The sequence below is a fragment of the Siccibacter turicensis LMG 23730 genome, assembly GCF_000463155.2.
Lineage (GTDB): Bacteria > Pseudomonadota > Gammaproteobacteria > Enterobacterales > Enterobacteriaceae > Siccibacter > Siccibacter turicensis.
Genome location: NZ_AWFZ01000061.1, coordinates 57,672 through 108,524, shown reverse-complemented (window position 1 = coordinate 108,524; position 50,853 = coordinate 57,672). Strand labels below are relative to the sequence as shown.

The following is a 50,853-nucleotide window of genomic DNA, read 5'->3' as shown; positions in this document are numbered from 1 at the left end:
ATTACGATCAAATCTTCCGGAACGGTGCCCAGTAGGCGAATACGCTCCTGCATCTGCGCCCCGTTTTGCCCATCTTTAAAACCGCCGTTGGTCGCGTCCTCGTAGCGATCGGTATCCCCGCTGTAGCGAATGGTTAACCCGTTGAGGGTCGCGGTGGCGCCACCGTTGAATACCCAGATGGGGCCACCCTGGGTCAGTCCGCTGTCGTCATAGCTGGCGCCGGGCAGAAACCCGTTCGCTTCATTGACGAATTTCGCGTCCGCCGTCGCGTTATCGGTAATGCCTTTGCTGACCCAGGTGAAATCCGGGTTGGCGTCGTTGATCGGCGTCCCGACGATATGCTTTCCGTCCCGGGTAAACAGCTGAAGATCGTCGTCCAGCCCCAGGGAGTTGATGGTGATCACCACGTTGGTGGCACCCGCGGGCACGTAGGCCAGCGGCACTATCCCCGAGGTGAAGTTGTAATCCGTGGCCTGGGTCGGGAATTTGACGCTCAGCGGCGGCACGTCGCCGTGCATCAGCGGCGGCAACTCCGGGTTGTCGGTGGCCAGCGGGTACTTCCCGAAAATCTCCGTATTGTTCGAGATGTGATTGATGGTGGCGCTGATCGCTTCAAACTCTTTCTGAATGCTGGCGCGGTCCTCCAGGGAGAGCGTCCCGGTAGCCGCCTGCACCGCCAGGGTTTTGGCGCGGATCAGCAGATCGCTTATCGACGCCAGTCCGCCCTCTGCGGTCTGTGAGAGGCTGATCCCGTCATCAATTCCGCGCGACACCGCGCTGTCGGCGCGCAGGTTGGCCGTCATGCGGTTCGCAATCGCCTGTCCCGCCGCGTCGTCGCGCGCGCCGTTGATGCGCATCCCCGACGACAAGCGCTCCATCGCCTGGCTAAGCGCAGATTCGGCTTTAGTCTGGTTAATTCTCGTTTTTTCGGCGTAGAGATTGGTGTTTATATTGATCATAGCGGTAATCACATACTGACGGTTTCCCGAGTACTGCTATATCGGCGGGGCAAAATTTCACTTTAAGTGTTTTTTTAATGACCAGCGGGCCTGGAAGCCGCGTGGCGTTTGGTTTCAGCAAGTTAGCGCGCAAAAAAAAAGCGCCCTCAGGCGCTCTTTCGACAATTCAGCAGACTTATTTGGTCAGTTCAGCGGTCATGTGCACCTGGTTGCGGTTAAACGCGGAGGTGATTTTGTAAGACGCGCCCATTTCCTGCGCCTGTGCGGCAATTTTCGCTTCGGTTGCATCAAGCGTTGCGCCGCTTGCGGTAATGGTCTGGGAAGCAAACGCGCCGAAAGAGGAGGTCAGAACGAGTGCGGCAACAAAAGTTTTGATGGTTTTCATGGTGTGTTCCCTTAATGATTTAGTTTGGTGTGAGGCGCTCTGCCTCGATGTGATAAATCATAGGGCAACAATCTGTTCACAAAAAGCGCAATGATTTGCTGATATAACTCAAAATTTTTGAACGTTAACGCAGGCGCTGCGGATGGGTGTAAACCGTGGCACGGCCAGGCTTGCTGAAGCCCACCAGCGTCAGGTTACAGCGCTCGGCCACCTCTACCGCCAGCGAGGTTGCCGCCGACACCGCAAACAGGATCTCAACGCCGCACATCGCGGATTTTTGCACCATCTCGTAGCTGGCGCGGCTGCTGACCAGTACCGCGCCGCTGTTCCACCCTTCCCGGGCACGGCGGCCCAGCAGCTTATCGAGCGCCACGTGACGGCCAACGTCTTCGTGCCCACCCAGCGCCTCACCCGAAAGGGTTAGCCAGGCGGCGGCGTGGGTACAGCCGGTCAGCTGGCCCACCGGCTGAAAGGTTTTCAGCGAGGCCAGCGCCTCGTCCAGATTCGCCAGGTCAAACGTCTGGGTAAAAGGCAGCGGCGTCAAAGGCTTACCGATGTCGTCCAGCTGTTCAACCCCGCAGACGCCGCAGCCGGTCCGCCCGGCAAGCTGGCGGCGACGCGCTTTCAGTCCCATAAAGCGACGACTGGATAACTCGATCTGGACCTCGATGCCATTACACCCCTGTACAATATCCATCCCGTAAATTTCGTGTGAAGATTCGACAATGCCTTCCGATAACGAAAAACCAAGGGCAAAAAGTTCCAGATCCTTGGGGGAAGCCATCATCACCACGTGCGAAATGCCGTTATAGACCAGTGCCACCGGCACCTCTTCGGCCAACATGTCTTCCCGGGCATGGGTCAGCGCATCGCGCTGCCACAGCGAAACGGATTTGGCACCTGTGACAGATGTCACACTTTTGACTTGTGATGACGAATTATTCTTCACTTTTTTTTAACCGTATTGGAACCGCCACACGGGCATTATGGTATTCTCGTCGCCCGTCACCTCAGGGACCGAGGTAGGAAACAGCAATTCTGAACCTTTGCGGCCTTGACCGCAAAACAAAAACTAAATCCCCAACGTCTGCGCGGCTTCAGGACCCTTTATGCCGCGTCATGACCAACGGGGTAAATGAGTAATGTCAAAGTAAGGAGTGACCATGCAGGTCAGCAGAAGGCAGTTCTTTAAGATCTGCGCTGGCGGTATGGCAGGCACCACGGTCGCGGCACTGGGCTTTGCGCCCAGCGTAGCGCTGGCAGAAACACGTCAATACAAACTGCTGCGCACCCGTGAAACCCGTAATACCTGTACGTACTGCTCCGTTGGCTGTGGGCTGTTGATGTATAGCCTCGGCGACGGTGCGAAAAACGCCAAAGCATCTATTTTTCACATCGAAGGGGATCCGGACCATCCGGTAAACCGCGGGGCACTCTGCCCGAAAGGCGCGGGCCTGGTGGATTTCATCCACTCTGAAAGCCGCCTGAAATACCCGGAATACCGTGCGCCTGGTTCCGATAAGTGGCAGCGCATCAGCTGGGACGAGGCGTTTGACCGCATCGCGAAGCTGGTGAAAGAAGACCGTGATGCCAACTTCATCGAGAAGAACGACGCAGGCACCACCGTTAACCGCTGGCTCTCCACCGGTATGCTGTGCGCCTCCGCCTCCAGTAACGAAACCGGCTATTTAACTCAAAAATTTACGCGTTCGCTCGGCATGTTAGCCGTCGACAACCAGGCGCGTGTCTGACACGGACCAACGGTAGCAAGTCTTGCTCCAACATTTGGTCGCGGTGCGATGACCAACCACTGGGTCGACATGAAGAACGCCAACCTCATCATTGTGATGGGTGGGAATGCGGCAGAAGCGCATCCGGTGGGATTCCGCTGGGCGATGGAAGCCAAAATCCATAATGGCGCGAAGCTGATTGTTATCGATCCTCGCTTTACGCGTACGGCATCGGTTGCCGATTTCTATACGCCGATCCGCTCCGGTACTGACATTGCGTTCCTGTCGGGCGTACTGCTGTACCTGCTGACTAACAATAAGTTTAACCGTGAATACGTTGAAGCCTACACCAACGCCAGCCTGATCGTGCGTGAAGATTTCGGCTTTGAAGATGGCCTGTTCTCCGGCTACGACGCGGATAAACGTAAATACGATAAAACCTCCTGGAACTATGAGCTGGATGAGAAGGGCTTCGCTAAACGCGATACCACCCTCACCCATCCGCGCTGCGTCTGGAACCTGCTGAAACACCACGTCTCTCGCTATACGCCGGACGTCGTGGCGGACATCTGCGGGACGCCAAAAGCAGACTTCCTGAAGGTGTGTGAATACATTGCCGAAACCAGTGTTCACGACAAAACCGCCTCATTCCTGTACGCGCTTGGCTGGACCCAGCACTCCGTTGGTGCCCAGAACATCCGTACGATGGCAATGATCCAGCTGCTGCTCGGCAACATGGGCATGGCAGGGGGCGGCGTCAACGCACTGCGCGGCCACTCCAACATCCAGGGACTTACCGACCTTGGTCTGCTGTCACAGAGCCTGACTGGCTACATGACGCTGCCAAGCGAAAAACAGACCGACCTTCAGTCTTATCTGACCGCCAACACGCCAACGCCGCTGCGCGAAGGCCAGGTCAACTACTGGAGCAACTACCCGAAATTCTTCGTCTCCTTGATGAAAGCCTTCTACGGCGACAAGGCGACCGCGGAAAACAGCTGGGGCTTTGACTGGCTGCCGAAGTGGGATAAGGGTTACGACGTACTGCAGTATTTCGAGATGATGAACCAGGGCAAAGTGAACGGCTACTTCTGCCAGGGCTTTAACCCGGTTGCCTCATTCCCGAACAAAAACAAAGTCGTCGCGTCGCTCTCGAAACTGAAGTTCCTGGTGACCATCGACCCGCTCAACACCGAGACTGCCACCTTCTGGCAGAACCACGGCGAGCAGAACGACGTCGATACCGCCAGCATTCAGACTGAAGTGTTCCGTCTGCCGTCCACCTGCTTTGCCGAAGAGAACGGTTCTATCGTGAACTCCGGCCGCTGGCTGCAATGGCACTGGAAAGGCCAGGACGCACCGGGCGAAGCCCTGAACGACGGTGAAATTCTCGCCGGTATCTTCCTGCGCCTGCGCAAGATGTATGCCGAAGAGGGTGGTGCCTGTCCGGAGCAGGTGCTGAACATGAGCTGGAACTACTCCACGCCGCATAACCCGTCGCCGGAAGAAGTGGCGATGGAAAGCAACGGTAAAGCGCTGGCCGATATTATCGACCCGGTTACCGGCGATGTGCTGGCGAAGAAAGGCAATCAGCTCGGCACCTTTGCGCACCTGCGCGACGACGGCACCACCTCAAGCGGATGCTGGATCTTCGCCGGTAGCTGGACGCCGGATGGCAACCAGATGGCGCGCCGTGATAACGCCGACCCGTCAGGCCTGGGTAACACCCTTGGCTGGGCATGGGCGTGGCCGCTCAACCGCCGCATCCTCTATAACCGTGCTTCTGCGGACCCGCAGGGCAAGCCGTGGGATCCGAAGCGTCAGCTTCTGTCTTACGCCAACGGTAAATGGGTTGGCGCTGATATTCCGGACTACAGCACCGCGCCTCCGGGCAGCGACGTTGGGCCGTTTATCATGCAGCCTGAAGGGATGGGTCGTCTGTTTGCGATGGATAAGCTGGCCGAAGGCCCGTTCCCTGAGCACTACGAACCGTTTGAAACGCCGCTGGGTACCAACCCGCTGCACCCGAACGTTGTCTCTAACCCCGCCGCCCGCGTCTTTAAAGGCGACATGGAAGCGATGGGTAAAAAAGACAAGTTCCCGTATGTGGGTACCACCTACCGTCTGACCGAGCACTTCCACTACTGGACCAAGCACGCGCTGCTGAACGCTATCGCGCAGCCGGAACAGTTTGTCGAAATCGGTGAGAAGCTGGCAGGTAAACTCGGCATCGCGCAGGGCGATACGGTGAAAGTCTCCTCCAACCGCGGCTACATCAAAGCCAAGGCGGTGGTGACCAAGCGTATCCGCACGCTTAACGTCCACGGACAGGAAGTCGATACCATCGGTATTCCTATCCACTGGGGTTACGAAGGCGTGGCGAAGAAAGGCTTTATTGCTAACACCCTGACGCCGTTCGTCGGCGACGCGAACACCCAGACGCCGGAATTTAAGGCGTTCCTGGTGAATGTGGAAAAGGTGTAACGGAGACGAATCATGGCTTATCAATCTCAAGACATTATCCGTCGTTCCGCGACTAACGGTTTCACTCCCGCGCCCCAGGCGCGGGATCACCAGGAAGAGGTGGCGAAACTTATCGACGTCACGACCTGTATCGGGTGTAAAGCCTGTCAGGTCGCGTGTTCGGAGTGGAACGACCTGCGTGACGAAGTGGGAAATAACGTTGGGGTGTATGACAACCCGGCCGACCTGACCGCTAAGTCATGGACCGTGATGCGCTTCTCGGAAGTGGAGCAGAACGACAAACTCGAATGGCTTATCCGCAAGGATGGCTGTATGCACTGCGCCGATCCGGGCTGCCTGAAGGCGTGCCCGGCGGAAGGCGCAATCATTCAGTACGCCAACGGGATTGTCGATTTCCAGTCCGAGCAGTGCATTGGCTGCGGCTACTGCATCGCCGGCTGCCCGTTCGACGTACCGCGTCTGAACCCGGACGACAACCGCGTCTACAAATGCACCCTGTGCGTAGACCGTGTCACCGTGGGTCAGGAACCCGCGTGCGTGAAAACCTGCCCAACTGGCGCTATCCACTTTGGTACCAAAGAGGATATGAAGCAGCTGGCTGGCGAACGCGTGGCAGAGCTGAAAACCCGTGGTTATGAAAACGCAGGCCTGTACGATCCGGCGGGCGTTGGCGGTACACACGTTATGTACGTGCTGCACCACAACGACAAGCCGAATCTCTATCACGGTCTGCCGGAAAACCCGGAAATCAGCGAAACCGTGAAGTTCTGGAAAGGCATCTGGAAACCGCTCGCCGCTATCGGCTTTGCGGCAACCTTCGCCGCCAGCGTCTTCCACTACGTCGGCGTAGGCCCGAACCGTGCGGAAGAAGAGGAAGACAACCTTGATGAAGAGAAAGACGAGGTGCGCAAATGAAACGTCGTGACACCATCGTGCGCTACACGGCGCCAGAACGCATCAACCACTGGGTCACCGCCTTCTGCTTCGTGCTGGCGTCGGTGAGCGGGCTGGGCTTTTTCTTCCCGTCCTTTAACTGGTTGATGGGCATTCTCGGCACGCCGCAGCTGGCGCGCATCCTGCACCCCTTCGTGGGTGTGGTGATGTTTGCCTCGTTCATCATCATGTTCTTCCGTTACTGGCACCATAACCTGATTAACCGCGACGATATCTTCTGGGCGAAAAACATCCGCAAGATCGTGGTGAATGAGGAAGTGGGCGACACCGGGCGCTATAACTTCGGCCAGAAATGTGTGTTCTGGGCGGCGATTATCTTCCTGGTGCTGCTGCTGGTGAGCGGCGTGGCGATCTGGCGTCCTTACTTCGCGCATGCATTCCCGATTCCGATCATCCGCCTGGCGCTGCTGGTACATTCATTTGCCGCAGTGGCGCTAATTGTGGTTATCATGGTGCATATTTACGCCGCCCTTTGGGTGAAAGGCACCATCACCGCAATGGTGGAAGGCTGGGTTACCTCGACGTGGGCGAAGAAACATCACCCGCGCTGGTACCGGGAAGTCCGCCAGAAACAGGATAAACCAACTGAATGAGCATTCGCATTATCCCGCAAGATCAGCTGGAGAAGAGCGAGAAACGCACGGCGGAGACTATTCCGCCGTTATTATTCCCCAGGCTGAAAAATCTCTATAACCGACGCGCCGCTCGCCTGCGCGAACTGGCTGAGAATAACCCGCTAGGCGATTATCTGCGTTTCGCGGCGCAGATTGCCCATGCCCAGGAAGTGGTGCTCTACGACCACCCGCTGGAGCTGGACCTGACCGCGCGTCTGCATGAAGCCGCCGCACAGGGCAAACCGCCGCTGGATATTCACGTTCTGCCGCGCGATGCGCACTGGCAGCGTCTGCTGCACTCGCTTATCGCCGAGCTGAAGCCAGAGATGACCGGCCCGGCGCTGGCGGTTATCGAGAATCTTGAAAAAGCCTCGTCTCAGGAGCTGGAAGCGATGGCAAGCTCGCTGTTTGCCGCCGACTTCGCCGACGTCAGCAGCGATAAAGCCCCGTTTATCTGGGCTGCGCTGTCGCTCTACTGGGCGCAGATGGCGAGCCTGATCCCAGGCAAAGCCCGCGCTGAGTACGGTGAAGCACGCCAGTTCTGCCCGGTATGCGGCAGTATGCCGGTCTCCAGCATCGTGCAGATTGGCACGACGCAGGGGCTGCGCTACCTGCACTGCAACCTGTGCGAGAGCGAGTGGCACGTGGTGCGCATCAAATGCAGCAACTGCGAGCAGACCCGCGACTTGCACTACTGGTCCATCGACTCCGAACAGTCGGCTATCAAAGCCGAAAGCTGCGGCGACTGCGGCACTTACCTGAAGATCCTCTATCAGGAAAAAGACCCTAACGTTGAAGCCGTTGCGGACGACCTGGCCTCGCTGGTGCTTGACGCACGCATGGAGCAGGAAGGCTTTGCCCGCAGCTCCATCAACCCGTTCCTGTTCCCGGGAGAAGGGGAGTAGTATTAAACACGCATCGGCAGATTGTTACCGATTAAGGGTGTATTACTCCTGACGATAAAGGGCCTGTGAGCATATGCGAGCGGGCCTTTTTATTTACCGGCCCCCATCGTCGAGCCAGATATACTGCGGCTACTGACTTAACGCCAAGATGACATGCTTCGGATCTTTTTCAATCGCCCGTAAAAGCGCTTTTGCCGGCCCCGTAGGCGAACGCCTGCCCTGTTCCCAGTTTCGTAATGTATCAACGCTTACCGCAATCAGGCTCGCAAATTTTGTTTGAGACAGACCGGATGCTTGGCGTATTTCCTTGATTTTCAAAGCATCTATTTTAAAAATACGCGCAGGTGACTGCGTTCCCTCAAGGATGGCGTTCATCTGCATCATACTTTCGGCCAATTGTTCAAACAGTGTCTTGTCCATTACCACCCCGCATTGAGCTTTCGTAACATCGCTTTTTCCTGAGCCGAGAGATCGTCTTTCACTCCCTTGCGATAGATGAGCAGCAACCGGATTTCATCCTCAGCGTAGCGATAAAAATAAATGATACGCACGCCGCCTCGTTTACCCCGGCCTTGCGCTAACCAGCGGACTTTTCTCAACCCACCCGTATCGGGAATGATATCGCCGCAATCGGGTTTAACCGCCAGAAAAAGCTGTAAGCGCTGGTACTCCTCATCACTCAGCAACGACCTGACGCCCGCAGTAAAGATGTCCGTTTCTATAAAAAGCATATCCTATACGCCATTGACTTATGCTTGCAAGCGGTAAACGTACGTCATTGACGTACCCATGATACGCCATAGTAACCTGATGATCATGAAAGGAAGCAATCACTTACAGGGCCGGCATTCCCCTTCTGCGAGGCGCTTTCCAGAAACCGTTATTGCCTGGTTTTACAGTGTTTTTTCGCACAGCTAACGGCGTAAAACACCCGGGCGTCATCCCGCGGCGTCAGGGCCACACGCGCCGTGCCTGCGCGCAGGGCGGCTAAGCCAGGGCAGCCACTCCTGGCCGGGACGGGTTTCAGATTGAATCCGCCGCAACAGCGCCGACTGCGCTATGGCATAAAAAAGCCGCCCGCAGGCGGCCTGGAAAGTTTGATAGCTCACAGCGTCACGGTAAACACGCTCACGCCATGTTGCGGCGTTACCACAACGCCCCACTCGCTGCCCGCCTGCGTAGCCCCCTCGGTACCATCAATCCGCTGCACGTTGCGCAGGCACAGTGACCAGCCCGACGCATCGCCCTCGCCGCGAACCGTCAGCTGGTTACCGATGCGGCTCACGCGCAGCGTAAACCGCACCGCGCCATCCGCGCCCGGCACCTCGCATAATGCCTCGCGCCCGTCTTCAAGGTGAAACAGCTGGAACGCCGTGCCCTGATGCCAGGCGTAGTCAGGCTTCTGGTCGTTATTCCCAAGCGCCAGCAGGGTGTTATCGCGCACATAAGCCGGCAGGCTGAGGAAATCATGCCGCTGCCTGTACCAGCGGCTGCCAGGCAGCTCATCGTTGTGCCACAGGTGCGTCCAGCGCCCTTCCGGTAGCCAGAAGCTCACCTCGCCCTGCTCGCTGAACACCGGGGCCACCAGCAGAGCATCGCCCAGCATGTACTGCCGGTCGAGATAGTCGCAGGCAGGGTCGTCCGGGAACTCCAACATCATGGCGCGCATGACCGGCGTGCCGCACTCGCGTGCCAGCACCGACTGGCGATAGAGATACGGCATCAGGCGGCATTTCAGCTGGGTGAAATGCCGCACCACATCGCAGGCCTCGTCGTCATACGCCCAGGGCACGCGGTAAGATTTGCTGCCGTGCAGGCGGCTATGGCTGGAGAGCAGCCCGAACGCGCACCAGCGCTTGTAGACGTGCGCCGGGGCGGTATTTTCGAACCCACCGATATCGTGGCTCCAGAACCCAAACCCGGAGAGGCCAATCGACAGCCCACCGCGCAGGCTCTCTGCCATCGACTCATAATTGGCATAGCAGTCGCCGCCCCAGTGCACCGGGAACTGCTGCGCGCCAACCGACGCTGAGCGCGCGAACAGCACCGCTTCCTCTTCGCCAACGGTATCTTTCAGCACCTTCCACACCAGCTCGTTGTAGATAAACGCGTAGTGGTTATGCATTTTTTGCGGGTCGGCGCCGTCGTGCCACACCACATCGGTGGGGATGCGCTCGCCGAAGTCGGTTTTGAAGCAGTCCACGCCCATTGCCACCAGCCGTTTAAGGTGCCCGGCATACCAGGCGCTCGCCGCCGGATTGGTGAAATCAACGATGGCCAGACCGGGCTGCCACTTGTCCCACTGCCATACCGCGCCGTTCGGGCGTTTCAGCAAATAGCCTTTCTCCATACCTTCCCGGAATAGCGGTGATTTCTGGCCAATGTAGGGGTTTATCCAGACGCAGATTTTCAGCCCGCGTGCTTTCAGACGCCGGAGCATGCCTTCCGGATCCGGGAAGGTTGCCGGGTCCCACTCAAAATCGCACCACTGAAACGCCTTCATCCAGAAACAGTCGAAGTGAAATACGTGCAGCGGCAGGTTGCGCTCTGCCATCCCATCAATGAAGCGGTTAACCGTTTCTTCATCGTAGTTGGTGGTAAAGGAGGTGGTGAGCCACAGCCCGAATGACCAGGCAGGCGGTAGCGCCGGGCGACCGGTAAAGCGCGTGTAACGGTCCAGCACCGCTTTGGGCGTGGGGCCATCAATAACAAAGTACTCCAGGTGCTCGCCCTCCACGCTGAACTGCACCTTTGAGACTTTCTCGGAGCCAACTTCAAACGACACGCACTCAGGGTGATTGACCAGTACCCCGTAGCCGCGGTTGGTGAGATAGAACGGGATATTTTTATACGCCTGCTCGGTGCTGGTGCCGCCGTCGCGGTTCCAGGTCTCCACCGTTTGTCCGTTACGCACCAGAGCGGTAAAGCGCTCGCCCAGGCCATACACCGTCTCGCCCACGCCCAGGTCAAGACGCTCAAAAACATAGTTACGTCCGGTGTTACCGTCCTGCACGTAGCCGTTATTTTTCACCTGGCTGCCGGTGATGCGTTCGCCGTGACGCAGGAAATCCAGCGCCCAGTGCTCGCCTTTCGACACCCTCACGCTCAGGCTGCCGCTGGTGAGTTCCGCATACGTGTCGCCGTTATGCAGCGTGACCGGGTGCCCCGCCATCACGTTCAGCGGAAAATGCGGGCCACGGGCCGCCACTCCCTGAAAATGCTCAATGCGCACGCCGATAATGCCCTCCTGCGGCGAGAAGAAGCGCAGGGTGAACAGCGGTGTATCCAGCTGCCAGGTGCGCTCGCGGACATCACGCGGCGCGGCGTAGACCACCAGTTCATTGCCCTGCTCCTCCACATCGAAGACCTGTAGCGGGTGCGTCAGGGTCAGTCCGGGCTGGATCAGCCAGTTTCCATCACTGATTTTCATAACATTATCCTTTTACTGCTGAAGTTCTTTGCGTACCGGAACCTGCTCAAACTCCCGCTGATTGCGGCGCGCGCTGTCAGCAAGCTGGGACAGGATGGACATCAGGTAAGGGGTTTTCAGGGTGTAGTAGCGTTTTGCCACCAGCGCGCTAATCAGGTAGCAGATGGCCGGCACGATGGTGAACAACGCGATGATGATGCTAATCGTGGCGCTGTTCTGCGTGGTCGCCGCTGCGTTGTAGCCGCCGCCCGCCAGCATCCAGCCAATCAGCGCCCCGCCGATGGCCAGGCCCAGTTTCAGGACGAACAGCGTCCCGGCAAAACTGATGCCGGTCAGGCGCTTACCGTTGCGCCACTCGCCGTAATCCACGGTGTCGGACATCATGACCCACTGGATGGGCGTGACCAGCTGGTGCAGCACGCCGATAACAAAAATGAAGCTAAACATCAGCACGCTGGCATGCAGCGGAACGAAGAACATGGCGAAGCTCAGCACCGCCAGCGCGGCGTTGGTCCACCAGAACACGCTGACCTTGCACTTCCAGTCGGTAAGCGGCTTAGCGAGGGCGCTGCCGAACAGGTTGCCGACGCAGTAGGTGGTCAGAAACGCGGTAAACAGTGCCGGCGAACCCATGATCCAGGTGACGTAATACATCATCGCCCCGCCGCGTACCGACACCGCGAGGATGTTAAGGATGGTGAGCAGCCCCACCACGCGCCACTGATCGTTTTGCAGGATATCCCGCAGGTCTTCACGCATCGGCGTGGTACTCGGCGGTGCAGAAACGCGCTCTTTGGTGGTAAAGAAGCAGAACGCCAGCATCAGAAACGCCACCACCGACAGCACCGCAATCCCGCCCTGGAAACCCACCGCTTTATCTTCACCGCCAAGCAAGCTTACCAGCGGCATCATCAGCACCGTTGAGAGCATCCCGCCCGCGGTTGCCAGCACAAAGCGCCAGGACTGCAGAGAGATGCGCTGCTGCGGGTCGCTGGTGATCACCCCGCCCAGGGCGCAGTAAGGAATATTGACCACGGTGTACATCAGGGTGAGCAGCGTGTAGGTGACGGCGGCGTAGACCATCTTGCCGGTCAGGCTCAGCTCCGGCGTGCTGTAGGCGAACACGCAGACAATGCCGAACGGCAGCGCACCGAAAATGATCCACGGCCTGAACTTGCCCCAGCGGCTGCGGGTGCGGTCGGCGACCAGCCCCATAACCGGGTCGGAGATGGCGTCCAGCGCGCGGGCGAGTAAGAACATGGTGCCGACAAACCCGGCGGGAATACCGAAGATATCGGTATAAAAGAACATCATGTACAGCATCACATTATCAAAGATGATATGGCTGGCGGCATCGCCCATGCCGTAACCAATCTTCTCTTTTACAGACAATATCTGATCGCTCATCACGTTGATCCTCGGGGCTTTTTAATCGCTAAAAAACGTATCCGAGTTGTAAACCTTCCCGCGGGGGCCGGGTATTCTGTTTTCTGGTTATCAGATTATGTTTCCTGATTTTTGTGATCGGGGTAGCTCAATCGAAGTAATTGAAAACAGCTAAGCGCTGGAAAATGCGTGTCTTTATCCAAAACTTCCCGCAAAACGGGCATCAGAAAAAATAAAAAACCGGTGAGGGGATGGTGTAACCCTGAGAAGTAGCTATAATTCGCCCCGCCTCCATGTAGCAATGCAGGCGCGGAAGATCGTCGTCTCCGGTGAGGCGGCTGGACTTCAACTCCAGTTGGGACCGCCAGCGGCCCCGGGCAGGTTCGACTCCTGTGATCTTCCGCCAATCTCACTCTTTTCGCGTCAACCATCGTTAATCAAATTCATAAAAATCTTTAAGTTAGGTTGAAACCTCGTGCTCCAGATATCACTCTAATTTTACTCAAATTTAATCCATAATGGGGTATTTGAGGGGGTTTAAAACTTCCTATCAGAAGTGAGACTCTTAAGTGTAGGCGGAATGCCCTCAACCGACGTAAAGCGCACACAGTAAAGCCCTTGGTCAAACCTTATAAGCTTGCTAACGGCGGCGACCTGTTCTTACTGGCCAATCCCGACTGGCGAATGAAATATCGCGTTTTAGGACGTGAGAAATTATCACCTATTCGTGTTTATACTGATATACCTTTTGCTAGGGCGCGTCAGAAAAGAGATGAAGCCAGACGCAGCATTGCAGCCCGAGATGAGCCAGCGTGATCAAAAAGGCACATAGCTAAAGCTGATCGCTGGGCACTACGCAACTCCATGATGCATTTGAAAAGGATAATTTTCCTATAAATGTTTCAGGTCTATTGCCGAGATAAAGCCATTAAAACTGCTTGAATGACTCCGACGAACGGCCATTTTACTTCACGCCACTAAGAGAAATTAATTTAAAATTCTCATTAGTTATATAGGCCCTACTACTTGAGTGGGGAATACTTGGGGCGAACGCCGCCGCTGGTTCCCGCTCACCGGAGCCAGGATAAATGGCTGCCTCTTCTCCACCAACGCCACAACGGCGATCACAACGCTGGCGTATTACGGTTCCACCTTCCGACATTGATCACAAATCATCTGAAATCTCTGCTAATCGGCGGAGATTTTTTATTACCATACTAAAGATTTTGTATACGGAGGCGAGTATAAATAGGGATACAGCCAGTGCCCCTTATAGCAGACCAACAGGCGCCGCTTATGTACCATCATGCATGTACATTAAAAGCGATGCATAAGCGGGCAGGCGTGGCAGGCTAACATTGCGCATATGTAACAGATTCAGTTTTTCACCAGCCAGATGGAACGACCATGAAGAGACAACCTTTTACAAAATATATCCTTGAAAAAAACTTACTTCCAAGAGAAAAATTTCATTTGGGTAGCAGGCTTTTAATTGAAAAAATTTGTAATGACGCACATCTGATAGCTGAGGAAAATTTTCGTTCCGGCGTTCAGGTAAATACTTTTATGCTTCATGGAAAATCCGTTTACTCGACCAAGTGCCTTAAAGAGAAAATAATATTAAGACACTGCTCTCAAAATTTAAACCAAGCGTTAGGCTTAAGTCTAAAACAAAGAAATACAATTATTGATGAGATCAAAACTTACCTTGCGGAAGGTACACAGTATAAAATATATAGACTTGACATTAAAAGTTTTTTTGAGTCAATTGATGTAAGTGTTTTGATTGGAAGTATTGAAGAGAACATTAACATATCAAGACACACTCGCAATCTTGTTGAATGGTATTTAAAGGGCTGCCAATTAAAACACAACAATATTGGACTACCTAGAGGCCTAGAGATAAGCCCAATACTATCAGATATTTATCTAATAAATTTTGATGAAAAATTGAACTCAGCTAAAAACGTAATCTACTACAGTAGGTTTGTAGATGACATAATATTGATTACTAATGGAGATGAAAATGAGGGATTATTTCTACAATCCATTAATGAAATTTTGCCAACCGGGTTAAAATTAAATAACTCAGTGCATAAAAAATCAATATCACCATTAATTGAAAAAAGAAAGCAAGGAGATGCCCCTAACGGAACCTTACTTTATTCTTTTGATTTCCTAGGATACAAAATTGGAATTACTAACACCCATGTTCCGGCAAAAGGTAATGCCCATAAATCAGTTTACAGGAAGGTAGCAATTGATTTCTCTGACAAGCGATTAAAAAAGTTTAAAACACGTATTAGTCGTGCATTTTATGCTTATAATAACGACACTGACTTTTCTCTGCTTCATGACAGAATAAAATTCCTCACAAGTAACAGAGGGATAAAAAGGCAATTAAAGGGAAACGGAATTATTATAAAAAAAAGCATATCAACCGGTATTTTTTATAGTAATTCGAAATTAGATTCCCACTCAGTCCATCTTACTCAGCTTGATAGCTTCTTATACTTTTGTATAAACAACGTCAATTGTAGAATGAATTCTAAAGTAAGAAAAAAGCTTACAAAAGAGCAAAAAAAACAATTACTAAAAAACAGCTTTCGATCAGGGTTTAATAAAAAAATACACATAAACTTTAATTTCAACAGATGCTCAGAGATTATTAAAATATGGCAATAAATAAAATAAAAGTTAAGTTAGACAAAAAAGACCACTTTAGAGCACTTCTGAGTGACACCATTCCATTTGATAACCCTATAATTTTTTCTAATGATGGTTTTTACGTAAATGTCAGAAAAATAGAAAACAGTATTAGCAAAGTCAAATTCTCGCCGATTGAATCATTATATCAGAAAATAATCAACCCACTCCTTGATGAGTCAGGAAGTAACATTGAGTCGAAAAGAAAAAAACAAAGCTCACCGTATAAATATAAAATAATTAAAGATAGTTATAGTTCAAGAGAACTGTCATTAATCCACCCAAGATCTCAGCTAAATTATTGCGAATTTTATAAAAAATTCTCTCCAGTAATTTTCTACAACATATCCCGGAGTAAATTTTCGATAAGAAAGCCAGTAAAAGTTTCAAGTTCTTTTTATATAAAATCGGATGAGATAAGTGGGAAATATAAAAAATCTGAAATTAACTCGAGCCAGAATGAACTTTTCCAAAAATACTCATCTTCTTTCTTTTCATATGAAGGATACACAAGGTTGTATAAATTCTTTAACAGCCTAAATTTCTATGAGCAAGAAAAAAACTTTGCCTTTATGTGGACTTTGGATGTTTCCCACTGTTTTGATAGTATTTACACGCACTCTATTTCATGGGCAATTAAAGACAAAGACTACATTAGAGCTCATTTAGAATATCCAAGCCAATTCGCTCAAGAGCTTGATACCTTAATGCAACGCAGCAATAATAATGAGACAAATGGAATTCCTATAGGTTCCGAGTTCAGCAGGGTTTTTTCAGAATTGATTTTTCAGCGTATAGATCAAGATATTGAAGAACATTTAAATGATAAATATCATTGGAAGCAGCCTCACGATTATAAAATATTGCGCTACGTTGACGACTTTATCGTTTTTTCTCACAGCGCAGAACAAGCTTTAAAAATAACACAAATAATAAGCATGAAATTAAAGAATTACAACTTAAACCTTAACAATCAAAAAGTTACGAAACTTGAACGCCCTTTCTGCACCAAAAAAACTAGCATGATAACGAAAATAAATGAATCGTTAGATTTGTTAAAAAAAACCATAACCAGCGAAAAGCATGGTATAATCACCATTCTAAAAATAAACAAAAGAAATGAACTCTATAAGGCATTCATTAATAAGTGCAAATCTATTTGTTTAGATCATGACTCATCCTACGGTGATGTTGCATCATATTTAATTTCTTCGCTGTGCAGTTTAACATCTAAAATCATAGATCAATTTGATTTTAAGGAAAGTGATGAATCTCTATTAGATATTCAATTAGTTTACAACCTAAAAGACTCGTTGTTTTTATTAAGCGACTTGATTGTATTCTTTTACAGTGTACACCCTAATATTGCATCATCCTATAAGACTGCAAAATCCATTATTATTATTGACGAGTATTTAGGTCGACTGAACTATGACTATCAAAATATATTTAGAACAAAGATTTCTCATTCAGCCGAAAATATATACATACCGCAAGGGTCATTTAAATTAAACAGTAATGACAGAACACCCATTGAAAAAATGAACTTTATTTTATCCACTACTTTTTTTGGTGATAACTATTTAATAGGAAAAGATGCATTTAATGAAATAGTCGATGGTAAAGACCTTGATTACTTCACCATTATATCATGTTTATTTTACTTTAGGCACAGAAACTCCTTTAAAAACTTAAAGATGAAACTAGAAAAAATAATAAAGTCTAAGCTCACAAAAAATCAGAACTTTTTGCAAGACTCTCAACAAGCCCATCTACTGCTGGATATTTTATCCTGTCCTTTTGTCACTGAAAAAACACGTCGCGAGATCTATGTTTCCTTTTTGAAATCAAACTATGAAAACCTAATTCGACCACATAGTGAGATTACGTCAGATCTTCACGAATTATTAAAAACTAATTGGTTCGTAAATTGGAGAAGTCATGATTTGTTGACCATGATTGAAAGAAAAGAGTTGAAAGTAACCTATTAAAATAGTTTAATAAAATTCGGCCAGTCTCGTTATATTTACGTTGCTTTTTTAGGACGTCTTCACCCGCGTGAAACTCGGATCATGATGTATGTGGTCTTAAACCCTTCAGATAGACTTGTTGGAGCGTGACACAAGGCGTTGAGAGCTCATCTAGAGCTTACACACCTGATGTTGAGAGACTGGCCACCTTTCAGTTAAGCTATTGCTTCGGAGGGGTATCTTTAACTCACTCCTGTGATCTTCCGCCAAAATCGTATTAACCTTTCTCGTTTTGCTTCACTGTTTCCTCTTCTGAATATCTCATTTGTGTTCTGGCTGCCGCTCGGGTAAAGCTCCACCCTTACTTTTCTGACGCTATCAGCCTCGCGGCCCGGTATGCGGCGGTAAAGCAGATACGAAAAATGCAATAATCACCGTTACTCGGCAGTACAAAACAGGAGATCGCATGATTTGGTTGATGCTGGCAACGCTGGCGGTGGTGTTTGTCGTGGGTTTTCGGGTGCTAACGTCGGACGACAGACGGGCCATCCGCGGGTTAACCGAGCGGCTGGGAATCGACGCCGTCCCGGTGGAATCGATGATCGACCAGATGGGCAAAGAGGCCGGGCGCGAATACCTTCGCTATCTGCAGCAGGCGGATGAAAAGCGGTTGCTCAATGCCGCACAGGTGCTGCTGATCTGGCAGGTGATGATTGTCGATGGCAGCGAGCAGCATCTTCACACCTGGTATCGTCGGCTGCGTAAAGCCCGTCTTGCCACGCCCCTGACCGAGGCGCACATCCGGCTGGCCTTCGGCCTGCTGCGCGAACTGGAACCGGATATGCAGGAGCTGAATCAGTTTCAGACCCGCTATAACGCGCTGTTTATGCCCGAGGACAATGTCTATACGCTGCACTGAACCCGCCGATAGTTGCCAAAATGTTAAGCACGTCACATTGACGATGTTACACTGCGCCTCTATTCCGTCCGAAAATCACGTCAGGTAACTACATGCCCTCACACTCCTCCCCCACGCGTCCGGTTCCCGCGGCGCGACCGAACTGGTCTGCGGTATTCGCCGTAGCGTTCTGCGTCGCCTGCCTTATTACCGTTGAGTTTCTGCCGGTAAGTCTGCTGACGCCGATGGCGCAGGAGCTGGGCATTTCCGAGGGGCTGGCCGGTCAGTCGGTGACCGTTACCGCGTTTGTCGCCATGTTTGCCAGCCTGTTTATCACCCGCATTATCGGCACCACCGATCGCCGCTATGTGGTGATACTGTTTTCGGTGCTGCTGACGCTCTCCTGTCTGCTGGTCTCCTTCGCCCACAGCTTTACCGTGCTGCTTTTAGGCCGCGCCTGTCTGGGCCTTGCGCTTGGCGGGTTCTGGGCGATGTCGGCGTCGCTGACCATGCGTCTGGTGCCGGCAAGAACGGTACCGAAAGCGCTGTCGGTGATATTCGGGGCGGTGTCGATTGCACTGGTGATCGCCGCGCCGCTGGGCAGCTTCTTCGGCGGCATCATCGGCTGGCGCCATGTGTTTAACGCCGCCGCGGTGATGGGTCTGATCAGCATCTTCTGGGTGTGGAAAGCGCTGCCGTCCCTGCCGGGTGAAGCATCGCACCAGCAGCAAAATATCATCAGTCTGCTGAAACGCCCTGGCGTGCTGGCCGGTATGGCGGCCATCTTTATGGCCTTTGCCGGGCAGTTCTCTTTCTTTACCTATATTCGTCCGGTGTATACCAGCCTGGCGGGGTTTGACGTCGATGGCCTGACGCTGGTGCTGTTGAGCTTCGGGATCGCCAGCTTCGTTGGCACATCGCTCTCTTCCGCCATCCTGAAACGCTCGGTGAAGCTGGCGCTGGCGACCGCACCGCTGGTTATCGCCCTCAGCGCATTGACGCTGATCCTGTGGGGCGACAACAAGGTGGTTGCCGCGGCGGTGGCGATTATCTGGGGGCTGGCGTTTGCGCTGATCCCAGTGGGCTGGTCAACCTGGATCACCCGTTCGTTGAGCGACCAGGCGGAGAAAGCCGGTTCGGTACAGGTGGCGGTGATCCAGCTGGCGAACACCTGCGGCGCCGCGGTGGGCGGCTACGCCCTGGATACGCTGGGCCTGCTTTCGCCGTTGGTGTTGTCCGGGGCGCTGATGCTGTTAACGGCGCTGCTGGTAATGCTGAAAGTCCGGGTCAGCTAGCCCGGACTCAGGCCGCGGCGCGGGGTTTGCGCCGTGAATCCACGGCAATCAGCACCACCGAGGAGAGGATCAGCAGCGTGCCGAGCCAGTCCGGCAGCGTAAAGCTGACGCCGAGCAGCAGCACCGACAAAAAGGCGCTGCTCAGCGGTTCCGTACAGCTCAGAATGCTCGCCTTCGGGCCGCCAATCAGCTGCGCGCCCTTTAAGTAGAGGCTGAACGTGATGGCGGTTCCCACCACCACCAGATAGAAGAACGCCAGCAGCACGTCCCCGCCCATCATCATCTCGCCTGCCTGACCGGCATAGAACGGCAGCAGCATTGCCCCGCCAATCAGCATACTCCAGCCGACGACCGGCAGGGTGCCATAGCGGGCGATCAGCGCCGAGGGGTAGGTGGTATAGAAGGCCGCGGCAAATGCAGAGACAATGCCCCACAGCAGCGCGGCCAGGGATATGGTTAACGCGGTGGGATTACCGTGGGTGACCAGCAGAAACGTCCCCGCCAGCGAGGTGAAAATCGCGGCGAACACCAACGCGCCGGGCCGGGCTTTACGCGCCAGCGCAAACCACGCCACGATAATGGTCGGCGACAAAAATTGCAGCACCGTTGCCGTGGCGGCGTTGGATTTTTCAATGGTGACCAGAAACGTCAGCTGGACCGTCAACGCCCCAAACAGCGAGAACAGCAGCAGGCTGATGGCATCCTTACGGTTCTGGAGAATGCCAAAAATTTTATCGCCGTTGATGAACGACAGAGTCAGCAGGATAAAGCCGGAAAACAGCAGGCGAATCATGGTCAGAAAGGGCGACGTGAGGGCGCTGTTTTCCATGATGTACTGCGCGCATACGCCTGAACTTCCCCACAGCACGGCCGCCACCAGCACGTACAGCATCCCTTTCTTTGCAACACTCATATTGTCCCCTGCGATCTGAAGTCATTTCATAACGCCGGGTAGCATAGCACAGGCTGTTCCTCTCCCTGTGCCGATGGGTGTCCTCACTCACGCGCGCGCTCAAGTATCGCCGTCACCACGCTCAGATCGGCGACGGTATCCACATCCTGCACCACGCCGATATCCTCCGTGGCGAGATCCACTACCGCACCGCGTCCGCGAGCCTCCTGCACAATCGCTCTGGCCCCCACGTCCCCGGTCAGCGATGCCAGCGCGGAGAACCAGGCCCGGCCAAACCCCGGCGGATGCCCCGGACGCTGCTGGTAGTGCGGCACCACGATACGGTCATCGCGCAGCGAAGCCGCCACACGACGCAGGGTATCCGGCTGGATAAGCGGTAAATCGCCCGGCAGGATCAGCCATCCGCTGGCGTCAGGCGTGGCCTGCACCCCGAGCGCGATGGACTCTCCCATGCCGCCGGTCCCTCCGTCCGGCTGCACCAGATGCCAGGCGAGGCCGGCGGCAGCGACCGCGTCAAGCACATGACTGAGCACCGGCTTGCCGGTGACGAGCGCGTTAAGCTTATGGGTCGCGCCGCCGGAGGCGAGAAAGCGTGCCCCGCGGCCCGCGGCCAGCACGATAACCGTCGGGGCACTCACTCGCCGTGGGTCTCACGCAGGCGCGCGGCCGCTACCTCGGCCAGCACCGAGAGCGCCAGCGAGTGCGCATCCCGCGCTTTGGGGAATATGCCAATCGGGGCGTTGATGCGCGCGATATCCTCCTCACGCCAGCCCAGCTCGTTCAGGGTCGTCACGCGCGCGGCGTGGGTCCGCATACTGCCGAGCGCGCCGATATAAAACGGATTGGCGGCGAGCGCAGCCTGCAGCACCGGCAGCTCGCGGTTCAGATCGTGATAGAGCAGGATCACCGCAGTGTGGGCATCCATTAGCGCAAACGAGGTGCGCGGGTTGAAGCTATCGCTGGTGTGAACGTCGTACCCTGCCGCCCTGGCGACGCGCGCCGTGGCGTCGGCTTCCAGCGAGCGGCCATAGACGATCACCCGCGTACAGGGGCGATAGCAGACGTCAAACGCGGCGTCGTACCAGCCGGTGGCGTGCGTCGGGGGAACGCACGTCAGCGTCTGCGACGCCGGGCAGTAGCGCAGGGATACCGCCTGACGCAGAGACGACGCCTCAAGCACCGCCTGCAGGGGTTGGGCGCTGCGCAGCTTATGAATGCTGAGGGTAATGCCGCCGCCGCAGGGCAGCACAATATCGAACCAGGGCGAGCCTTCGCCGTAGCGCACCGTACGGTCGGTGCCGGAGGCAATCACCTCCAGCGCCTCGTGCGCGGCGGCGGACTCCACGCAGCCACCGGAGACGAAACCGCAGTACATGCCGTCATCGCGTACCGCCATCTGCGCCCCCAGCGGACGCGCCGCGCCGCCGCGGATCTCGACCAGCGTCACCAGCGCCACCGCCCTGCCTGCGTTGAACGCCTCTGCCGCAAAGCGCAGGATAGCTGCGCTGTCGTCAGTCAGAAACGCCGCTTCAGGCGTAAGCGGGGGGCAGACCGCCGGGTCTGTTAAGGGAAGCTGTTGCAGCACCTTACCTCCATCCTGAACGTGAAAGGGTCAGCCCCGCGGTTCTGGCGCACCGGGCGAGCAGAACCGCAGGCGCGTTACGCAAGGGCCGGCAGCCCGCTCAACAGCTTGTCGAGGGTCACCGGGTACTCGCGCACCCGCACGCCGGTGGCGTTATAAACGGCGTTGGCGATGGCGGCGCTGACGCCACACAGGCCCAGCTCGCCCACCCCTTTGGCTTTCATCGGCGACGAAATCGGGTCTGCCTCCTCGAGGAAAATCACCTCCTGCTCCGGGATGTCGGCATGCACCGGCACTTCATAGGTCGCCATATCGTGATTCACGAAATAGCCCTGCCGGGTATCCACTGCCAGCTCCTCCATCAGTGCGCCACCCAGCCCCATGGTCATGGCCCCGATCACCTGGCTGCGCGCAGTTTTGGGGTTAAGGATGCGGCCCGCAGCGCACACGGCCAGCATCCGGCGCACCCGCACTTCACCGGTGGCGACGTCTACCGCCACCTCGACAAAGTGTCCGGCAAAGGTGGACTGCTGGAACTGTTTGTCGAGATCGCCATACTCCATCGCGTCCTCAACGGTGAGGGTTCCCGCTGATGCCGCCTCGCCGATCGGCGCGCTGCGCCCCTGGGTACGGATCGTGCCATCAACAAACTCGGCGCTGTTCGCATCAAAACCGAGCTTTTCAGCGATGGTTTCCCGCAGTTTTACGCAGGCGGCGTACACACCCGCCGTGGAACTGTTAGCGCCCCACTGCCCGCCCGATCCGGAGGAGGCAGGAAAATCAGAATCCCCCAGCCGCACCTCTACGTTCTCCAGCGGTACGCCCAGCATTTCTGCCGCGGTCTGGGCGATGATGGTGTAGCTCCCGGTACCGATATCGGTCATGTCGGTTTCAACGGTGACGTTGCTCTGGGCGTCCAGATGAACGCGCGCGCCGGAGGGGGTCACCAGGTTGTTACGAAAGCCTGCCGCCATCCCCATGCCCACCAGCCAGCGGCCCTCGCGCACCTGACCCGGCTGCGGGTTGCGCTGCTGCCAGCCGAAGCGCTCGGCACCGGTGCGCAGGCAGGTGACCAGCTGCCGCTGCGAGAAGAAGCGCTCCGGGTGGGCCGGGTCAACCTGCGTGTCGTTCAGGATGCGGAATTCCACCGGATCGATGCCCAGCTTCTCGGCCATCTCATCCATGGCAATCTCAAGCACCATCAGCCCTGGCGCTTCGCCAGGGGCGCGCATGGAGTTCCCCTCCGGCAGATCCAGCTCCGCCAGCCGCAGGCCGGTATCGCGGTTTGCGCCCGCGTAGAGCAGCTCGGTCTGGTTGGTGGCGGTCTCCGTCGGGCCGCCGGGCAGGTTACCCGACCAGCTATGGTGGGCGATGGCCGTGATGCGGCCCGTGGTCTCCGCCCCAATGCGTACCCGCTGGATGGTTGCCGGGCGATGGGTGGTGTTATTCGGGATGAGCGGGCGAGGCAGCATCACCTTCACCGGACGCTGGACGGCACGCGCCCCGAGCGCGGCCAGCAGCGCATCGCTACGCAGAAACAGCTTGCTGCCAAACCCGCCGCCGATAAAGGGCGAGCGCACGCGGATATTCTCCGCCGGAATGTTAAGCGTTTTCGCCAGATCGCCGCGCCACCACTCAATCATCTGGCTGGAAGTCCAGAGCGTAAGCTTGTCGCCCTCCCACTCTGCCATGGAGGCGTGCGGCTCCATCGCCATGTGGCTCTGATCGGGCGTAGTGTAGGTTTCGTCGAGCGTGACCGCCGCCTCGGCTAACGCGTGCTCCACGTCGCCGACGATTTTATCCGGGGTATCCTCTGGCGGGGTGGTAACGCCGGGTTTCTCTGCGGCCAGATCGTATGCGCCGGGTTCACGCTGATAATCGACCCGCACCAGCGCGGCCGCCGCAGTGGCCTGCTCGAAGGTTTCGGCCACCACCAGGGCAATCGCCTGGTGGTAGTGCGCAATCTCCGGGCCGCCCAACAGGCTGGCAAAGTTCATCTCGCCTTTATCAAGCGGACCCGCGTTGTCGGCAGTCAACACCGCCAGCACGCCGGGTGCGCGCTGCGCGGCCTCAGTATCCATCGCGGTTATGCGCCCTTTGGCGATCCCGGCCCCCACCATGCAGCCATAGGCGACGTTGGGCGCCAGGTCGTGCCATTCATAGGCGTAAGGGGCGGTGCCGGTAGTTTTCAGCGGCCCGTCGATGCGATCGTGCGGGCGGCCAACGACCTTAAGCTGGTCGATGGGGTTCTCTGTTGCCGGTTTGTCGAATTTCATACCTGTCCCCCCGCTTCTGCGAGCACCGAGGCGAGCGTGCGCTTCGCCAGAGTGAGCTTGAATGCGTTTTCATCGGTTGGCTGTGCGTCGGCAAACAGCCGGTCATAGACGGCCTGCGCGCCCTGGGCGAGCTGCGCATCCGCCTCATCGCGCCGCCAGGGTTGATGCGCCACGCCGCCCATGGCGACGCGACCTGAGCCATCGGGTTGTACGACGGCCGCAACCGACACCAGCGCAAAGGCGTAAGAGGCGCGATCCCGCACTTTCCGGTAGATGTGCGTCCCGCCGAGCGGGGCCGGAAGCGTTACGGCCACAATCAGCTCCCCCGGTGCCAGTACGGTTTCCAGATGCGGCGTATCGCCCGGCGCCCGATAAAAATCGGCCAGCGGAATGCGGCGCTCGTGCCCGTCAGGGTTGACCGTTTCCACCACCGCATCCAGCACCCGCATGGCGACCGCCATATCGCTCGGGTGCGTGGCAATGCAGGCCTCGCTGGCCCCGACTACAGCCAGCTGACGGCTGTAGCCTTTCAATGCGGCGCAGCCGCTACCGGGTTGGCGTTTATTACAGGGCTGATTGGTGTCATAGAAATAGGGGCAGCGCGTGCGCTGCAGCAGGTTGCCGGCGGTGGTGGCCCGGTTACGCAGCTGGCCTGACGCCCCCGCCAGCAGCGCGCGCGCCAGCACGGCATAGTCACGGCGTACCCGCGCATCGGCGGCCAGATCGGTGTTACGCACCAGCGCCCCAATACGCAGGCCGCCCTCGGCGGTCGGCTCGATGCTGTCCAGCGCCAGGCCGTTGACGTCTATCAGGTGCACCGGGGTTTCGATCTCAAGCTTCATCAGGTCGAGCAGGTTGGTGCCGCCCGCGATAAATTTTGCGCCGGGCGTGCGCTGGGCGCTGGCTGCCGCCTCGGCCGGCGTCTCTACGCGTTGGTAGGTAAATGCCTTCATGATTTCTGGCCTCCGGCGACATCCTCGATCGCAGCAAGAATGTTGGAATAGGCGCCGCACCGGCAGATATTGCCGCTCATGCGCTCGCGAATTTCATCGGCGGTCATCTCCGGGGGCGATACCAGATCGTGGGTGACATGGCTTGGAATGCCCGCTTCAAGCTCTTTCAGCGCCGCCACGGAGGAGCAGATCTGGCCAGGGGTGCAGTAGCCGCACTGGTAGCCGTCGTGTTTAACAAACGCGGCCTGCATCGGGTGCAGGTTATCCGGCGTTCCCAGCCCTTCAATGGTGGTGATCTCCGCATCCTGATGCATGACGGCCAGGGTCAGGCATGAGTTGATGCGCCGACCATCGACAATGACGGTACAAGCGCCGCACTGCCCGTGATCGCACCCTTTTTTGGTGCCGGTAAGGTGCAGGTTCTCGCGCAGCGCATCCAGCAGCGTGGTGCGGGTATCGACGTTCAGCTCGCGGATCTCGCCGTTTACCGTTAGCCGCACGGGCAGCGTTTCGGGCGATGGGTGGGTGAAACGCGCGCTGGCGTCAGGGTCCGGCAGGTGCCCATATTCAGTCTCTTCGCCGTGGTTGCTCATACCAGGCCTCCAGTATTTTGTAATAAGTGGGATGCTTGCCGCTTATGTACTGCACGGCTTTTATAATCACGAATAGTTAATAGTAGTCGGCGCTCGCTATCGCGCTTCGCAGAGTGAGGTGAACCAGAATCATGAACGCCCCTCAGCTACGTCAGGCGCGGAGGTACCAGTGGCCTGGAAATGTCTGCTTTTAATCGCTTTACATTACAGGCGCGCAAATCCCTTTAATCAGGACGGGTATTATTCAGGCCGTCGTCAGGAAAAGGGATATCGCAATGGAAGTGAAAAAAATGAAGGAAGGCGGGTTAAGGCTACTCACCTCAGGCGAGATCGCGAAAGTGCTTCACTTGTTTTAGGGATGATGCGTGTGAAATACCTTATAAAATTCGTGATGACAGTAGCATGCGTGCATGTTTTGACTGGTTGTCCTGTTATGGATAGCGACCTCGACAAGCGTTATCCGTCAGCAGACATTACCAGGGCAACATTAAAAGGAAACGATCTCTGCATCGCGGTACCCTATACGGCAGATTATCGCCTGCGAATGATTTCAATCTACCCCAGAGGTGCGGACTCTAAAACCCGGTGGTATAAAGACGAACCCGATCTTAATCTGACCATTAATCAGGGCCAGCTTTGTATTGATCCCGCCTTTTACACCTTCGAGGAGCATCGCCAATATGTGATACGCGCGGTGATGTGGTCGGATAAAAAATATAAAGAGACACGTTTCGGCAGCAGACTCGTGATGGCCGCCTTCGAAATCGAAAATGATCACGCCTATCGTGTGGTGCTTGAAGAGCGCGAATTATAATCGGGATTATGGATGAACACTCTCAAGGAAGGCGGATTGCGGATGCTTACGCCGGGTGAAACCCGGCTCGCCAGACGTGTTTTCAAAAACACAATTTCGTGGCACAAGGTCTGGATCCACCATGACAGCTATCTGCCGTTTGGACTGCAAAGCGGAAGCGTAGCGATGGCGCCTGATGGCGAAATTTATCTGCGGGATCTTTACCGGGATGATTTTTCAAAGGCGTCGATAACGCTACAGCATATTTTTATTCATGAACTGGCGCATGTCTGGCAGCGAGAAAGGGGGATGAGTGTGCGGCTGCGCGGCGCATTCAGTTGGGCGGCCAGTTATGACTATATTCTGGACGAGCGATTTTTGAATGAATATCCAATGGAGCAGCAGGCACAGATAATTGCAGATTATTTTGTGCTTATCCAGGAAGGCTATTCAACCTGGCGTAAAAGCCGAAATCTATTAGGCATCACCTGCCTGAACGATGTTCCCGAGCACGCGCTTCATGCGCTCTTCGCCAGAACACTATTATTTTTCCCATAGGACTGACTGGATGATTTTTTTCCTGAGATTCAGCATGCTGTTTGCTTCACTTCTCCTGTTAACAGGCTGTCCGGTAATCGAGCGGGATGTAGACCTGCGATATCCTGCACCCGATATTACTGCCGCGACGAAGGTAAACGACACGCTCTGTGTAGCCGTTCCAGATGCTTCAGATTTCCAAATCAGAATGATAATGATCTACCCTCGCCATGTGCCGCCGAAAGAGCGCTGGTATCAGGAAAACCCAGGTTTAACAATCACTGACGGGCAAGTCTGCATTCCCTATTCTTTTTATAAATTTGACCAACGTCTGGAGTACGTCGTGCAAGTCATTCTGTGGTCGAATAAAAAGGCGCAGTGGACAAAATATGCGGGACGCCAGGTTATCAGCGCCTTCGAAATCGAAAATGGTCACGCATACCGCGTGGTGCTTGAAGAGCGCGAATTATAACGCGCGCCGGTTTCACCCGACACGCATTAAAAAGCAGGCCTGACGCCTGCTTTTTTTAGACTCGCAAGTTACCAGCCAGGCACCGCGCCGCCGTTAAAGATTTTCTCGGCAGCCGCGGCGACTTCAGGCGACTGCCAGGCCCTGATAAGCGCTTTTACGTTCTCCGCGTCCTTATTCTCCTCGCGGGTCACAATGATGTTCACATAAGGCGAGTTTTTGTCCTCAATAAAGACGCTGTCATGCACCGGCGACAAGCCAATATTTTGGATATAGGTGGTGCTGATAATCGCCACGTCCACCTTCGGATCGTCAAGCACGCCGGGTAACTGAGCGCCTTCCATTTCGATGATATTAAGCCGATGCGGGTTGTTACGAATATCGAGCGTGGTGGGCAGCAGCCCTTTCCCCGGCGCAAGTTCGATCAGCTTCTCTTTTTGTAACAGCAGCAGCGCCCGGCCCAGGTTGGTGGGGTCGTTGGGGATCGCGACGGTCGCGCCGTCCTGCAGGTCGGAGACGCGCTTTATTTTTCGGGAGTACCCAGCGATGGGAAACACGAAAGTGTTGCCGACCGCCACCAGATGATAGCCGTGAGCCTGATTGTCCTGCTCAAGGAAGGGGCGATGCTGGAACACGTTGGCATCCAGTTCACCAGCGTTGGTGGCGTCGTTTGGCAACAGCGAACCGCTGAAGCCCACCAGCTCGACGTCCAGACCGTACTTCTCCTGCGCCACCTTTTTAGCGACTTCCGCCACATCCTGCTCGGCACCGTTTATCACGCCAACCCTGATGTGCTTTGCATCGCTGCCGCGTTGATCGCAGCCAATAAGTAGACTCCCGGCCAGCAGAATGACCCCGAAACGCATTACAGACTTTTTCACGGCAGATATCCTTTTAAAACAGTACGATCCTGAATGAAAATGACTATAGCGGCTTCACGGTGGCAGGGATAAAAACGAATAGGCATGAGTAAGATGAAATCGCGATATGCCGCGCATGCGGGGCGATAAAGCGACATCTGATATAAACATCAGACGTCGCCATGCAGGGACGCAGAGGATTAGCGTGCCGGAAGTGCTTTTTCGATGGCCTGTGCCGCGCATTTCCCGTCAAACTCCGCGCCGCCCATACCGGCCACGCCCACGGCGCCAATCACCTCATGATTGAACACGACCGGTACGCCACCGCCCAGTAATAGCAGTTCGGGCAGCGTGGTAAGGTTGGCCGAATCGGCATCCGCCCGCGCCTTTTCCGCCAACGCCTGGGTGGGGGTTTTGGTGGAGAGCGCGGTATAGGCTTTCCGCTGCGCCGCCAGGGTATTGTGCGGACCTACGTTGTCATCGCGCATCACAACCACCGGATTGCCGCCGCGATCCACCACCGCCACCACGCCTTTTTTGTCGTATTCGCGGCACTGAGCCAGGGTGCCGGACGCCAGCGTTGTCGCCAGCTCCAGCGTCATGTCGTGTACCGTCGCAGGGGCTGCCGCCGCGCTTATTCCCGGCAGCGCCACCATCATCGCCATCAGCGTTCGCTTCATGTTTTCACCTCTTTACTGGCGGATATCAGCTGCCGCGATAGGTGGAGTAGCCGTACTGGCTCAGCAGCAGCGGAACATGGTAGTGCTCGTCGGTGTTACTGATGTGGAACTCTACCGGGATCTCCGGGAAGAAGGTGCCTGCGTTCTGGGAAGCGAACCAGTCGCCGGTTTTGAACACCACGCGGAAATCGCCGGTGGTTTCAGGCTGCTCGGGCCACAGCCCTTTGATACGGCCATCGTTATCAGTTTTGGCGCTATTGAGTTTTTTCCATCCCTCGCCCTGCTTCTGTTCCAGGGTAACCACCACGCCCGGTGCCGGTTTCCCGGTCTGCTGGTCAAGGATATGGACGCTTAGCAGGTTTTTGCCCGCGGCCATCACCATCGACGGGACGCAAAAAGAGGCGGCGAGTGCAGCAGCGATCAGATATTTTTTCATGTCGTTTCTCCTGAGTGGGTGTGGCGCATTTATACCCCCACTCAGTCCGCAATCGCCTGACGCCAGCATGACAATGTTGTCATCTGTGCAGAGGGCGGTTCCGATCAGCGTTTTCCCTGCGGCCTCTCTTTCAGCGCCTCCACCACCAGCGTAAACGCCGGCGACGGCTGTTTGCAGCTGGGGTAATAGAGGTAGTAGCCGGGGAAAGGCGGCGGGGCGAACCGGGAGGCTTCTGCTACAGTTTTTACATTGTCCTTTGGGCTTATCAGGAAAACCGCATGAAAATTGCCTGTCTTGGCTGGGGATCGCTTATCTGGAAACCGGGCCGCCTGCCGGTAGTATGGGGCTGGAAAGAGGACGGTCCGCAGGTGCCGATTGAGTTTTCCCGCGTCAGCGACGGTGGCGAACTGGCCACCGTGATCTCTCTTAACGCCACGCCGGTGCCGGTGCTCTGGGCCTGGCTTGACGTCGATCGTCTGGACGTGGCCTGCGACGCGCTGCGCGAACGGGAAGGCATCCCCGCAGAACGCTGCGACGGCATCGGCTCGCTGCTGATTCACAACGCGCCGGGCGGCATGCTTAACGACTGGGCGCGTGAACGCGATATCGATGCGCTGATCTGGACCGGCCTGCCGCCGCGCAGCGACAGTATCGAAGGGCGCGTCCCCTCCGTGACCGAAGCGATTCTCTATCTCGACAGCCTGGCCGGGGAGACGCGCGAGCACGCCAGGGACTACTTCCAGCGCGTTCCGGCGCAGATCGACACCCCTTATCGCCGCGCGATAAAGCACGGGCTGGGCTGGGACTAAAGCGGGATCGCCAGCCGCTCCAGATCGGCTGGCGGAAGCAGCGCCAGAGCCTGCTTCATCATGCGCGCCTCCTCGCCGGGGCTGCGGCCAAAGAAGCGCTTAAACTCGCGGTTAAACTGCGAGGCGCTTTCATACCCAACCTCCAGCGCGGTTTTTGACGCGGGCAGATTACTGCGGATCATCATCAGCCGCGCCTGATGCAGTCTGACAGACTTGATGTATTGCAGCGGCGAGGTGTGGGTAATGGTTTTGAAGTGGATATGAAAGCGTGGCACGCTCATTCCCGCCCGGCTGGCGAGATCCGCCACGCTGAGCGGGCTTTGCCATTCGGCGTGAATATGGTTCAGCGCCCGTGAAATCCGGCCAAAGTGGCCCTGATAGGCCAGCGCCGCCCTCACTGCGCCGCCCTGCTCGCTCATCAGCACCCGAAAATAGAGCTCTTTGACAAGCGACGGGCCGAGGGCTTTGGCCTCCAGGGGTGACATCAGCGCCTGCAACAGGCGGTTGAGGACGTCCAGCATCGACCCGTCAAGCGGCGTGGAGATCATCCCCTCCGGCTGGTCTGAGATTGGCTGCCGCGCCTCGCCCATCAGCATGATCAGCTCCGCCACCGTGGTCATATCCAGCCTGACCGCCACCGCCAGCATCGGTTCTTCCGGCGTGGCTTCAGTCTCTGATGAGAACGGCAGCGGCACCGACAGCACGAGGAACTGCTGGGCGTCGTAGCGGTACATCCGGTCCGCAAGATAACCACGCTTGCGGCCCTGACAGACGATGATAATGCCCGGATCGTACAGCACCGGGGTGCGCGGCAGCGGATAGTCGGCACGCATAAAACGCACCTCATCAAGCAGCGATTTGGTATAGCCCTCGTGAGGTGCAAGCTGCATGATTCGCTGACAGATCTGCTGTTGAACAGGAAGTGACGCCATAGTTTCAGTCCGGTATCATTGCGGGATTCAGGCTAGTGTAATCCATAATCCCGCACAGTATTTCATCAATACGAGATAATCAGGCAATACTCAGAGAGGATTGGCGCTATTTCAGGCAATCCCTTTTCACTACTCTGGACGCTCACTTACCGTACAGAGGGCGTACACATGAACCTGACTCAACACGACAACCGTAAAGTCATCATTCTGACCGGCGCGAGCAGCGGGATTGGCGAAGCCACCGCACGCCAACTGGCATCTGAAGGGCACCTGCTGGTGATCGGTTCCCGCCGAACCGACCGTCTGGAAGCATTGTGCGAGGAGCTGCGCTTTAACGGCGCGACCATCGACGCGCTGAAAACCGACGTGCAGGACCGGGCCTCCGTGCAGCGTCTGGCCGATTTTGCGCTGGAGAAGTATGGCCGTATCGATGTGCTGATCAACAACGCTGGCGTCATGCCGCTCTCACCGCTGTCATCGTTGAAAGTCGACGAGTGGGATCTGATGCTGGATGTGAACGTGCGCGGCGTACTCTACGGCATCGCCGCCGTGCTGCCGGTCATGGAGAAGCAGAAAGCGGGGCATATCATTAACGTCGCGTCCATTGGCGCGCACGCCGTATCGCCGACCGCAGCCGTGTACTGCGCGAGCAAATATGCGGTGTGGGCTATCTCGGAAGGGCTGCGTCAGGAGACCGACGTCATCCGCGTCAGCGTCATCTCGCCGGGGGTGGTGGAATCGGAACTGGCAGACATCATCAGCGACGACACCGCCCGGGAAGCGATGCGCGATTTCCGCCGCATCGCCCTGAAACCGGAAAGCATTGCCCGCGCCATGTCATACGCCATCTCGCAACCCGATGACGTAGACGTCAGTGAAATCATCGTGCGTCCGGTGGCAAGCCCGCACTGATAGTCACAGAGCCAGGGATGGCGCTTATTAGTGTGGTCAGGAGACCCCGGTAGAAGTGTGATGTGAGGATTGTTGGCGCGATGCGCGCTTGGGCGTTCATGCTAAGTGAGTACGAACTATTTAGCCGGCTGACCTACTGCATCGCATCTTCAGCGCCGGATATGTTTCAGGCTTTCCATCACGTCTGTGCCGCGCCGTTATGGGCATGTCACGCAAATTTATCGTTTTCTCAATGTCAGGGTGCACCCTGTCTGCCATGAGCGCCTGTAGCCTTTACTATGAAGGCTATAAGTAGCGCTGCTAAACCAAAGGATTTAAGCGGAGGAAGTGTGTAGACCTCGGCCTCACTCAAAAGCCTTTAACGTTAAAAAGCCTCATCAGCACAACGCCCAAACCAACGATGCCCCCACCGAAAACACCTATTTTTATAGAGGTAATTATTTCCGGCAAATTTACATCTAACTGTCCGCCTACCATCCATAATAAAAACGCGAATAAAAAATAACCGAATAATGACAACAATGTCATACCTATTATCGAAAGACATATAAATATAACAGCCCAAATTAATTTATTATTTTTTCTCATTTTTTTCTTTAACCTTATTCACTACGGCTTCTGCACCTTTACCTGTAGTTTCAGAAAAGACTGAACCACCTACGTCCCCGAAGAAACCAGGTATATTACTTGGGGTCATCTCTTTTGAGATACCAAAATCACCCTTCACTTCCGTGTACGCCCTTAAAACAGGGTTATATTTAGGATCCCAACCACCTTTCCACCAGTTAGCACCAGCATTAGTAGCCCAGGAAACTCCCTTGCCCAAACCATACCCAAATGCTGCACCTGTGCCATTTGAAATAGCGCCAGACAGTGGATCCTTATCGTCTAACCAGTTACCTAAAGCACCACCTGCTGCATTCCAGCCAACCGTACCGACAAGGCCATTGCCCATACTGAATACATTGACCCATCCCGCAATCGCTGCATTTGCCGGGTCGATCGTTCCGTCTGCCATATAGCCAATCCCAGCATTTGCGGTGGCACCTAAACCCCACATTACTTGAGCGCTTCCTGGAAGGAATGCAACACTTCCCGTAGCAAGAGCAAGACCAACTGCATCACGCTCATTTTTGGCTTTCTGGCAACTTGCTGAACCTGGGGCATCAGTACAGCTCGCCATATCAATGCCATGCTGCCGGATGAACTCTTCCTGCCCGAACTCAGTGCCACCCATAAGGTTATTCTCAACCGTCGTCTTCCCTGTCTGCGCAGCGTAGGCGGCACTCTGGGTGCTGTCGCCCACCAGTCCACCGGCAAGGCCCGAGGCCAGGGTGGCCAGCGCCGAGACGGTTTCTTTTTCGCTTTCGGTGAGGGCGCCTGCTTTTTTGCCGTACATCTCGGCGGCAATCATCCCCATCAGCTCGCCGGTTACCGCGCCCGCGGCACCTGCGGCGGCGTTCTGGCCCTGGGCGGCGGCGAGGGCGGCGTTGACCACCGCGTGCGCCGCGATTTTTTCTCCGTCGTTAAGCTTAGCCCCGTGACCAATGTACTCCGCTATCCACGGCGCTGCACCGCCGGCCAGCGCGGCGCCCAGGTCGCTGCCCGCCAGTCCCTTAATCACCGCGCCCGCGGTATCCATCACCCGGGAATATTTACCCCCTACTCCGAAGCCGCTCGCTTTCACTTCCGCGTCGTAATAGTTCTGGTAGGCCTGCGAGGCAATAGCTTCCGCATCCGGGTTCGCTTTCGGGTTTTTATCCAGGATGTCCTGACGTGCCTTATCCAGGTCATCCTTCGACGCCGTCGCCAGCTTCGCTTTCGCCGCTTCGGTGGCGTGGATAGCCATCTCGCTGCGCACGATATCCGTCGCCTGGCTCACCATCTCACCCACCAGCTGCGCCTGCTGGATGCGCTGCTGCTCTTTCTCTTTATCAAATATCTGCGAAATCGAGCCGTTGGCGTGCTCCACGTCGCGGCTCAGCTGTGCCACGTCCTGAGCCTGCTTGTCCTGGTCACGAATCACGAGGGTGCCGTTGCTTACCGCCGCCCGGGTGGTGCCGCTGTCGTGGCCCTCATCGTTCACCCCCGCCAGCATGGTGTTCGCCAGGTTACCGGCAAACTGGCTGCCGATGCTGCCTCCGGTGCTCAGGCCGATGCTCTGGTGCTCAACCTTGTAATCCGCCTGGTTGTGGATGTCGCTGAAGCCCAGGGTACCGGTGTCGAGGCGGTTTTTGTCCGCGCTGGCGGTGGAGCCGATAACCGCGCCGTTAAGCTGGGTGTGCTCGCCCACGGTGACGTCGAAGCCGCCTTTCCCGGCGTAGATCCCGGTCTGCTCAACCACGCTGTCGTAGTTGCTGTGCATCTTGTCGCGGCTGAGGCTGACGTTGGCCGAGCCGCTCATGGAGCCGAAGGTGAAGCTCCCACCGGCGCTGGCGTTCTGCTGCTTCGAGTCGTAGCGGTCGCTGTCCTGCTCGCTGGTCAGCGTCAGGTTGCGGCCGACGTCGGCTTTCACCGTCTCTCCGCTCACCTGGGCACCCGTCAGGGTGGTGTCGCGTCCGCTGGTCAGGTTGACGGTGTCGCCGGCGTTAACCAGCGTCTCGGTGTGGGTGGTGCCGTTGCCTTTCTCGCTGCCCTTGCCCTTGTTGACGCTGGCGGACACGTTAATGCCCCAGCCACCGGAGCCCGCGCCGATGCCGACGCCTACGCTGCCGCCGCTGCTCTTGTTGCTGCCGGTCTGCTGCTGGGTGTTCTGCGCCGAAAGCAGGTTGATATCGCGGTTGGCGGTCAGGTTCACATCTTTACCGGCCTGCACCGTTGCGCCCTGCATCAGGATATCGCCGTCCACGCCTTTCGCGCCGGAGCCTGTCGCCGTGATGTTGACGTTATCCCCGGCGGTCAGGCTGCCGCCGCGCGCGGTGGTCTGTTCGCTGTGCTGAGTGGAGGACGAGGACTGCGAGCCGTAAGAGAGGCTGACGCCGACGGTATTATCGGACGCGGCTGGCGTGCCTGCCTGCGCCATTGCCAACCGTGCCGCCTGTGCTGCCTGAATACCGGTCAGCGCCGCTTTGGTGTTCTGCAGCGCCGCAATGCGGCCGTTACCGCTGGACTGCGCCTGGTGGGCGGTCTCAACGGCGGTGTTCACCGCGCTGCCGACGGTGCCGGAGAGCGCGAGCGTGAAGCCGCTCTGCTTCTGTTCAACCTTATGGGTCTGCTCGTTGTAGTCGGCGGCGGCGGTAATGGCGATGTTCTTCGCTTCCAGCGTCATATCCTGACCGGCGATCAGTTCCGCGCTGCGCGCGTTAAGGTCGTTGCCAGCCTGCAGCGTCAGGTTGCCCTGGCTGCTGCCCACGGTGCTGATGGCGTGACTGATGCTCTTACCATCATCGGTGGTGTTCAGGCTCTGGCTGCCGACGGTAAAGCCGATGCCGCCGGTGCCCATCAGGCCGGATTTACTCTCCTTGCGCTGATGGTTCTCCTGCCGGTTTTCCTCAACGGTGTCGATGGTCAGGTTATTGCCCGCGCCAAGGCGCACGTCGCCGTCGCCCGCGACGTTGCTGCCGCGCACGGCCAGGTCGTTCCCGGCCAGCAGCGTCACCTTGTCGCCGGTGAAGTTGCTGGCAACGGCTTCGGTCGCCCGGACTTCATCGTGCGTCTCCAGCGACTGCCCCGAGAGGAAGCCTTTGCTGGTCTGCTTGCTGTGTTCGGTCAGGTGATAGGCCGACTCACCCGCGGTGATGTTGAGATCCCGGCCAGCGACGGCGGTCAGCGCGTCCCCGGCATCAACGGTCGCCGCGCGGGCGTTCAGATCGTTGCCCGCGGAGAGCGTCACGCTGCCCTTGCCGGCAATCTGGCTGCCAATGTCGTTACGCGCTGTCAGATCGCGATAGTTGTCCTTGCCCCAGTCGCCGCGCTCGCTGTGCGTGGTGGTGATGGTGCCGAGATTGATGTTGTTGCCCGCGGCAATGGTGGTGGTGCTCCCGTTGCCGTTGTTGCCCACCAGCGTGGCGGCGAGGTTAACGTCGTTGACGCCCTGTAAGACCAGCTTACCGCCGTCGTTCTGCACATAGATACCCGCTGTGCGATCGAGGTGACGGTTCGCCGCGTCGCCGCGCAGGGTACTGGTGCTGGTGAGATCGCGTCCGGCCTTCACCTGCAAGCTGTCGTCGGCCAGCATCGTGCCGCCGATGTTGCTGAAATCGGTCAGGGCGGCGATGTCGATATTGCTGCCGCGAATGGTGCCGCTGTTGGTAATGTTGTTCCCGCTGAGCGCGGTGATATCGCGCCCCAGCAGCGTGCCGCTGTTGTTCAGCTCGCCGGTCTGCAACGCGACGCGGTTACCTGCTATCAGGGAACCGCTGCCGTCCACGTCGCCCTCTTTCACCCGCACGTAAACCTGCGGAACCAGCACCTGCTGGCTGCTGCCGTCCGCCAGCTGTACGGTTTCGGCCACCATCCACACCATGTCGGAGGTCAGCAGCGCCATCTGTTCCGGGCTGAGCGCGACGCCCGCGGTCAGGTTGTGCGCTTTCGCAAAGGCGATACCGGCATCCATCAGCGCCTTGTACTGGGCATTGTCGTCGTCAAAGCCGCTGAGATACCGCTGCCCGGTCAGGTTTGCCACCTGATCGCGGATCAGCTGCTGCTCGTAGAAGCCGTCGCCAAGCCGCTTGAGGATCACATCCCCATTGGGCGACAGCGCCTTCTGCATGTAGTCGGAGCTAAGCCAGGTGCGTTCATTGGTAAAGCGCGCGTCGGTCTCAATCAGGTAGCTGCTGGTCGGCGAGGCGTGCACGGTATAGAGGCTGGCGGACGGCAGACGGGTGTTCACGCCGCTGGTGCGCACCAGACGGTCCGGCGTAGCGCCGTTGGCGTTCTGCACGTTCTGCCCCACTTCCCAGCTCTGGCCGGGGGCCAGATGTACCGGCTGCGAGCCGTTGAAGGTCAGGGAGACCGGCCGGGCAAACTGCCCGGTGTCGCGCCCGGAAGGGGCTGCGCCGCTCCCCTGCACGGCACCGTTACTCTGCCACGCTACGGTGCTGAGCGAGATAGTCTGGGTAACCGGGCTGGGCTTATAGTCGCTGCCGCTTTTACCCTGAGAGGTTTTGGTGCCGCCCAGTTTCTTTTTCTTTTTCTTCGCGTACCAGCGCGTCTGCCGCCCGACGTCGGTGATGGTTTTAATCCCGGTAGCGGGATCGTTGTTCAGCACGCTGATCACCCCAGACAGCAGTCTGGCGGCGATGATCTGGCTGTCCTGGTTATGCACCAGGCCACTGTTGATGGTGAGATTGCCGCCGGAGATGATTTTGCCCGGATCGGTCTCTTTCACCCGCGTCTCCTGCACGGTGCGGGTGTAGTTGTACTCATAGAACTCGCTGCCGCTGGTGCCGTCCGGCATTTTCGCGGTGTGAACCCCGTACTTGTTCTTTTTACGGGTATCGACCTGGCTCCAGTCAAAGCGCTCGGTTTTACCCTTCAGCACCGCTTCGTGGTGGCTGGACACCTCACTGACCACCACTTCGGTGACCAGATTGTTGTTCAGGTTCTGGACCTCGTTCATGTCGATGCGCATATCGCCGCCCGACTCGATGGTCGCGCCGCGGTTGGTCAGCACGCCGCCGCGTCCGGTGGCGTTAAACGCCGCATCCAGACCGCCGCCGATGGCCATTGCGCCTGCGCTGTAGATCAGCCCGTGGCCGCTGTTATTGAGAGTACCTGCGCCGATATCCAGACGATCGCGCGCGGCGATGGTGCCCGCCACGCCGTTTTCGGCAGCGTTATTCAGCGTGCCGGTCTGGAGGGCGATCCGATCGCCATACAGCCGTCCGGTGCCGAGGTTATCCAGCGTTGCCGCCTGAATATGGGTCAGCGAGCCGTCAATCAGCCCCCGGTTGGTGAGCGTGCCGTTCAGGGTGAGATGGGTTTCACCGCCACCCAGCTCTGCGCCTGCGGCGTTGCTGGCGCTGGCGGCGTTGAGCGTCAGACGCTTGCCCGCCAGCAGCTTGCCCTGGTTGTCAACGTGTCCGCCGCTTACCAACGACAGCGCGCCGTTGGCCACCGTCTGGCTCTGGTTGGTGAAGCCCTGGGCGAGGTTAAGGTTCATGTCGCCGTCGGACAGTATTTTTCCGTCACCGCTCAGGGCCGAGGCCGTCACGTCGAGCTGCTTCCCGGCTACCAGGCTGCCGGCGCGGTTGTTGACGGTCAGCGCCGCATCGCTGCCATTGAGCGTCAGCGCCTGACCGGCCTGTACCGACCCCGCTGCGTTATCCAGCTCGCGGGTGCGCAGCACGGCGTTCTGGTTACTGCCGAATACCCCGCCGCTATTGCTCAGCGTGCCGGCCTGCACATCGAGATCCTTGCCCGCCACCAGCGTGCCCTGGGTGTTATCCACCGCGCCGGCGATGCGGGCAGTAAGATTGCCGTCTCCGGCGGCAATGGTTTTCCCGCTGCGGTTGTTGAGCGTCCCGGCAGTGAGATTCATATCGCCATCGGCGGCGAATGTGCCGCCTTCATTATTCAGCATGCCGCCAACGTTGGCGATAAGCCCACCTTCACCTGCGGCGACGGTTTGCCCGCTGCGGTTATCCAGCGACCCGGCCTGCAGTGCTACCGCGTTGTTACCGGTCAGCAGACCGGCGGTGTTGTCCACCACGCCGGTCACCTCAGCGCGCAAACTGCCGTCGCCAAGCGCCGCGGCTTTCCCGCCGTGGTTATTGAGCGTGCCGGCCTCAAGCGTGACGTCGCCGTTTGCCGCCAGCGTGCCGCTCTCGTTGTCCAGAGCATCCGTGACGCGGGCATCCAGGCTACCGTCCCCCGCGGCGGTGACGTTACCGCTGCGGTTGCTCAGCGTCCCGGCTTTGAGGCTGATAGCGCCGTTAGCGGCTACGGTGCCGCCTTCGTTATCCAGCGTACCGCGTGAGGCAATATGCATCTCGTCAGTGCCTTTCTGCACCAGCTCGCCGCCGCGGTGCGACAGGTTATCCGCGTCCAGCGTGACGCGCTGGGCGGTGGTCGAGGCGTGGTTAAGCTGCAGATCGCCGACGTCGGCCGTCAGGCTGCCCGCCGAGGCGACAGCCCCCTCATCGCCGTTGAAGCGCGGCGTGGTGACGCCAAGCGCGCCCTTACCCGCGTGGACAATCTCGCCCTTGCGGTTATCAATGTCTATGCCTTTCAGGGTGAGGTTAGTGGCATTGGTGGCAATGCGCCCGCCGCTGTTGTTCAGCGTGCCCGGCGTGGCAAGGGTCATGTCCGCATCGCCGGTCTGGACGATTTCACCCTGCTGGTTAGAGATATCGTGCGCGTTCAGCGCCACGCGTTTTGCATTCAGCGCCCCGCCGTCGTTATTGAGCTTTCCGGCGCTACGCGCATCGAGCGTCTCCAGCGCGCTGACCTGCGCCTGGCGCAGATCGATGTCGCCATCACCGGCATCCAGGGTGGCGGTAGTGGCGCTAGCGCGCCCGCCGCGGGCGTCGATACCCTGGCTGCGGGTGGCGAGCGTACCGGCGGCCAGGGTTTCCCCCTGCATCGTCAATGTGCCGTTGCTGGTCAGGCGCAGATCGCCCTGCTTACCGACCTTGCCATCTTTGCCCACGCCGGATGCCAGCGTGCTGGCTTTGGTGGCGGTGATGCGGGTACCGCTGACGCTGGTATTGCCGGTTGCCGCCAGCGTGCCGCTGTGCTCCACGTCGCCGCGGCTGCTGACCGTGGCGTTCCCCCCGGCAAAGACGTGGCCGCTGTTGGTGACGCCGTTGCCCGCCAGCTGCGTATCGCCGCTGCTGTTGATAGTCCCGCTGTTTTCGATGCGGCCATCGGCGGTGACCACCACCGTTCCGGCCTGCGCGCCGATGTTTCCGGCGTTACGGACGCCGACGCCCGCTTCGGTGCCGGTCAGACGAATTTTCCCGGCGTACATGCCGCCAAGATTCGCGACGTCCACCGCCAGCTGCGGGCGGGTGGACGTATCCGCTGCTTTTGCCTCCACGCGGTCATGCGCCGCATCCACCGTGTTAGCCCCGGTGGTGACCTTCAGATCGTTAGCCCACAAGCCCGCGTTCACCTTGACGGAGCGGGCGATGATGTCGGTGTAATCCTGGCGGGAGCTGTCCATCCCTTTCCCCTGCACCACGATCTCGCCTTTGCTGACCGCATAGCCGGTCAGGTTGCCGTCTTTAAGCTGCGCCTGGCCGGTGGTGAGGGTGGCGCGGTTGGCGTTGATGAATCCGCAGCCGTCGCAGGTGATGCCAGAGGGGTTAGCGATCACCACCTGGGCTTTTTTCCCGGCGACTTCAACGTAGCCGTTCAGGCGGCTCGGATCGCGGGAGTTAACTTCGTTAAGGATGACGCGGGCTTCGCCACGCGCCAGCCACGGGTTAGCGGCCACCATGCCGCCCTGTTGGGTCGCGACATTTTTACGGCTGTTGTTGAGGATCGCGCCCTTGCTGTTAACGTCGAACTGGCTGTAGACGTTGCGCGACACCCCGGCTTTGCTCGGGGTCTGAATGTTAACCTGCGGCGTTCCGTTGGCGGTGTTGAGGATGGTGGGCTGCTGCTTACCCGGTGCGCTGTGATCGGCGACGATGTTGGCGGCAGCGGGCTGCACCGCGCCAAGCGCCAGCAGCAGGCCGAACGAGACCGCGCTCAGACGGGTAATACACTGACGCTTCACGCACGACGGACCGGATGCCGGGCAGGCTACCGCACGACAGCTACGGGAAATCTCTGCCACTACCATCAACATACCGCGTGCTTTGTTGAACACGATACGATACAGATTTTTGTTCATCCTCAGATCCCTGTTGCGTGTGGCAGCGCCTGGCCGCCAGGAAAAGCGTAAATCAGTAACTCCAGTTCAGGCTGAAGCCGAGCGTGTAGTGGCTGGTCTCGAAGCCGTCGGGCCGTGAGAACGGCACCCCGGCGAACAGGTCATACCCGGTGTTGAACGCGTTGCCGCGCAGGCCCGCCACGCCGCCTGCCAGGTGCTTGCCGATAAGCACGCCGTTGCTGGTGCTGCCGCCCACTTCGCCGTAGTCAGCCCCCAGATAGAACTCCTGCTGCGGCAGCGGTGTGCGCCAGGCCAGGTCGTTGCGTACCAGCCAGCCGTGGCTGGCGCTGAGCGTGCGCTCGCCGTCGAAGCCGCGTACCGACCAGCGGCCACCGATGGAAAATTCCTCCTGCGGGGTAAGCCGCGTGGAGCTCATCTGGCGCTGGTACTGGACGTTGTAGCGGAACGACTGGTTGTAAATCTCAAACGGGATATCTAACCCGGCGCTGAGCGAGACAATCTTGCTGAGCGCCGTGGCTTCGCCGCTGTACTCCTCCGGAGCCGGAATGGCACCGAACCAGCGGGTGCCGCGCTGGTAGCTGATGCCGGCATCCAGCACGCTCTGGCCAATGTAGTGACGGTGCTGCAATCCCAGACGCCAGCCCGAGGTGCGGCGATGCTGCACGTCCAGTTCGGTGTCGTCGATGTAGTTGCGCGATTCGCTGGTCAGCACGTCCCCGCTGAGGGTGGTTTTCTGCGTGCCGCTGCGGTGCAGCACGCGGCTCAGCTGGAAGTCGAGGTTTTTACGTTTTCCGCTGTAGCGGTAATCTTCATTCAGGCCCGCCACGGTCTGACGGTAGTCGTAATCGCTGGCGGTGACGCCTGCCATCCAGTAGCCAAACGGCACCGAATAGTGGCCGGTAACGTTCTTGCTGCCTTTGTCACCGCGATCGTGGAGGCTGCGTGAGCCTGAGATATAAAACAGATCGCTGAGCGAAAGCGGGTTGTCCAGCGACAGCGTCAGGCCGCCCTGATAGCGCCCGGTGCTGCGCGAGCCGGAGTCATCAAGCGAGGCGCCGAGACGCCACATTTTGCTCTGGTGCCACGTCACGTCGATATCGCTCTCGCCCGGCTGTTCGCCAGGCACGATCTCCATGCTGGCCTGTACGGTGGGCAGACGCTGCAGGTTCTCCAGACCCTGCTCGATATCGCGCAGGTCGAGCAGATTACCGGCATGGGCCGGGAAGGCGCTGTAGAGCGTCAGGTAGCGGTCGCTGTCCGGGGTGAGCTTCACGTCCCGGACGTAGCCCGGCAGGATCACCAGCGACAGGGTGCCGCGGGTCAGGTCCTGATCCGGCGCCAGCACGCGGGTGGTGATGTAGCCGTGATCGATAAGCCGGTTTTGCAGGGTGCTCATCAGCAAATTAATGCCTTTACCACCGAGGCAGTGGCCTTCGCCCTGCTTCGCCAGGCGTTGCAGCGGGAGCCAGTGGGGCAACGCCTGCTGGCCGCTCAGCTCCACGCGATCGATCTGGAAACAGGGGGTTTCCGGCTCGAAGGTAAGACGCCCAAACGACGACGCGGGCGGCGAGAGGCGCACGTCCGGGGTCGGCGGCGTCAGGGTATCTTCCAGGGCGCGCTGGCGCTGTTGCTGGTTCTGAAACAGCGTGTCACCGCGATCTTCGAGCATGCGCGGCGGCTCGGGCGCGGTCGGCGCGGCGGACGGTGCCGGGGGCGTTGGCGCAGCGTGACCCGCAGGGGAGATCAGCAGCGCGGCGGTGAGCAGGATCCCACAACGCGAGCTTTTTTTAATCAGGGCTACCCCTGTAATGATGGTGTGCTTCATCCCTGGCAGGTCTCTTGTCGCTTTAACAAATGCTTAATATGTAAACAAGCGCCGGGATGATAGGGGAAGTGTGAAGATGTGTAAATAAATGCGCCGTTAACAAAACCATTTTCCGATTAGTGCCAGACCGGGACGATTTGACGCGGCGGAAAAAGCCAAAAATTTCGCTTAATCAACGGTTTTACCTGAATGGCGGTGGTGCCAGAAGGGGTAAGAAAAACGTTAAAAATATGAAAAAACCTACCAAAACAGGTAGGAGAACCACAAAACAAAAAACCCCGCCGGAGCGAGGTTTTTTTTCAGGTGTTGCGGGTGGTGGCCGCAAAGCACACTGTGTTACGTCAACAGCGTAACTATACGATGATTTTTGCCCGGCTGCAATTTTCACGCCGCTTGGTGCGCCGTTCAGAGTATGGGTGAGGTCACCCTTTTTGTCGAATATATACTGTTCATTTATACAGTACTTTATTATACTGGTTTGGCTGACGCAGAGGTGCGATACGGGGGCCGCGTGTATACGGGCGCAATGCAAGTCCTGGCTGAAACGGGTGGTGCCGTCAGTGCCTTAACCCCGAGAGAGCACACTGTGTTACGCCAACAAAACAGCTGGTGACAGGCGGCGGAGAGGTAAGCCAGCTGGTGCTCCTTTACCTGAGGAGACGCGTATGGGCGGAGTGGATTTAGCAATTCTTATCCTGAAACTCATTGTTGCTGTACTGCAACTGCTTGATGCTGTCCTGAAGTTCTTTCGCTGAATCAGGTTCAAGCCGCACTTAAGAGGGGCGGGCAACCGCCCCTCTTTAATATTCATGGGCTGGCAGCCCCGCGGCGGGTTATGTTACTTTTTTATTACATTTCCCCTGACGTCGCTGCCATGACCCTAAGCGTATTTTGCATCCTGCTTTTTGCCGCGCTACTGCATGCCACCTGGAACGCCATCGTTAAGGCCGGGAGCGACAAGCTCTATTCCGCCATCAGCGTCAGCGGCTCCGCGGCGCTGATCGCACTCCTGCTGCTTCCCTTTTCACCCCAGCCCAGCTGGGAGAGCGCCCCCTACCTGGCGATAAGCTGTGCGCTTCAGGTCATCTATACCGTGCTGGTGGCAAAGACCTATCAGGTGTCGGACATGAGTCAGACCTATCCCCTGATGCGCGGCACCGCGCCGCTGCTGGTGGCGTTGATAAGCGTGCTCTACCTGCACGACAGCCTTTCGCTCCTGGCGTGGCTGGGGATCGGCGTTATCTGTAGCGCCATCCTGCTGATGGCGTTCAGCCGTCATGGCGGGTCGCGCCGCGGCATAACCCTGGCGCTGTGCAACGCCTGTTTTATCGCCGGGTATACCCTGGTGGATGGCACCGGGGTTCGCCTGTCGGGCACTGCGGTGGGCTACACGCTGTGGACCTTCTTTATGAACGGTTTCTGCCTGCTGCTATGGGCGATGATGGTCCGCCGCCGGGAGGTGTCGCACTACATGACGCGCCACTGGAAAAAGGGGCTGCTCGGCGGCGTCGGCACCATGGGTTCCTACGGCCTGGCGCTCTGGGCGATGACCCAGGCACCGCTGGCGGTGGTCGCCGCACTGCGTGAAACCTCCATTCTGTTCGGCGCGCTGCTCGCCTTTTTCATTCTCAAAGAGCCGATTCGCGGGCCGCGCATCGTGGCTATTTGCGGTATCGCCGCCGGTGCTATGCTGTTACGTCTTGCCTGAACATTCTGGCAACCAATGTTGCCAGAATGTTTACTAATCCTTCCTGTTACGCGTTCCCGTTTCTCTGCGCTTTCCTGGCACTCTGCCGCGGCTGTGGTAGATTTCACTCGCATTTAGCTAAATGCCCAGAACCTTATGCTCCATTTCATTACTTTCATAAAGCATTCATCGAAATGAAAACGCACGATAACCTGAACCTGCTGTTGATGTTAATCCTGCTGGTGGCTGTAGGGCAGATGGCGCAGACCATCTGGATCCCGGCGGTTGCGGATATGGCACATGATTTCCACGTCCGGGACGGCGAAGTCCAGCGGGTGATGGCCGCGTATTTGTTTACCTATGGCGCGTCGCAGCTGGTGTACGGGCCGATTACCGACCGCATCGGGCGCCGCCCGGCCATTCTGTTCGGCATGACGGTGTTTATGCTGGCAACGGTGCTGGCGATGACCACCGCCAGCCTGTCGGTGCTGATCCTCGCCAGCGCGCTCCAGGGTCTGGGCACCGGCGTCGGCGGCGTGATGGCCCGCACCATGCCGCGCGATCTCTACTCCGGCCTCGGGCTGCGCAAAGCGAACAGCCTGCTGAACATGGGGATTCTGGTTAGCCCGCTGCTGGCGCCGCTGATCGGCGGGCTGCTGGGCACGGTCTGGGGCTGGCGCGCCTGCTACGGTTTTCTGCTGGCGCTGTGCGCGGTGGTGGCCTTCAGCATGGCGCGCTGGATGCCGGAAACCCGTCCCGCTGATGCGCCCCGCACACAGCTGCTGACCAGCTACCGGATGCTGTTCAGCCGGGCGTCGTTTGCCTGCTATCTGCTGATGCTGATCGGTGCGCTGGCGGGGATCGCCGTCTTTGAAGCCAGCGCCGGCGTGCTGCTCGGGGCGGGCCTCGGGCTGAGCAGCTTCGCGGTCAGCGTGCTGTTTATCCTGCCGGTGCCGGCCGCGTTCTTCGGGGCGTGGTTCGCCGGACGGCAGACGCGACGCTTTACCGCGATGATGTGGCAGGGCGTGATGAGCTGTCTTGTCGCCGGGATACTGATGTGGCTTCCGGCCTGGTTTGGCGTGATGAACGTCTGGACGCTGCTGGTGCCGGCGGCCCTGTTCTTCTTCGGGGCGGGAATGCTGTTTCCGTTAGCCACCAGCGGGGCAATGGAGCCGTTTCCGTTTCTTGCCGGTACAGCCGGGGCGCTGATTGGCGGCCTGCAAAATACCGGCGCCGGGCTGCTGGCATGGGTATCGGCCCAGTTGCCGCAGCAGGGCCAGGGCAGTGTCGGCATGCTGATGACGCTAACCGGGATGCTGATTTTACTCTGCTGGCTGCCGCTCGCCGCGCGTGAACCGCAACACGAGCAGCCGGTTTAAGCCAGCAGCGCAAACAGGGTACGCAGGTGGGCGACGATAAACAGCAGCGACAGCGCCGCCACCGCCAGGGCGATGAGCAGCCGGGCGCGCATTGACCGGGTCGAGGTAAAGTCAGCGATGGCGACGTCCATCAGGTTACGCTGCCGGGCGTAGCGCCACAGCAGCAGGAGCACCAGCGCCAGCACGGCCAGCACGCCCCACAGCCAGACGCCCGCCTCCGGCCCTTTCTGGCGCAGCGCCAGCGCCACCAGCGCGCCGTACCCCAGCAGCGTGCGCAGCCACGCCAGCGAGGTGCGCTCCGGCTGCAGGCCCGGATCGGCAATGCGCCGCGCCCGTCGGCTATCCGGCATAGAACATCATCACCATCACGGCCAGCGCCACCAGCGCCATCACCACGCTGATCAGCTTCAGCACCCCGGTGTAGGGCATATCCTGCTTCAGGCGCATCGCTTTTTCATTCCCGAGCCAGCGCAGATAGCCGTAGAGCGCCAGCATTCCGGCAAACAGACACAGCAGCAGGCTCAGGCTTTCACGCACCAGCGGGGTCGCAAAGGCCGGGGCCAGCTGATCCAGCCCCACGCCCGCGGCAAGAAAGCCCAGCGCGGTGCGGATCCACGCCAGAAACGTCCGTTCGTTGGCCAGCGAAAAGCGGTAGTCCGGCGCTTCGCCCGGTAGAGGATTCTTCATGCTCACTCCTGTACGTCACGATTGCAGAAAGTGTACTGGCTCTGGCCGGGAAATGACCAGTCGTTGATGCCCGCGCCATAAAAAAGGCCCCCCGCAGGGAGCCTTTGTTTTTTGCCGTGACCGGTTAGCTGTCCAGCGCCGGGCGCTCGCTGATGGCGATGCGCTGCGGGGCGATGGCCTCAGGCACGTTGCGCACCAGATCGATGTGCAGCAGACCGTTGGTAAAGGTAGCCCCGGAAACTTCCATATGTTCGGCCAGGGTAAAGCTCAGGTTGAACGCCTGAGAAACCAGCCCGTGATGCAGCCATTTCGGCTCGGTTTCCGGTTTAACCGGCGTACCGGAAATAGTCAGCCGCGTCCCTTCTAACTGGACGTTCAGATCTTCCTGACGGAAGCCCGCCAGCGCCAGCGTAATGCGATAGTGGTTATCGTCGCTTTTTTCGATGTTGTACGGCGGGAAGGTCTGGCCGTCAGCGGTGCTTTGCAGGGCGTTAGCCAGTTTGTCAAAGCCGATCCATTGACGCAGCAGTGGGGATAAATCGTAGTTACGTAAAGTCATCATACATCTCCTTCTGAGAAGCGAGTCAGCATCCCGTTATGGTCGGCACAGGGCCGCCGGATAAGGGGTGCAGGGTGATAGCGAACGCGGGTTCGCCCGTGCTCCCGTTCGGCAAGCACATCTTTTTACAGGGCCGCCTGCGCGACCCAAGTTATTAATTGATTTCGATACGGCGCGGTTTTTTCGCTTCCGGGATCACGCGCTCAAGGTCGATATAGAGCAGGCCGTTCACCAGGTTGGCACCGTGGATCTGAATGTTTTCCGCCAGCTGGAATTTGCGCTCAAAGTTGCGCTCGGCGATACCCTGATAGAGATAGGTACGCTCTTTCTGCTCGGCTGCGTGGGAGCCTTTTACCACCAGCAGGTTATCCTGGGCGGTGATCTCCAGTTCGCTTTCGGCGAAGCCGGCGACGGCAATCGCGATGCGGTAGTGGTTTTCGTCAACCAGTTCAACGTTGTACGGAGGGTAGCCGCCGTTGCTCTGATTCTGGTTATTTTCCAGCAGGTTGAACAGGCGATCGAAACCGATGGCGGAACGATAAAGCGGAGAGAGGTCAAAGTTACGCATAAAACAAACTCCTGAAATCAGCGAGAAGTTAAGTAATGTGCCTTCCGGTAACCGGACAGGCGGTCAAGGTAAGCACCCTGTCGGCGTGCTTCCTCTGTCTACATTCTCAAAATGGGTGCGCTTTCAGGCGTTTCAAGATCTAATTGGTGTGTTTTTTTGGCGCTTTACCTATCTTTGCATAGACTGAACGAGACAGGTTCACATAACAACTGCGACGGTCACCACAGCATAGCAACGGCAGACTATTCATTCCTGATGCCGGTGGTATAACCTTCGTCACCGGCGCATTGTGCCAACAGAATGATAACCATGATGATGAAAAACGTACCTGGCAAATTTTTGGCTGGCGCCTGCGGTTTCGTACTGTGCGGCTGTTCCAGCATGATGACACACACAGGCGGCGAAGAGGGCTACTATCCCGGTACCCGGGCCAGTTTCGACCTGCTGAAAAGCAGCGAAACCAGCTGGGGCGTGAAACCGTTAGTCGCGCTGGACATGCCGTTTACCGCCGTACTCGATACCCTGCTGCTGCCGTGGGATGCCTTCCGCGACGACAACTCGGTGCGATCCCGGGTGCGTCAAAGCGAACGCGATGCGCTCGCTACCAACTCGGTTATTCCCCCCGCCCCCTAATCTACAGGCCGGTTTCCGTTGCCCACAGCTGGCGGAAGCCGTCCACCTCCTGCATCCAGGCCAGCTGCGTACCGTCCGGGGAAAACACCACCGCCTCTGCTGACGGCGGCGCGTCGTGATGGTCCGTGAGAGGATACAGGCTGCCGGTCACCGCGTCGCACAGCACCATCCGCCCGCCGCTGGCAAACCCCAGCATGCTGCCGGACGGATGCCAGTTAAACGCCGACTCCACCCCGCTCGCGTCGCGCGTCAACTGACGCGGTTCGCCGCCGTTCGGCGAGATGAGCCACAGCTGCGCCACGCCGCTGTCGTCGCGCATCAGGAAGGCGATATCACTCCCCTGCGGGTTGCTGCGCACCCAGTGGCGCGGCGTGGTCGCGAGGCCCGGGAAACGCCGCTGATGGGTAAAGGTCAGGCGGCGCTGCATCACGCCCGCGGGCGGGGCTGGCAGGGTGGTGTCGGTGCCGCACAGCGGTGCGCTGCCGGGTGTCTTCCACGCCTGCGCATTGTCCGGCAGATCGACGATAAACAGCTCCGGCACCTTTTCATTGTTCACAGACAGCGTGTCGCCGATAAACGCCAGCGCCCGGTGCTGCCAGCCGCCGTCCGCCCGACGATAGCCCTCTTCGCCGATCCAGCCCTCTTCGTAAGCGCGGTTAATCTCATCGCTGCCGGGCGCCGGCGCTGGCGTGGTGCGACTGACCAGCGCACACCAGTAGCGCCCATCGTACTCACGCGGATGATGGCCGGGCACCGTCACCGGCCCGTAAGGCAGCGCGACGCCGACGTTGCGCAGATCGAGGGCCGGGTCGCGCGCATGGAGCACGTGATCGTTGTAGGTAAAGCTCAGATACTGCCCGTCCGGGCTGAAGACGTGCACATGGCTGCCGCCGCGCAGCGCGCCGGGGGTGAACGGCGGAGTGATATCCATGGCATCAAGGTTGCAGGCCTCTCCGTCGCGCACCAGCACGCCACGGCGGTGATGAAAATCGTACTGCCAGCCGGCATCCGGGTTCTCCGGGCCGTGAATAAACACGTACTCATCGCGCTGCGGATTGACCGTGACGACGCCGACGTGCGCCCCCTGAGAGGCGCGGTAGATCACCTCGACCTCGCCGGTAAAGACGTTAACGCGTTCAATAGTATCCCCGGTAAACGAGGCGCCGGAAGGGCGGACGTCAAACGCCAGCCACTGGCTGTCGGCGGTCCAGGTGTTGGTATTGGTAAGCTGATGATGACGCGCGGCGAACGTGAGCTGTTTCATAAATAAAAACCCTGAAGCGAGATATCGCCTCAGGGTAAAAGATTTACCGGCAAAAGCCTATCAGGGAACCGGCGTCACCAGCGGTTCACCCGCAAACCAGGCGATAACGTTCTCAAGTACCAGTCGCGACATCTCCCGCCGCGTCTCCCAGGTGGCGCTCGCCATATGCGGCGTGATCACCACATTATCGCGCTGCTGGAGCGCGGCGGGCACGTGTGGTTCATCGGCAAACACGTCCAGCCCGGCGCCGGCAAGGGTGCCGCTCTCCAGCGCCTGCACCAGGGCGGTTTCATCCACGACGCTGCCGCGCGAGATATTGATCAGCATCCCCTGCGGCCCCAATGCTTCCAGCACCGGCTGGTTTATCAGCCCCCGGGTGCCTGCGCCGCCCGGTGCGCAGACCATGAGAAAATCGCTCTGTGCCGCCAGGTCAGTGAGGTCGGCAACGTAGCGGTACGGGAGCTGGCTGTGCGCTTTGGGATCGTTATAGGCAATCTCCATATCGAACGCCTGGGCGCGCCGGGCGATGGCCTGGCCGATACGCCCCATCCCCAGTATGCCGAGCCGGGCGCCGGAGACTTTCCGCGTCCACTGGAAGCCGCTCTGCTGCCAGCCGCCCTGCTCGATAAACTTCTGGGCGGCGACGATGCGGCGCGAGGTCGCCAGCAGCAGGCCGATGGCGAGATCCGCCACGTCGTCGGTCAGCACGCCCGGCGTATGGGTCACCGCAACGCCACGATCCCGTGCCGCCGCCACGTCCACGCCGTCATAGCCGACGCCAAACACCGCAATCAGCTTCAGGGCGGGCAGCGCGTCAATAAATTCGCGCGTCACCACCGCTTCGCCGTTAGTGATGACCACCGTGATCTCACCGGCCACGGCGGCGAGGTCGGCGGGCGACATCTGCGCCAGTTCAAGCAGCTCATAACGGTCGCGCAGTTCGGCAGTGAGCGCATCCGGCAGATACGCCTGTTTAAGGACTTTTTGTTTCATCTTCACTCCTGTTTA

General features: G+C 57.8%; 45 protein-coding genes, 1 tRNA gene and 1 pseudogene (1 of these 47 cut by a window edge). 19 read left to right on the top strand and 28 right to left on the bottom strand.

Going from position 1 to position 50,853, the window contains the following annotated elements:
* The 3 genes from DW58_RS21475 to fdhD all read right to left on the bottom strand — a co-directional run.
* Positions 1–959 (bottom strand): flagellin (locus DW58_RS21475; RefSeq protein WP_235810704.1); only part of this gene is annotated, 959 nt, incomplete at its 3' end.
* A 175-nt stretch (positions 960–1,134) separates the two neighbouring features.
* Positions 1,135–1,344 carry a YdgH/BhsA/McbA-like domain containing protein gene (locus DW58_RS18430; RefSeq protein WP_024547937.1) on the bottom strand — a complete coding sequence of 70 codons (210 nt, stop codon included), beginning with the start codon at positions 1,342–1,344 and terminating at the stop codon, positions 1,135–1,137.
* Between the two features lie 124 nt (positions 1,345–1,468).
* Positions 1,469–2,260: a formate dehydrogenase accessory sulfurtransferase FdhD gene (fdhD, locus tag DW58_RS18425; protein WP_029593280.1), complete on the bottom strand. Its 792-nt coding sequence runs from the start codon at positions 2,258–2,260 to the stop codon at positions 1,469–1,471.
* 247 nt (positions 2,261–2,507) lie between these two features.
* On the opposite strand from fdhD, the gene fdnG reads away from it, so the two are divergent.
* From fdnG to fdhE, 4 genes are read left to right on the top strand one after another with little or no spacing between them, the layout of a single operon-like run.
* On the top strand, positions 2,508–5,558 hold the full coding sequence (gene fdnG, locus DW58_RS18415; protein ID WP_152525671.1) for a formate dehydrogenase-N subunit alpha: 3,051 nt from the start codon (positions 2,508–2,510) through the stop codon (positions 5,556–5,558).
* A gap of 12 nt (positions 5,559–5,570) precedes the next feature.
* Positions 5,571–6,473, top strand: coding sequence for a formate dehydrogenase subunit beta (gene fdxH, locus DW58_RS18410; protein WP_024547941.1), 903 nt, complete (start codon positions 5,571–5,573; stop codon positions 6,471–6,473).
* Positions 6,470–7,105: a formate dehydrogenase cytochrome b556 subunit gene (gene fdoI, locus DW58_RS18405; protein ID WP_024547942.1), complete on the top strand. Its 636-nt coding sequence runs from the start codon at positions 6,470–6,472 to the stop codon at positions 7,103–7,105. Before fdxH ends, fdoI begins: the two co-directional genes overlap by 4 nt.
* A complete protein-coding gene (gene fdhE / locus DW58_RS18400; protein WP_024547943.1) occupies positions 7,102–8,031 on the top strand; it encodes a formate dehydrogenase accessory protein FdhE in 930 nt (309 codons plus the stop codon). Before fdoI ends, fdhE begins: the two co-directional genes overlap by 4 nt.
* Positions 8,032–8,160: 129 nt before the next feature.
* On the opposite strand, the gene DW58_RS18395 is transcribed toward fdhE, so the two are convergent.
* The 4 genes from DW58_RS18395 to DW58_RS18380 form a co-directional block, all read right to left on the bottom strand.
* Positions 8,161–8,451, bottom strand: a complete 291-nt coding sequence (locus tag DW58_RS18395) for a helix-turn-helix domain-containing protein (protein ID WP_024547944.1) — start codon at positions 8,449–8,451, stop codon at positions 8,161–8,163.
* On the bottom strand, positions 8,451–8,762 hold the full coding sequence (locus tag DW58_RS18390; RefSeq protein ID WP_024547945.1) for a type II toxin-antitoxin system RelE/ParE family toxin: 312 nt from the start codon (positions 8,760–8,762) through the stop codon (positions 8,451–8,453). The genes DW58_RS18395 and DW58_RS18390 overlap by 1 nt, the downstream gene beginning before the upstream one ends.
* Positions 8,763–9,136: 374 nt before the next feature.
* Positions 9,137–11,461, bottom strand: a complete 2,325-nt coding sequence (gene yicI, locus DW58_RS18385; protein WP_024547946.1) for an alpha-xylosidase — start codon at positions 11,459–11,461, stop codon at positions 9,137–9,139.
* Positions 11,462–11,473: 12 nt separating this feature from the next.
* Complete coding sequence (locus tag DW58_RS18380) at positions 11,474–12,868, bottom strand: glycoside-pentoside-hexuronide family transporter (RefSeq protein ID WP_024547947.1); 1,395 nt, start codon at positions 12,866–12,868, stop codon at positions 11,474–11,476.
* 290 nt (positions 12,869–13,158) lie between these two features.
* On the opposite strand from DW58_RS18380, the gene DW58_RS21075 reads away from it, so the two are divergent.
* From DW58_RS21075 to nepI, 6 genes are all read left to right on the top strand, one after another.
* Positions 13,159–13,253 (top strand) — tRNA-Sec (locus DW58_RS21075).
* Positions 13,254–13,465: 212 nt separating this feature from the next.
* The gene (locus tag DW58_RS21625; protein ID WP_350222805.1) at positions 13,466–13,663 is read left to right on the top strand and encodes an Arm DNA-binding domain-containing protein; all 198 of its coding nucleotides are present in this window, start codon (positions 13,466–13,468) and stop codon (positions 13,661–13,663) included.
* Positions 13,664–14,254: 591 nt separating this feature from the next.
* Positions 14,255–15,532 (top strand): antiviral reverse transcriptase Drt3a, encoded by a 1,278-nt coding sequence (gene drt3a / locus DW58_RS20480; RefSeq protein WP_071789225.1) that lies wholly within the window; start codon positions 14,255–14,257, stop codon positions 15,530–15,532.
* Complete coding sequence (gene drt3b / locus DW58_RS18375; RefSeq protein WP_024547948.1) at positions 15,523–17,544, top strand: antiviral reverse transcriptase Drt3b; 2,022 nt, start codon at positions 15,523–15,525, stop codon at positions 17,542–17,544. The genes drt3a and drt3b overlap by 10 nt, the downstream gene beginning before the upstream one ends.
* 445 nt (positions 17,545–17,989) lie before the next feature.
* The gene (locus DW58_RS18370; RefSeq protein WP_024547949.1) at positions 17,990–18,442 is read left to right on the top strand and encodes a DUF1198 family protein; all 453 of its coding nucleotides are present in this window, start codon (positions 17,990–17,992) and stop codon (positions 18,440–18,442) included.
* A gap of 92 nt (positions 18,443–18,534) precedes the next feature.
* On the top strand, positions 18,535–19,716 hold the full coding sequence (nepI, locus tag DW58_RS18365; protein ID WP_024547950.1) for a purine ribonucleoside efflux pump NepI: 1,182 nt from the start codon (positions 18,535–18,537) through the stop codon (positions 19,714–19,716).
* Between the two features lie 7 nt (positions 19,717–19,723).
* Here the strand turns inward: nepI and DW58_RS18360 are convergent, their stop codons facing one another.
* The 6 genes from DW58_RS18360 to paoA all read right to left on the bottom strand — a co-directional run bounded on the left by DW58_RS18360 (position 19,724) and on the right by paoA (position 26,033).
* The gene (locus DW58_RS18360; RefSeq protein ID WP_024547951.1) at positions 19,724–20,629 is read right to left on the bottom strand and encodes an EamA family transporter; all 906 of its coding nucleotides are present in this window, start codon (positions 20,627–20,629) and stop codon (positions 19,724–19,726) included.
* An 83-nt stretch (positions 20,630–20,712) separates the two neighbouring features.
* On the bottom strand, positions 20,713–21,267 hold the full coding sequence (locus DW58_RS18355; RefSeq protein ID WP_024562527.1) for a nucleotidyltransferase family protein: 555 nt from the start codon (positions 21,265–21,267) through the stop codon (positions 20,713–20,715).
* Positions 21,264–22,214, bottom strand: a complete 951-nt coding sequence (locus tag DW58_RS18350; RefSeq protein WP_024550396.1) for an XdhC family protein — start codon at positions 22,212–22,214, stop codon at positions 21,264–21,266. The genes DW58_RS18355 and DW58_RS18350 overlap by 4 nt, the downstream gene beginning before the upstream one ends.
* Before the next feature lie 74 nt (positions 22,215–22,288).
* Complete coding sequence (gene paoC / locus DW58_RS18345) at positions 22,289–24,487, bottom strand: aldehyde oxidoreductase molybdenum-binding subunit PaoC (RefSeq protein ID WP_024550397.1); 2,199 nt, start codon at positions 24,485–24,487, stop codon at positions 22,289–22,291.
* A complete protein-coding gene (locus tag DW58_RS18340) occupies positions 24,484–25,440 on the bottom strand; it encodes an FAD binding domain-containing protein (RefSeq protein WP_024550398.1) in 957 nt (318 codons plus the stop codon). Before DW58_RS18340 ends, paoC begins: the two co-directional genes overlap by 4 nt.
* A complete protein-coding gene (gene paoA, locus DW58_RS18335) occupies positions 25,437–26,033 on the bottom strand; it encodes an aldehyde dehydrogenase iron-sulfur subunit PaoA (protein ID WP_024550399.1) in 597 nt (198 codons plus the stop codon). Before paoA ends, DW58_RS18340 begins: the two co-directional genes overlap by 4 nt.
* A gap of 169 nt (positions 26,034–26,202) precedes the next feature.
* On the opposite strand from paoA, the gene DW58_RS18330 reads away from it, so the two are divergent.
* The 3 genes from DW58_RS18330 to DW58_RS18320 are packed head-to-tail and all read left to right on the top strand — an operon-like array spanning position 26,203 to position 27,835.
* A complete protein-coding gene (locus DW58_RS18330; RefSeq protein WP_152525650.1) occupies positions 26,203–26,847 on the top strand; it encodes a putative T6SS immunity periplasmic lipoprotein in 645 nt (214 codons plus the stop codon).
* Positions 26,848–26,859: 12 nt separating this feature from the next.
* A complete protein-coding gene (locus DW58_RS18325) occupies positions 26,860–27,384 on the top strand; it encodes a hypothetical protein (protein WP_024550401.1) in 525 nt (174 codons plus the stop codon).
* A gap of 10 nt (positions 27,385–27,394) precedes the next feature.
* Positions 27,395–27,835: a putative T6SS immunity periplasmic lipoprotein gene (locus tag DW58_RS18320; RefSeq protein WP_152525651.1), complete on the top strand. Its 441-nt coding sequence runs from the start codon at positions 27,395–27,397 to the stop codon at positions 27,833–27,835.
* 68 nt (positions 27,836–27,903) lie between these two features.
* On the opposite strand, the gene nlpA is transcribed toward DW58_RS18320, so the two are convergent.
* The 4 genes and pseudogenes from nlpA to DW58_RS21470 form a co-directional block, all read right to left on the bottom strand.
* Complete coding sequence (gene nlpA / locus DW58_RS18315; RefSeq protein WP_024550403.1) at positions 27,904–28,698, bottom strand: lipoprotein NlpA; 795 nt, start codon at positions 28,696–28,698, stop codon at positions 27,904–27,906.
* Between the two features lie 194 nt (positions 28,699–28,892).
* Positions 28,893–29,372 carry a GlcG/HbpS family heme-binding protein gene (locus DW58_RS18310; RefSeq protein ID WP_024550404.1) on the bottom strand — a complete coding sequence of 160 codons (480 nt, stop codon included), beginning with the start codon at positions 29,370–29,372 and terminating at the stop codon, positions 28,893–28,895.
* 25 nt (positions 29,373–29,397) lie between these two features.
* Positions 29,398–29,808, bottom strand: coding sequence for a hydroxyisourate hydrolase (hiuH, locus tag DW58_RS18305; protein ID WP_024550405.1), 411 nt, complete (start codon positions 29,806–29,808; stop codon positions 29,398–29,400).
* 104 nt (positions 29,809–29,912) lie between these two features.
* Positions 29,913–30,017, bottom strand: a pseudogene (locus DW58_RS21470) (LysR family transcriptional regulator); the annotation flags it as partial.
* 69 nt (positions 30,018–30,086) lie between these two features.
* Between DW58_RS21470 and DW58_RS18300 the strand changes: the two are divergent.
* On the top strand, positions 30,087–30,617 hold the full coding sequence (locus DW58_RS18300) for a hypothetical protein (RefSeq protein WP_024550406.1): 531 nt from the start codon (positions 30,087–30,089) through the stop codon (positions 30,615–30,617).
* On the opposite strand, the gene DW58_RS18295 is transcribed toward DW58_RS18300, so the two are convergent.
* Positions 30,614–31,549 (bottom strand): AraC family transcriptional regulator, encoded by a 936-nt coding sequence (locus DW58_RS18295; protein ID WP_024550407.1) that lies wholly within the window; start codon positions 31,547–31,549, stop codon positions 30,614–30,616. The genes DW58_RS18300 and DW58_RS18295 overlap by 4 nt on opposite strands.
* 174 nt (positions 31,550–31,723) lie before the next feature.
* Between DW58_RS18295 and DW58_RS18290 the strand changes: the two genes are divergently transcribed.
* On the top strand, positions 31,724–32,461 hold the full coding sequence (locus DW58_RS18290; protein ID WP_024550408.1) for an SDR family oxidoreductase: 738 nt from the start codon (positions 31,724–31,726) through the stop codon (positions 32,459–32,461).
* Between the two features lie 348 nt (positions 32,462–32,809).
* Here the strand turns inward: DW58_RS18290 and DW58_RS21065 are convergent, their stop codons facing one another.
* The 3 genes from DW58_RS21065 to DW58_RS18280 are packed head-to-tail and all read right to left on the bottom strand — an operon-like array spanning position 32,810 to position 42,912.
* Complete coding sequence (locus DW58_RS21065) at positions 32,810–33,049, bottom strand: hypothetical protein (RefSeq protein ID WP_152525652.1); 240 nt, start codon at positions 33,047–33,049, stop codon at positions 32,810–32,812.
* The gene (locus DW58_RS18285) at positions 33,036–41,243 is read right to left on the bottom strand and encodes a hemagglutinin repeat-containing protein (RefSeq protein ID WP_024550409.1); all 8,208 of its coding nucleotides are present in this window, start codon (positions 41,241–41,243) and stop codon (positions 33,036–33,038) included. Before DW58_RS18285 ends, DW58_RS21065 begins: the two co-directional genes overlap by 14 nt.
* A gap of 52 nt (positions 41,244–41,295) precedes the next feature.
* Entirely contained in the window at positions 41,296–42,912 is a 1,617-nt protein-coding gene (locus DW58_RS18280) for a ShlB/FhaC/HecB family hemolysin secretion/activation protein (RefSeq protein WP_235047749.1), read from the bottom strand.
* 821 nt (positions 42,913–43,733) lie between these two features.
* Between DW58_RS18280 and tisB the strand changes: the two genes are divergently transcribed.
* The 3 genes from tisB to emrD all read left to right on the top strand — a co-directional run bounded on the left by tisB (position 43,734) and on the right by emrD (position 46,134).
* Positions 43,734–43,823 (top strand): type I toxin-antitoxin system toxin TisB, encoded by a 90-nt coding sequence (tisB, locus tag DW58_RS18275; protein WP_055725979.1) that lies wholly within the window; start codon positions 43,734–43,736, stop codon positions 43,821–43,823.
* A 119-nt stretch (positions 43,824–43,942) separates the two neighbouring features.
* Entirely contained in the window at positions 43,943–44,776 is an 834-nt protein-coding gene (locus DW58_RS18270) for an EamA family transporter (RefSeq protein WP_029593236.1), read from the top strand.
* Positions 44,777–44,949: 173 nt separating this feature from the next.
* Entirely contained in the window at positions 44,950–46,134 is a 1,185-nt protein-coding gene (emrD, locus tag DW58_RS18265) for a multidrug efflux MFS transporter EmrD (RefSeq protein ID WP_024562541.1), read from the top strand.
* On the opposite strand, the gene DW58_RS18260 is transcribed toward emrD, so the two are convergent.
* The 4 genes from DW58_RS18260 to ibpA form a co-directional block, all read right to left on the bottom strand.
* Positions 46,131–46,484: a DUF202 domain-containing protein gene (locus DW58_RS18260; RefSeq protein ID WP_024548502.1), complete on the bottom strand. Its 354-nt coding sequence runs from the start codon at positions 46,482–46,484 to the stop codon at positions 46,131–46,133. The genes emrD and DW58_RS18260 overlap by 4 nt on opposite strands.
* Positions 46,474–46,821: a YidH family protein gene (locus DW58_RS18255; RefSeq protein ID WP_024548501.1), complete on the bottom strand. Its 348-nt coding sequence runs from the start codon at positions 46,819–46,821 to the stop codon at positions 46,474–46,476. The genes DW58_RS18260 and DW58_RS18255 overlap by 11 nt, the downstream gene beginning before the upstream one ends.
* Positions 46,822–46,945: 124 nt before the next feature.
* A complete protein-coding gene (gene ibpB / locus DW58_RS18250; RefSeq protein WP_024548500.1) occupies positions 46,946–47,380 on the bottom strand; it encodes a small heat shock chaperone IbpB in 435 nt (144 codons plus the stop codon).
* 154 nt (positions 47,381–47,534) lie between these two features.
* Positions 47,535–47,948, bottom strand: a complete 414-nt coding sequence (gene ibpA, locus DW58_RS18245; protein WP_024548499.1) for a small heat shock chaperone IbpA — start codon at positions 47,946–47,948, stop codon at positions 47,535–47,537.
* Positions 47,949–48,257: 309 nt separating this feature from the next.
* Between ibpA and DW58_RS18240 the strand changes: the two genes are divergently transcribed.
* A complete protein-coding gene (locus tag DW58_RS18240) occupies positions 48,258–48,581 on the top strand; it encodes a YceK/YidQ family lipoprotein (protein WP_029696609.1) in 324 nt (107 codons plus the stop codon).
* A gap of 1 nt (position 48,582) precedes the next feature.
* Here the strand turns inward: DW58_RS18240 and DW58_RS18235 are convergent, their stop codons facing one another.
* The 3 genes in view from DW58_RS18235 to DW58_RS18225 are tightly spaced (at most 60 nt apart) and all read right to left on the bottom strand, a layout consistent with a single transcriptional unit that may run on beyond the window.
* The gene (locus tag DW58_RS18235; protein WP_024548497.1) at positions 48,583–49,845 is read right to left on the bottom strand and encodes a DUF3748 domain-containing protein; all 1,263 of its coding nucleotides are present in this window, start codon (positions 49,843–49,845) and stop codon (positions 48,583–48,585) included.
* A 60-nt stretch (positions 49,846–49,905) separates the two neighbouring features.
* On the bottom strand, positions 49,906–50,838 hold the full coding sequence (locus tag DW58_RS18230; RefSeq protein WP_024548496.1) for a 2-hydroxyacid dehydrogenase: 933 nt from the start codon (positions 50,836–50,838) through the stop codon (positions 49,906–49,908).
* A 2-nt stretch (positions 50,839–50,840) separates the two neighbouring features.
* On the bottom strand, positions 50,841–50,853 hold the 3' end of the coding sequence (locus DW58_RS18225; RefSeq protein WP_029696608.1) for an MFS transporter. Its footprint extends 1,307 nt past the window's final position; 13 of the gene's 1,320 nt are visible here — the last part of the coding sequence; the start codon falls outside the window, past its right edge — the gene reads right to left on this strand; its stop codon occupies positions 50,841–50,843.

Coding starts and splice junctions, on each gene's coding strand:
- DW58_RS18430 (WP_024547937.1), bottom strand. CDS start 1,344: ATGAAAACCATCAAAACTTTTGTTGCCGCACTCGTTCTGACCTCCTCT.
- fdxH (WP_024547941.1), top strand. CDS start 5,571: ATGGCTTATCAATCTCAAGACATTATCCGTCGTTCCGCGACTAACGGT.
- fdoI (WP_024547942.1), top strand. CDS start 6,470: ATGAAACGTCGTGACACCATCGTGCGCTACACGGCGCCAGAACGCATC.
- fdhE (WP_024547943.1), top strand. CDS start 7,102: ATGAGCATTCGCATTATCCCGCAAGATCAGCTGGAGAAGAGCGAGAAA.
- DW58_RS18395 (WP_024547944.1), bottom strand. CDS start 8,451: ATGGACAAGACACTGTTTGAACAATTGGCCGAAAGTATGATGCAGATG.
- DW58_RS18390 (WP_024547945.1), bottom strand. CDS start 8,762: ATGCTTTTTATAGAAACGGACATCTTTACTGCGGGCGTCAGGTCGTTG.
- yicI (WP_024547946.1), bottom strand. CDS start 11,461: ATGAAAATCAGTGATGGAAACTGGCTGATCCAGCCCGGACTGACCCTG.
- DW58_RS18380 (WP_024547947.1), bottom strand. CDS start 12,868: ATGAGCGATCAGATATTGTCTGTAAAAGAGAAGATTGGTTACGGCATG.
- drt3a (WP_071789225.1), top strand. CDS start 14,255: ATGAAGAGACAACCTTTTACAAAATATATCCTTGAAAAAAACTTACTT.
- drt3b (WP_024547948.1), top strand. CDS start 15,523: ATGGCAATAAATAAAATAAAAGTTAAGTTAGACAAAAAAGACCACTTT.
- DW58_RS18370 (WP_024547949.1), top strand. CDS start 17,990: ATGATTTGGTTGATGCTGGCAACGCTGGCGGTGGTGTTTGTCGTGGGT.
- nepI (WP_024547950.1), top strand. CDS start 18,535: ATGCCCTCACACTCCTCCCCCACGCGTCCGGTTCCCGCGGCGCGACCG.
- DW58_RS18360 (WP_024547951.1), bottom strand. CDS start 20,629: ATGAGTGTTGCAAAGAAAGGGATGCTGTACGTGCTGGTGGCGGCCGTG.
- paoC (WP_024550397.1), bottom strand. CDS start 24,487: ATGAAATTCGACAAACCGGCAACAGAGAACCCCATCGACCAGCTTAAG.
- DW58_RS18340 (WP_024550398.1), bottom strand. CDS start 25,440: ATGAAGGCATTTACCTACCAACGCGTAGAGACGCCGGCCGAGGCGGCA.
- paoA (WP_024550399.1), bottom strand. CDS start 26,033: ATGAGCAACCACGGCGAAGAGACTGAATATGGGCACCTGCCGGACCCT.
- DW58_RS18325 (WP_024550401.1), top strand. CDS start 26,860: ATGAACACTCTCAAGGAAGGCGGATTGCGGATGCTTACGCCGGGTGAA.
- DW58_RS18320 (WP_152525651.1), top strand. CDS start 27,395: ATGATTTTTTTCCTGAGATTCAGCATGCTGTTTGCTTCACTTCTCCTG.
- nlpA (WP_024550403.1), bottom strand. CDS start 28,698: ATGCGTTTCGGGGTCATTCTGCTGGCCGGGAGTCTACTTATTGGCTGC.
- DW58_RS18310 (WP_024550404.1), bottom strand. CDS start 29,372: ATGAAGCGAACGCTGATGGCGATGATGGTGGCGCTGCCGGGAATAAGC.
- hiuH (WP_024550405.1), bottom strand. CDS start 29,808: ATGAAAAAATATCTGATCGCTGCTGCACTCGCCGCCTCTTTTTGCGTC.
- DW58_RS18300 (WP_024550406.1), top strand. CDS start 30,087: ATGAAAATTGCCTGTCTTGGCTGGGGATCGCTTATCTGGAAACCGGGC.
- DW58_RS18295 (WP_024550407.1), bottom strand. CDS start 31,549: ATGGCGTCACTTCCTGTTCAACAGCAGATCTGTCAGCGAATCATGCAG.
- DW58_RS21065 (WP_152525652.1), bottom strand. CDS start 33,049: ATGAGAAAAAATAATAAATTAATTTGGGCTGTTATATTTATATGTCTT.
- DW58_RS18285 (WP_024550409.1), bottom strand. CDS start 41,243: ATGAACAAAAATCTGTATCGTATCGTGTTCAACAAAGCACGCGGTATG.
- DW58_RS18280 (WP_235047749.1), bottom strand. CDS start 42,912: ATGCTCGAAGATCGCGGTGACACGCTGTTTCAGAACCAGCAACAGCGC.
- tisB (WP_055725979.1), top strand. CDS start 43,734: ATGGGCGGAGTGGATTTAGCAATTCTTATCCTGAAACTCATTGTTGCT.
- DW58_RS18270 (WP_029593236.1), top strand. CDS start 43,943: ATGACCCTAAGCGTATTTTGCATCCTGCTTTTTGCCGCGCTACTGCAT.
- emrD (WP_024562541.1), top strand. CDS start 44,950: ATGAAAACGCACGATAACCTGAACCTGCTGTTGATGTTAATCCTGCTG.
- DW58_RS18260 (WP_024548502.1), bottom strand. CDS start 46,484: ATGCCGGATAGCCGACGGGCGCGGCGCATTGCCGATCCGGGCCTGCAG.
- DW58_RS18255 (WP_024548501.1), bottom strand. CDS start 46,821: ATGAAGAATCCTCTACCGGGCGAAGCGCCGGACTACCGCTTTTCGCTG.
- ibpB (WP_024548500.1), bottom strand. CDS start 47,380: ATGACTTTACGTAACTACGATTTATCCCCACTGCTGCGTCAATGGATC.
- ibpA (WP_024548499.1), bottom strand. CDS start 47,948: ATGCGTAACTTTGACCTCTCTCCGCTTTATCGTTCCGCCATCGGTTTC.
- DW58_RS18240 (WP_029696609.1), top strand. CDS start 48,258: ATGATGATGAAAAACGTACCTGGCAAATTTTTGGCTGGCGCCTGCGGT.
- DW58_RS18235 (WP_024548497.1), bottom strand. CDS start 49,845: ATGAAACAGCTCACGTTCGCCGCGCGTCATCATCAGCTTACCAATACC.
- DW58_RS18230 (WP_024548496.1), bottom strand. CDS start 50,838: ATGAAACAAAAAGTCCTTAAACAGGCGTATCTGCCGGATGCGCTCACT.